This is a genomic window from Lacipirellulaceae bacterium (assembly GCA_040218535.1).
Taxonomy (GTDB): Bacteria; Planctomycetota; Planctomycetia; order Pirellulales; family Lacipirellulaceae; genus Adhaeretor.
Window position 1 is genome coordinate 922744 of the sequence record JAVJRG010000005.1, and the last position, 57671, is coordinate 980414.

Consider the following 57671-nt stretch of genomic DNA (forward strand, 5'->3'; position numbering starts at 1 on the left):
GCATGCCACGTTGGGCCCTCCGCACGACAAGAAATCGTATGCTCTCACCCAGAGCGATTGAATTGCACCCAATGCCACGTGGTATCAAAGGGAGCGAGTGATCTCGCCGTAGCTGCACTCGCTGAGGCGGAGTCCTCACCCACGTTAGAACAGGAGTGACTCGTTAGTATGGCATGTACCCACCTGCAGAAACTCTACGAGCTTTGCCAAGAGCACGAACTTCGCTTCAGCAGTTCCGACCTCGTACGGATCGTCTGCAAGGAGTGTGAGGCCGAAGAGACTTGCCCGTCAATGTACCTTGACGAAGAAAACTTTGATAAGCCAACCGAAGGTTCCGACGAGTAATTTAGTCAAGGGATGGCGACCAAGTGTCATTACAGCGTCCTACTCGATTGTCTAGATCTCAACAGGGCTTTCGGACGTCAGAAGCTCTTTCTCTGAAATCCGAGAACAGTACCTTGACGTACCCTTCAAGTTGCCTAGACTAACCGACTGATGCGGATGACTAGTAGTCTCTGGGTTACCGCACTTGTTAGTCCCAGCAAACATCCCTAGCTGTTTGCTGCAGAAGGAGTTGGCTCTTGCGTTGGTTCTCTTTACTAGGCTTGCTGGTAACAACGAGTCTCTTGTTCAGCTCTGGTTGTCGTCGAGTTGAGCCTCCCCGCTTCTCTCCCGGCCCTGAAGTCGTCGAGCTAACCGAAGAGATTGACGACGAAGAAGAGCTGGCTGAGTACAAGAAACTGCAAGACGATATCGCGGTCATCCTAGCTCAGCGAACAGGAACTCCCGACAAGCCAATCATGTTGGGAAGTGACCAGACAACAGACGAATTGCAGCATGGCTACGCACTCTATGCCCGTTACTGCACGCAATGTCATGGCGTGAATGGTGATGGGAACGGCCCGGTGGCTGTCTCACTGAACCCAAAGCCGCGGAATTATCGCCAAGGCATCTTCAAATTCACCTCGACTCCGTACGGAAGTAAGCCTCGTTTTTCTGACTTGGCTTATACGATCAAGCGGGGGGTGATAGGGACGTCCATGCCCTCGTTTGATCGTTTTTCCGAAGAACAAGTCAATGCCGTCGTTTCTTATGTCGTGGCTTTGACCCATCGTGGCGAATTAGAGCGAGAACTCGCAATGATCGCCTACGACGATGGAGAGTTACCTGATGAGGAAGGCGTTGATGATGTCGTGGCCGAAATCTTAGACCCTTGGCAAGAAGCTTCAACGCAGCTGGTCATGCCCGTCACTCCCATGCCACCCATGACCGAAGAATCAATCAAAGCCGGACACGAGATCTTCTTGGGGAAAGCGTGCAACAAGTGCCATGGCAAATACGGACGTGGCGGTTCGATGGGCAACGTCGAGGTTGGGACCGATGCGTGGGGATTCAAGGCCGCCGCGGCTGATCTCTCTTCGGGCATGTTCCACGGCGGGGGACGGCCGATCGATCTCTATCGCCGCATCTATTCAGGCATCAACGGTTCGCCCATGCCTGCTTTTGCAAACACTTTTGAAGAAGATCCTGACCAAATCTGGCAGTTGGTGCATTTCATTAAAGCAACCGGTAACCGTCGTCGTGAGGGGCTTCCACCTCTAGGAGAGGCAGACATTCCGGACACTGTTTCAGCGGAACAAAGCAGCGCGGAAGAACAGCCGGAAGAATTGTCCGATGAAGCCGAGGAAGCGGATGGCGAGGACGAAGAGAGTGAAGATGATGGCGACGATACTCAGACCGAAGCAGCGGAGCCTTCAGAGGAACCAGAAGACGAGGCAGAACCGTCCACTAAGGAGGCCGCTTAGCGAGTTCTGTCATGGATACCAAATCAAAAGAGATTGAGCTTGCCGAACTGAAGCAGCGAGTCGCGGAGCTTGAGTCACAGATTGTGTCCGAAACCTCCCACCCGCCGTTTCGTCCGACAGAATACTACACAGCCTACTACGTGGTGACCGGTTTCATGCTGGGTGGCCTCGCCGCGATGGCAAGCTTGGTATTCAACATCATCGGTTCGTCACTTGCCGGAAAGCATCCCCTGGAACTGATCCGTTCGTACCTCACGTTTCCTCTGGGAGATCAGGTCTTCGACCTTCCGCCCGAGCAGAACGGGCTGATGTTGGCCATCGGCTGCTGTCTTTACATCGGTACGGGCATGGTCATGGGAATTCCTGTCTACCTCGCGTTGACACGTTGGGGGGCGGAGAAGTCACTGCCCGTGAAATTAGTCATCGCTTCGGTCGTTGCGTTGATGATTTGGGCAATCAACTATTACGGTCTGCTCTCCTGGATGCAGCCGGCAATCGTTGACATGAGCGAAGAGAATCTGATCGTCAATAAAGTTCCTGCCTGGGTGGCCGCTGCAACCCACTTAGTTTTTGGCTGGGCGATGGCTTTGGTCTACCCCTTGGGCGACTTCCAACCTTACACACGACTCACTAAAAAAGCATGAGTACGGACTCAACATCTTCGGGCCTGCCGACTGAAGCGGATGTCGCTGCTCAGCATGGCGATCTGGTCATCGAGCGCTTAGTCTACTGGTACTTCATCGCTGCGATTGGCTATCTCTTCGTTTCGATGAGTGGCGGTCTGATGATGGCATTGCAGTTGGTGCAATGGAACCCGCTTCACGATAGTGAGTACCTATCCCCGGGACGATGGCGAATGGTGCATACCAACGCCATAGCTTACGGGTTTATCGCCAATAGCTTTCTCGGTGCCCTGCATTGGGCGATCCCTAGGCTCACGCTGAAGCCGGTCCTCGATAAGCGGCTCTCCTATTTTATTTTCTTTGCGTGGCAAGTCGTCGTGCTTGCAACGGCGGTCGGTATCGTCATGGGACAGGCCCAGGGGGTCGAGTGGGGCGAGACACCCGTTTGGATTGACCCGCTGGCCCTGGCAGGCTTGGCTCTAGTGGCCGTGAACTTCATGGCACCGATCATTCAAATGAAGGGGCCACTCTACGTCACTTTGTGGTACTTCATGGCAGCCTTCGTCTGGACCTTCTTGACCTATGCGATGGGTAACTTTGTTCCTCAGTATTTCGTCTCGGGTACAAGTGCGGGTGTGATCGCAGGACTTTTCATTCACGATCTTGTCGGGCTGTTTGTGACTCCTCTGGCATGGGGGCTCATGTATTACTTTGTCCCCATCCTCTTGAAGAAACCAATCTGGAGCCACGGCCTTTCAATCGTCGGCTTCTGGGGCTTGGCCTTCTTCTATCCACTGCAAGGAATCCATCACTTCCTTTACACGGCCACGCCCGATTTCCTTGAATACGGGGCCGTGATTTCAACCATTGCTGTTGAGTTCGTGGTCACCACAGTCGTGATCAACTTCTTCGGTACGATTTGGGGCTCAGGGCGAGCGGTGGTCACGAACCTGCCCATCCGCTGGTTTTATACGGGAATGGTTCTCTACTTCGTCACCTGTGCTCAGTGCGCACTGCAAGTGACGCATACCTTCCAGAAGTTGATCCACTACACCGACTGGGTCGTCGGACACGCTCACCTTGTCATGTTTGGTGTGTTCTCGATGTGGTTCTTTGGGATGATGACCTATCTTTTCCCTCGCCTTTTGAAGACCTCTTGGTATAGCCGTTCGCTCTGTGAATGGCACTTTTGGTTGTCGGCTGGCGGAATTGTCGTGATGTTTCTCGACTTGAGTTTGGGGGGAATGTTCCAAGGCTACTTCTGGGCATCTCTGCAACCGTGGGATGTTTCCATCGAAGGAAGCCAACCCTTCTGGGTGACACGACTTTTTGCCGGGCTCGCGATCATCTCCGGGCAACTTGCGTTCGTCTACAACCTTTGGAAAACCTGGCGACTTTCGAAGAAAAACGCGAAGACCAGCAACGGCGTAGCTTAGGCCGTACAGGGATAAACAATGTTTGAAAGTAAATCAGGAGTTTTGCTCTTAGCCGGATTGGGTTTTTTCCTGTTCGCATTCCTCTCGAATGCGTTGGTGCCTATTTTGCTCTATCGCAATCTCCCCGAAAAAACCGTTGAGGAATTGGCGGACAACCAAAACCTCATCTATCAATTCGAGGACTTGAGCGTCCGCTATCCAGAGCAATTCGATAAGTATTACGGTGAGCCCAGCAAGGAGAAACTTGCCGAGGCCCTTGAGCTGGGGCGTGACATTTACGTTGGCGAAGGATGCTGGCACTGCCATAGCCAGAACATTCGTCCCGTTTCCAACGAAAGTACTCGCTGGGGGAAAGTTTCTTACTCGGAGGAAGTCCAAAACGAACTGAACCGTCCTGTGATGTGGGGGACGCGGCGTGTCGGACCAGACCTCGCCCGTGAAGGGGGCCGACGCGGCAACGACTGGCATGCGGCCCACTTTTTTGATCCAGCAGCCCTTTCACCAAGTTCACCAATGCCCCGCTATCCCTGGTTCTACGACGACAAAGATCCCAACAAACCGAACAAACGCGGTATCGCCATCATCACTTATATCCAGTGGCTCGGCTCGTGGTTAGAAGAGTATCCGCATTACGAAGATTACGTGCCGTTGGAAGAACAGATGGTTAATCCCCTAGAGTAGTCGCCCTTCAGAGTAGTTGCCCAACGGTTATCACATGAAGAATCGTGTTATCCAAGTCATGGCTGTCGTGATTCTCGGCTTCTGCGCCTGGGGATTCGGCAGCAAGTTTATTGAGCTCATCCGCCTCGTGAGTTCCGAGGGGCAAGACACAACCGAAGGAATCTATGCCGTTGCGCCGATGGCGAATTACTTGTTGGCCAGTGTGGGCTTTTTGTGCATGTTGGGCTGGGCCGCCACCCAAGGAATGTTTACTGATATTGAGAAACCGAAGCAGGTCATGCTCAACACCGAAGAGCAATTGGATGCCGGCACGACGGATGAAGAGTATGCAAACTCGGTGATGAAATAAGGACAAGCCCCAGATGAGCGACTATCTCGAAACCGCTGCTGAAGACGTACCCGTTGAGCACTCCGCCCCGCAGACGGAGAATCGCTGGCATACTTACGTAGGCAATCGTATTCCTTGGTACGTTCGCCTGATATGGCTCTTTTTCTGGTCGTTTGCGATCTACTATGCGATCGCCTATTTGTTCCCTGCGCTGCAAGTTGAAATCCAATCGCCCCCGTGAACGCTGCCACTCGTCAGTCGTACTGTGCTTTCTGCGGTTTGCCTGTTCCCAAGAGTTTTTCTTTCGGCAAGCAGGCAGGCCAAGACTCAATTGGTTATTGCTGCTCAGGCTGTCGCACGGTCGCTACGGTTCAAGAGGCCGAACAAGAAGAGGGTGCCGCTGCTCGCCATCTTATGAAGTTGGGTCTTGCCATCTTCTTCACGATGAACGTGATGGTGTTCACGATGGCTCTCTGGAGTCGGGATGTCTATCCCGAAGAAGCTTTCTCGGATCGGTTCGCAGAAACGCTACACGATCTGTTTCGCTGGGGCAGCATGGTATTCTCGCTTCCCGTGCTGTGGTTGCTTGGCGGGCCAATCGTTTCCGGGGTTTGGGATTCCTTGCGAAGAAGAGTGATCACCTCTGATTTGTTGATCGTTCTCGGGGTGTTGGCAGCCTACCTCTACTCAGCAATTTCCGTGTTGCGAGGAGGCGGGCATATCTACTTTGAGGTGGGCACGATGGTTCTCGTGTTCGTGTCGCTCGGACGTTGGCTGGAAGCGAAGGGCAAACGGCGCACGGGGGAATCGCTCGACGCTCTTGCAAGCCTGCTCCCTGACAACGTCCGAGTTCAGCAACCGGACGGACAGTTTCGCGAGGCGAGGCGGGTGCAGGCCGCAACAGGCGATATTATTCGTGTTTTAGCGGGAGAACGCTTTCCCGTCGATGGTCAAATCGTCGCCGGATGTGCAAGTGTCGACGAGCAGATCGTCACCGGCGAGAGTCGGCATGTGACCAAGAGTCTCGGCGATACGGTTGCCAGTGGAACACTCAATATTGATGGCGATCTGCGAATCGAAGTGACGGCAGCCGACGGGCAAGAGACGATCTCACGCTTGATTCAGTTGGTGCGAGAAGCACGCAGCCAGAAGGGACGTTACGAGAAACAGGCAGACCGCATCGCTGCGTGGTTCGTCCCCCTCGTCCTGTTGATCGCGGTCATCGCTGGTTGGCTGCAAGGAGTTTCCGGCGGCGTTGACCAAGGCATCCTCACGAGCCTTGCCGTGGTCCTTATCGCATGCCCGTGTGCCCTCGGGCTGGCGACCCCGATGGCGGTTTGGACCGCATTGGGCCGTGCGGCGGAGTGTGGGGTGCTCTTTCGTAGCGGGATGATGCTCGAAAAACTCGCCAACGTGCAGCACGCTCGCTTCGACAAAACCGGCACGCTCACCAGTGGCGATTCGGTTGCGCGCTCGGTGATCATGGATGAAGGTCAGAACCGCGAGCAGTTGCTGACAACTGCTGCGGCGTTGGCCGAAGGTTCTTCCCATCCCGTTTCCCGTGGTGTTTTGGAGTTCATCCAGTCTGAACCGCTTGAGCGTCATGGGAGCCCGGAAGTGAGCGTCACCACCCTGCCAGGCAAAGGATTGAAGGCGGAAACTTCGCTAGGCACGGTCTTTCTTGGGAGTGCATTGCTCATGGAAGAGCGAGACTTGAAGATACCACCTCGTCTTCAGGAGAAGTTAGCTAATCAACCTAAGGCGAAGAAAGTCTACCTGGGGTGGGAAGGACACATTCGAGGCGCCTTTTGTTTCCAAGAAGAACTTCGCCCAGAAGCGCCGACAGCAATTGCGATGTGTCGCAACTTGGAGTTGGATTTGGCAATCTTGACGGGAGATACTCTCAATCATGCCGAGTCGGTGGCCTATGAGTTAGACATCCCCGTCCAAGGCAAGCAACTTCCAGAAGACAAAGCGGATGCTCTGAGGTCATTGGCGACTGGAGAGGGCGTCGCCATGGTTGGTGACGGGATGAACGATGCTCCCGCGCTCGCGACCGCTGATGTCGGCGTCGCTCTGGGTTGCGGCGCGGATGTCGCGCGCGATGCCGCGGGAGTTTGTTTGCTGGCGGACGACTTGCGACGGTTTCCTTGGGCGGTCAGTTTGGCCCGCGCTACGGTCAGCGTGGTGAGGCAAAACCTATTCTGGGCCTTCTTCTACAATAGCATAGGCATCGCTTTCGCCGCGACGGGGCATCTGAATCCCATTTTCGCCGCCCTTGCCATGGCGGTTAGCAGCTTGTTGGTTGTGGTGAACTCTTTGAGACTTAGTCGCTTCCCCGATTTATCAGAGAACAGGATTGTGTCGCAACAAGAAGATCTTCCCGTTCGAAAATCCTTGCCGATTGCAGATGCCGTTTCACCGGCGGTTCTTTCGCACAAGACGCTAGCTGCGAGGGCACGATGATTGAACTTCCACTTATCTTCGTCGGCGGCTTGCTGGGTTCGGCCCACTGTCTGGGAATGTGTGGACCGTTGGCGATTTCGCTCAGCGCAGGGACGCCAGAGGGTGAGTCGTTATTGCGACGACAGCTTGTGTTTAGCTTGGGCCGAATATTCACCTATAGCTTTATCGGTGCTGCAGCCGGATTTGGGGGACTTTGGATCTCAACGAGTTCACCAGGATTTCTCTTATCCCAAGCTTGGCTTGGTGTCGTTGCTGGAGTCGTTTTGATCCTGATGGGGTTGGTGACGGTCGGAATACTGCCTCGCCCGGCAGCAAAGTTACTCTCCGGGTTACCCTGCGGCGCATCGACTTGGCTGAAGACGTTCCTTACGTCAACCAATTGGAGCGGCCCCTTGTTGGCAGGCCTCTTCACTGGCTTTATCCCCTGCGGGCTGGTCTATGCATTTCTTTTTAAGGCGGCCAGCTCGAGTAGCGTCTGGCTCGGCTTGGCAACGATGGCGGCATTCGGATTGGGCACCGTCCCCTTGATGGTGGCAGTCGGGTACAGTGGTAAAGTCTTGAACTTGGCCAACCGGACAAGGCTCTTCCAAGTCGCCGCGTGGTGCATTGTCTTAACCGGAGCGATCTCCGTCGTTCGTGGCGCCAATCAAATCAGCCAAGCCACCGAAGGGCCCGCCCCTTGCCCACTCTGCGAACAGACCGATGCCCCTCAGGGTGTTGGCCCTCAGGGTGTCGGTCCCTGAATCGACAAGGCCGCGGCAGCAATTCCAATGCCCAGCACGTTGAGGATGACGATCAGCATCCCGACTCCCCAAATGGTACGGATGCCAGTGTCTTCTTTCGAGGTCGGCGTCGCGCCGGTTCGCTTGCGATACCAGTTCGTCACGACACCGCAAATCCACGACCAGTGCAGCATCAGGTGCAAGAGAATTGCACCAAAGAGAACGCACAGCGTGACAAACTGGATGTCAGTCCAAGCCAAGTAGTCTAATCCCCAAAGCGTCCAACCTTCAGTAGTCGATGGCGAGGGGAACACGTAGCGAACGACGACAGAGACGACACACAACGCCAAAAAGTTAACTAGCATAAACGCATCAAGCCAGAAATTGATATGCGTCTTATTGATTCGTTTCGCCATGCTGCTCTATCCCCAAACGATTGAAATCACTAGCAAATCTATATTAAGTATTCTTGAAGGCTCAAGAAACGGGCGTGGTCATTCTTGCTATTGAGATGAGAGACACGGTTGGAAATCACCCTGGGGGACCTGCCACTCCGATCAGTTATTCTGTCGCCTGTAAATGACATGATCGATCTTATGGGCGGGCATCGTCCAGCTTTACTTTGAGCTCCGAAACTGATCGTATTCAGGATTCGTATCCGCCGCTTTGAAAATTGTTCGGTCCTTCCATAGATCGTAGGTCGCCCTAAGCTGTTCTGCGGACTCAGGGTACTGCCCTTGATCATCGGTTTCGGAGATCCACGACTCGAGAATCTCGCGGTGTCGCTGTAGCTCTCCGGCGTACTCTGGATTCTCAGCGAGGTTGTGCACTTGATGGGGGTCTGCGGCCAAGTCGTAGAGTTCTTCCTTCGGCCGGGTACCGAACCAATGTTGCTGTTGATACTCGTTTAGCTTCCCTGCTTTGTGTAGCCGCTTCAATTCAGTGACTTCTGGGCGGTTGTCGCGATACTGTGCTTGGAGCATTGGACGATCAAGAAAGTAGTTGCGAATGTAGCGCAGCTTCTCGGTACGCACGGTGCGGATTCGATCGATTGTGTAATCGCACCGATCACGTGCCGAAATGATGTGATCGTGTGAACGGAACTTCTCACCGAAGAGATCCTGACCATCGAAGTAGTCGGGTAGAGTCAAGCCCGCAAGAGCAAGCGTTGTTGCTGAGATATCAAGTGCTGAGACTAAATCAGAACGGACTTTTCCTGGCTTAATCGCGGACTGCTTGCCCGCAATCACCAGCGGAATGTGCACGCCCCCCTCGTAGCAGAATTGCTTATGGCGCAGCGAATGGTTGCTGCCGTGATCGGAAAAGAAGAAAATAATCGTCCCTTCATATTGCCTGTCTGCTTTGAGTTGAGCGAGTATCTCCTCGACCTGAGCGTCAGTGCCGCGAACGGAGTTGTAGTGCATCGCCCATGATTCTCGATGCGCTGGCGAGTCAGGGAAATAGGGCGGCAGAGGGACTTCGTCGTCGGCTAGTTTCTCCCCTCGACGGACATGCTTTGCGTTTGCTTTACCTCCCCACAGCATAATCTGGCCGAACCAAGGCTTCGTCTTATCTTCACGGCTATTCCAGGTGTGCTTCGTGAACGAAGTCGAAAACTGAGCTTTGTTGCCCTGCCAGCCATTCATACCTGCGAGGTAATTTGGCTCGGTTCCGACGGAGTAAAGCTGTCTACGGTCGTAATCAAAATTGTAGTCGTCTTTGCCGCTGTTGAAGGTGAAGTATCCTGCTTCGCGTAGGAGTTCGGGGATCGTTTTGATCTCTTTGGGAAGGTGGATCCGCAGACGCTCTGGGACGACTTCACCGTCGGTAGTTCGCGAAGAACGATGCTGATGAGTGCCCGTCGTCGTCTGCATGACACCAGTAATAATCGCGGAACGACTGGCCGAACAGACCGGCGCAGTTGAGTACGCACGGCGAAACAGAACTCCTTCGCTAGCGAGCGCATCAATGGTTGGCGTGTGTTCCTTGTTGACGGGATCGTCGTAGCAACCGAAGAAAGGGGAGAGGTCTTCGCAAAAAATCCAAAGGATGTTTGGTGGTCGCTGATCGTTCGCGGCAAAGCTGACCCTGCACAGGGGCAGGGGCAATATAAGAATGAGCCAGAAGACTTTCGGATAGGTTCTTCGCTTAAATGTCGACACGTGTAGCCCGCCTGCTTGATGGTTCGCGGCGATTGCTTTCGCCAGCTCATGATCATTTGCTACTATAGTACCACTTCGCCATCGGCTTGTAGTCGGCATATCTATTACTCGGGGCCGTGATAATCTGTGGCTGCTTTCCTCAATCTCCTTGCGAATCTCTTCCCACTTTGGGTTCTTGGCTTCTGCCTGGCAGCGTTGGTACATCCTCCGCTGTTCGAGTGGTTCGGGCCGTACCTTGTGCCGGGGTTAGGGGTGATCATGCTAGGGATGGGGCTCACGCTTTCTGCTGGCGACTTCGCCCGTGTGCTCCGCATGCCTCGGCCAATTCTACTGGGATGCATCGCCCAGTTTTCGATCATGCCGCTGCTGGGTTGGTCCATCGCTACGGCACTGGAGCTGCCGAACGAGATCGCCGTCGGCTTGATCCTCGTCTCTTGCTGCCCTGGAGGGACGGCTTCCAACGTCGTGACTTACATCGCCCGTGCGAACCTTGCGCTTTCTCTATTGATGACCATGTGTTCGACATTCGGGGCAATCTTGCTTACACCCTTACTGACGAAGTGGCTGGTGGGGGAGCGATTACCCGTGGATGCGTGGGGGCTGTTTACTTCTACCGTGCAAGTCGTTCTGCTGCCCGTCATCGCGGGTATTGCGTTGCATCATACGGTGCCGAAGATGGTTGAGAAGGTGACAACGATTGCACCACTGGTCAGTGTGATCGTCATCGCTCTCATCTGCGCCAACATCATGGGAAAGAACGCTGAGCTTGTGAAAACTCACGGAACGCAACTGTTAATGGCAGTTGCGGCGTTGCACGCTGGTGGATTCGCGTTAGGCTACTGCGTCTCTTGGGCGTTTGGCTTCGGGGAAATCGTACGACGTACTGTTTCGATCGAAGTCGGAATGCAGAATTCAGGGCTGGGAACGGTGCTAGCGACTAAGCACTTCACGAATCCAACAACCAATGTCTGCTTGGCTGCTGTCCCCTGTGTGATCTCTGCTGTGACGCATTCAGTGATTGGCAGCGTTCTTGCCGTCTGGTGGCGGATGACGGCTAGCGAAGCTGCCGAGCAGGACGACCCTGAGTTAGCAGAGTAAGTGTGCCGATCACTAATACAAGCGATAGCACCGATGGCTCGGGGATGGAGGCTGAGGCGGCAAGCAACGAACTACTTCGGTTCTGTTGCCAGATGAGAAAATCAGCGGCGTCGGAGGAGCCATCTTTGTCCGCGTCGGCCCCTGCATCGGTGCCGTAGGACGATTCCCATTCCGTCAGGTCGAGTTGGTCGATGGAGCCGTCAGCGTTGAAGTCGCCGATAGTCGAAAGGTCACTGACAATAATGAGAGCAGTTGTCACCAATTGCCCGCCACTAGTCGTGAAGTCAACGTACACTTCGTTGTTGCCATCGTTGAGAAACTCGAGAGGGACATCTACCTCGCTGCTGAAGAGCCATGTGTCTAAGTCGTTAAACCCATCCGAACTCGTGGGGGAGACGGTTACCGGGTTGCCGTTGATGTAGATCTGGTAAGTCTGGTTCCAAATGTTGCTCCGCTCCGCAATGCCGACTCGCACACTGGCGGAGACGGCAGCCGTCGTGTCGGCATCGACTTTGATCACCTTCGAGGTTGCGTTTGCCAAGGTAATCGGAGCCTGAACATCGTCGCCGTAGAAGGTGCTCTCAACGACGGAAGTTGTAAAGTCGACTGACTCGTTCAGCGTAAGCGTTAGCTTGGCACCTTCTTCCCCAGTCAGGCTTAGGTTTTGCCAGGATCCTAGAACATTCACGTTGTTCTGATAGATGCCCTCGGTTCCATTCCAAAATACTCGATCAAGCGTTGCGTTGGTTACCGAGGCGTCCCCGACAAGTGCCTGAAGATTGATTAACTCTGTGCTGTTCGTGAGATTGTTGAGAATTACATGCAGTTGGTTGCCATTGCGGAAGGCGACCGATTGCACGTTTTGATTATCAGAATCGATTCCCACGTACTCGCCTTCCACATCATTGAGCATCCGATAGAGGCCAGCGGTGATGGTTTCCTTCCACGTACCGTTGGACTGACGATCCCAAAACGCGTAGTGGGCGCCGTTCTCTTCGGTGGGAGTATTGCCAGTGAACCATTGCGGAGCGACAAATGGAGTTGCGTTAATGATCCGATCAGGACGATCCATGAAGGAGAGCATTTTCTTTTTGGTGTCGCGCATGAAGTCCCACTGGCGACGGGTACGCGTATAGCCTGCGAAATTCTGGCTGCCGTCCTCGGTGTAAATCGTTGCTCCATACTCAGTGACCGCAAACTGTTTGGGATCGCCGAACTTGATGTCGCTATAGTTCTCGAAGAGATCCATGATTCCTTCCAAATGCCCGACCGACTCGCGCACTTGGGTTTCGATATTGCCATTAGTGCGAACACGGTGAACGTCGTAGGGATGGAACGTCCAGAAGTCGAACTCGACGGGGTTGCCGGACGAGTCTTGCCAGGTGGTCATGTCGTCCATCATTTGCTTCGCCAGGTCCCAGCGGTGAGGATTCCAGCTTGGAAACGGTGCTTCGCCGACCGAAGCTCCTCCGATGTTCGCCTGTGGGTGTTCCTCTTTCACGGCGATGGTGACGTTCTTATGGAACTCGATGACCTCGTTCCAAGTCGGGCCGCTGTAAAGCTCCAATTGCGGCTCGTTCATGATCTCCAGATAGTGACGGCTTCCGTCGAAAGGCAAATACCCTTGTCCCGGCCCTGTGCCGTAGACAACTTCTTCCAGGTAGACGTTAAGTAGCTGAGCATAAGCTGCCCCATCGCCTTTGATGGGCAGGGTGGTGCCGTCCTTGATCCAAGCGGGCCATGCGCCATTCGCACGGCCTGACTGAACGAAGATCGGATTGGGGTGGTTACGGAGCGAAGCCCAACGAGGATCGTTTAGCACGTAGTTTTTGTAGCTGCCTTGTAAGTTTGCGACGAGATCGCTCTCGCGGAAAAAGCCTGGGTTCGTCGGATCCTCGCCGTCATTTCCAGCGACGAAAAAATCGAGTTCGAATGTTTCGCGACCGGTAAATGTGTTCAATCCACTGGTGCTAATCAGTTGATCGGCCAAGCTTCCCAGACCGTTGGTGAAGGTTCCCCAATGGTTGAAATACTTGGCACGGTCGAGCGTGCTCACGCCCCCAATGGATCGCTGCGTCGTCGCGTCGATGACTAGGTTGGTCTGTGCGAACGTGCTGCGATGCTGCGATATCAGGATGGCGGTGAACAGGGCAGCCAAGCACTTGATGGAGGGATTGCGCATCGAAAACACGTGCAATAGAGGTTGATTGCCTGAGGTTGGCCGGGGAGTTGTTCCAGAGAGTTTGGGGCGACTGTCCGACAAGGCCGCATTGCGGATTGTCGACAATAAGTGCCTGCTCTTATCTTATCAGCTGTACTAGTCGCGGCAAGAGATTGTCAAAGGATGTGTGAATCGGCCAATCTAGGGCTTATTCCTGATCATTCTTCGCCTCAAGTAACGCCTGCCACTTAGCTGCTTCTCTCGGCTTTCCCCAGGCTTCGTAGAGTTTCACAAGCCGATTGATGGCCCTTGGGATTACGTCTGCCTCGCTGTCAGGAATCCCTTCTTTACTGGCAACAAGTCCTTCGTAGCTTCCGAGAAGCTGTGTTTCAGCAGAGTCATACTCTTCCTGCCCAAGCAACGTTTCACCCAGAAGGCTTTTCGCTTGATGAGTTCTCCAGTCCTTTGGACTATTCTTTCCGAGCAGTTCTAGGCAGCGACGCAAAGACTGTTCGGCCTCCTTGAACTTTCCGTGCTGCAAGCGGCAGAAGCCAAGTAACCGATGGACATCGCTTGACTGCCAAGCAAGCTCGGGGAGCAGTTGTGCGTCCTCGTGGTCGGGAAGTTGCTTAATCCTAATGTCGTGCAGGACTTTCTCGAGTTGTCTCTCTGCCGAGTCGTACTTTCCTAGTTCTAAATAAGCGAAAGCTAACTGCCGTTGAAAGCTATTTCGCCCTTTGTCAAATATGACTCCCCGATTCATACCAAGTTTCAACAAAGGCGTCTCAGCGGCTCGGACGGCGAGCGCGTATTCTTCGCGTTCGCGGCGGAGGGTGAAGTAGCGGTACATTGATTGAGCCAACGCAAGCGTGACGATATCTTGCATTTCGTTGGGGGCCACTCCCTTTTCGAGATCCACTTCGGGGACGAGAGTCGATGGGTAGGGGCTACGGAAAAGAGTGAACGTTAGCAACGAACGCTCAAAGGAAACGTCCCACTTTTGAATCGCCTCCCAGGAATTGAAGAGCAGCTTTTCCGCGGAGCCTGGCTTGCCGAGATCGAGATACACATTCGCCAGATAAATCTGCGAAGAGAGTGTCTGATAGTGCGTCGGACCATGCACTTCGTTTTGTCCTGCAGCGGCTTCTTGAAGTAGTTTTTCCGCCTTAGCAGTTTCGCCAACCATCCTTTGCAAGATCCCCAACTTGGCTGCCGTCGCTAACGTGTCTGGGTGGCGATCTCCCAGATGCTCGCGATGCGAGGCCAAGGCTTTTTCCAACTCAGGAATCGCCTTGGGGAGATTATTCAGTGAGGCATAAGCGCTTCCAATGATCTTGTGCGCCTGCGATTCCACTTCCGGGTCATTGCCGAAACGGATCTCGATTCTCTTTGCCGCGTGGTCGAGCGCTTCGACCAGCGTCATGTTGGAGAGTCGCTTGACCGTTGGGTCTTCGTGAAACGCCTGACTGACAATCGCCGGGGAGAGCAGAAATAGATCGTCCGCGTATTCATAGGCAAAGTCTTTCCTTTCCGCTTCGAGTGCATCCTCAGGTAAGTCCAGTTCAAACTCTCCGGCAAAAATGTCGTCTTCGGGATCATCCGGCTGAGGATTCCTCTTCCACTCTTGGAGTGCCTCGTGCGCGCTCAGTTGTAGAAAAAGGTCTTTGCTGAGAAAGTCTAAAGTTGAATTGGCGATGCGTGTCTTTCTCTCGGCCTCGCGCTCCGCCTCGATTGCGCGGTCCCGCTCCTGCACGGCTTGTTCACGCGACTCTTCGAGTTCGATATTCTTTTTCCCAAGTGTACGATTGCTGCTCGCAACAACGCTGGCGATTAGAGCGGCGCTCACAATGCCGGCGACCAACGTCGCCGCTAGCGAGCCGACGATTCGTGGATGTTTTCGAATCCAGCGTTGAGTGCGGCGGACAAGCGGCTCAGGGTAAGCCTCGACCGGCTCGTCGGCGAGAAAGCGTTCGACATCATTTGCTAAACGACGGACCGATCCATATCGGTCTGCTGCTTCGATCGCCATCGCGCGTTCGCAGATGGCGCTGAGAGCCGGGTCGACCCAAGGATTCCACTCGCGGACCGTTTGGCGTTTGCCAAACTGTAGCTTTTCAAAGATCTCCTCAAGCGTTTCGCCCTCGACCGGCTTGCGATTGGTCAGCAACGTATAGAGAGTGGCACCCAAACTATAAACATCAGCCGCTGGGCCCAGCTTGTCGTGTTCCCCGCGTGCTTGCTCGGGGCTCATGTAGTGAGGCGTGCCAATGGCAAAGCTTTGCTGAGTTTCTTCAATGACACTACCAGAGCGCGGAGTGAGTGGTGATTCCTGAGGTGGCAAGCTTTCAGTCGTTTTATTCGAAGACTTTGCTTGTGATATGGGCTTGGCGAGACCCCAATCGACCACGAGTGTTTCTCCGTACTCGCCAAGCATCACGTTGCCCGGCTTCAGGTCGCGATGCAACACGCCGCGTTGGTGGGCGTAATAGACCGCGTTGCACACGTCGAGGAACCGCCCCAGCAAACGCCGCAGTCCAACGGTATCTTGCGAGCGGTCTTCGTTCTCGTGAAACTCGCGGATCGCAGTGGCTAGGTTATCTCCCTTGATGAACCGCATCGCATAATACGGTCGACCATCCGCAGCAGAACCGAGGCCGTAGATTGGGACAATCCCCGGATGCTCTAGTCCGCCAGTGATCTCCGCTTCCAGCACAAACCGTGCACGGCTGGCCTGATCGTCGGCGTACCGCGGTTTGATCTCCTTGAGCGCGACCTCGCGATCAAGTTCCGTATCCAGTGCCACCGAGACCTTCCCAAGCCCACCCTCGTCATGAGGACGAAGAACCCGAAATCGAGCCGTACCTTCGTGCGTCCTCCTGGGTTGTTCAAGCGTCGTGTCAGCCGGCGCATATCCGATTGTGCTGTAAATGTCTGCATCGTTGCGTTCGCGCAATTCGTCAAGCAACGAGTTGGTGTCCGGCCCCACGGTGCAGTACAACGACTCCGCCCCGCCCTGCTTGGCGAGCAACTGCTCCATCAACTCGCGCAGGAGTTGTGCTTCCCCTTCGGCCAGCACATTTTCACGCAACAGAAGCTGATCTAGGCTTTGCTGTTTATCCTGCAGCCACTGATCAACCGCTGACAACAATTGCTGACGCGAGACGAAGCCATTCTGATAAGCGAGGATGCCGAAGAGGAGATGGTTGTCGGGTTGCATGTTCCTACTCGTTAGGTAGGGAGAATCCGAAAAGAATTTGATTGGCCGTATGGTAGGAGGGCAGCAGAAAAGTATGAACTGCCACAGGACCCCTGCCAAGCAATGAGGTTTGAAAGTGACTGCCAGCCTGGTTTAGCTGCCGATGCAGATGGCGATGCGAGATCCTGCAAACCTTGTCACGAAGGGAATCATCGCCTGAATTGAAGCTTGCTCAGTCTTTATAAGTAGAATCTATAGGCCAAGAAACAGATTTGTACGACTGAAATGTGCACCGAGAGCACTTCTTGCGAGTCGGGCAAAGAGTGCTCCCTCTAGGACTCGAACCTAGAACCTACTGATTAAGAGTCAGTTGCTCTGCCAATTGAGCTAAGGGAGCGGAAGCCTTCGCAAGAGCAACCATTGTAGCGGCTCAGTAGGCACTTGTTCTAGCCCCTGGCCACTTGGCTATTTGATGCGCGACATTTGGCGGAAGAAGTCGGCCTTGAGGGTCTCGAAGTCGTTGCCGAAGGCGGCTTGGAAGTCCGTAAGTCGCCCCTCGGGCTCGTCCCAGATGAGTTGCGGTTTGGCGGCGAGCGTCTCCAGGTAAGCGACATACTCTTTGGGGCGGTTACGGATGAGGTAGTAGTTCCAAGCCCAAGCGGCGGCGTAGGCCGACTGTGCCGTTTGGGGATCGGCTAAGAGCTTGTCCTCGGTCAGCAGCTTTTCCAGCGTGATAGTTTTTCCTTGGCGGTAATCCATGCGGAATTGATTCCAGCGTGGACGATTTACTTTCCCCAGTCCACCCCAGCCGCGGGAGTTGCTGAGGTCAGGTGTTTCAAAGTACAGCGCGAGGCCCTCGCTGAGCCAACGGGGGTTGTCGGCTAGACGAGTTTGCAAGCCGCAGTTGTAGGCGATTTGGTGAGTAGCTTCGTGAATGATTGTCGCTACCAAAGGAGCTGCCGCCGGCGTGGAAAGCGTGGCGGTGATATCGTGAATCGAGCCGCGATTACTCTGACGACGAGAGTTAGCTTGCTCGCCGGTCAGATCGTACATGATGACCCGGTTGCTGGTGATGCTGTAGTAGCCGATCACTGAATTCACCGCTGCTCCGAGTTCCTTGCGTGCATAGCGGGCGTAGGAGGATCGATCGCTAAATACAAGGACGACCATCGGTTGCTTCGGTTGCTTGACCTCGGCGTCGTGTCTCCGCCAGTATCCGAGGAATCCTTTGTTGAGCCGTTCCAGTAGCGAGCTGCACCATTTGGCGTAGGTGCGCGTCGTGTTGTACGCGATGACGTAGTTCTTGGACTTATGAATCTGGAAGTCGTCGGGAAGTTCGTCTAGCAGTGACGCAGCCAGTTGATCGCCCTCGAGACGCGCGTACTTGGTGTCGTCGCTCGAGCGGTTGGCAATCTGATCGGGTTCGAGGAGATGAAGCTCTTGATTAGGAGTTTCGAAAAGCAGGCCACCATCGGCCGCTTCGACGAGAACTTTCCCCGAGAGGGTAGAGCCTTTCTCCAATATGACGCGGTCGAGTCCCACCGCCGTCGCAGGCCAGGCTAAGAATAGCACCACCGTCCAAGCAGCGAGCTTGGGGCGTTGTGCGACGAACGTGGTTAGATCGGTAGTGGGCACTCGTGAAGGTCTTCCTGTGGATACTTCATTATAGCTGACTCGCGGAGCAGGCCCGGTTGCCATAAACTGATAGGCATGCCTGAAACGATCTTAGACCGAATTGTCGCGGAAAAACGCCGGGAAATCGACCGGCAGTTTGCTGACACCACGTTATCGGAACTGGAAAAGCAAGCTGCCAATGGACCGCCCATACGCGATTTTTTTGCGGCCTTGGCGGAGCCCGAGGGGGTCTCGCTGATTGCTGAGGTGAAGAAGGCGAGCCCTTCAGCGGGGATTATCCGAGAGGATTTCGACCCCGTGACGATCGCCACCGCCTATGCCGAGAGTGGAGCGGCTTGTATTAGCGTGCTAACCGACGAGCCCTTCTTCAGGGGCAAACTGGATTACCTCTCCGCGGTTCGCGATGCCGTGGACATTCCCGTCTTGCGGAAAGATTTTCTCATCGACACTCGTCAGCTTTTGCAGGCGAGAATTGCGGGTGCCGACGCGGTGCTATTGATTGCGGAGTGTCTCGACGACTGCAACCTGCGCAAGCTGCACAATGAGGCGATCGATTTGGGGATGACACCGTTGGTTGAGTACTACGAGCCAGAGAACCGGCAACGGGTTCTCGACGCCGGGGCGACATTGATCGGAGTGAACAATAGAAACCTTCATACCTTTGAAGTGGATATCGATCACACGCTTCGTCAAAAAGAGTTGCTGCCCGAAGAGTGTGTTCTAGTTGCGGAGAGTGGAATTCACACGCATCAGCAAGTGCAGCAACTTCATGCAGCTGGGGTGGACGCGATGCTGGTAGGAGAGTCGCTGATGCGACAGCCGGACATCTCTGCCGCTGTGGTCAAGCTACTAAGGAGGTGAAAAGAGGGTAAACAGGCTCTCGTTTGTCCGTGCTCAAAAAGAAAAAACGCGGGCTAGCGAAAGTCGCCAACCCGCGTTTTGCGTGCCTCTTATCTGACTCTTGATTAGCCTTCTTTGCGACGACGAGCGACCGCAATGCCAATCATTCCCAAGCCTGCAAGCGCGAGGCTTGTTGGCTCTGGAATTACAGATTCGCCAGAGATTGTCAGAACGCCTGTTTCTCCAAAGGCTGCCATCGTTCCAAACATGGCATCCGTAGAGGTGTAAGCGATACTTACTGGTCCACCGTACTGCTCTCCGTTTGGCAATGTTTGGTCAATCACATTCCCTGTTCCAGTGAGAACCAGAATCCCCGGAACTCCCTGTGGGGTCGGTGATCGAAACGCGGAGAGTTCGGTAATTTGCACTCTCAAATTCGCTCCGCCAACGAAGAAATGGATTTCGTTGGTCCCGGTAATCGGAGGTAGGACCGTTGTCACCACACCCGCAGCGGGCACGGAAACGCCGTCTTCAACCAGCCAATCAACTTCGGCATTGTCTGAAGTCATCCACTCCATGATCTGCGTGTCGTCCTTAGAAAACGTTGCCGTTGAAACATCATCTGCAATGGCTGGATTACCTGGCCCCGCAGCAGTGAACATCGGTTGAGCCGTGTCAAAAATTCGCATGCCAGTGCCATCGATCTGAACATCCACACCTGTGGCGTTCAGGGTCAGCACGGCTGCCTGTGAGTAGGAAGGCAAGGCGAAGACCATCGCAGCGGCTGCACAGACGGCGATGCCGCGAAGAGATCGAATGCTGCCTTTCGCTCTCACAAGATTTTTTTCATTCATTGTACTTGTCCTTATAAATGCATAACTAAAGAAGTCAGGGAAAAATCCGTTGGGTCGTGCTCAGGTAGCGATCTGATCAGACTCGAATCGCTTCCGTTACACGTTTATGATCTCGGAGTAAGTGGAGGAGGCAGTAGTTGCCATCCGACCGGTTCCGGTTAAGTCGCGAATTGTGTGCTCTAGGTGCGACGTAATGAGTTGAAGTGTTGGGGCGAGATCGAATCTCCTTTCTAGCGAGCCACGTCTGGCCCAGGTGGTCGCTACCGACTGTGTTTCTTATTGCAACGCTGATGCAGGCCGGCCGAGGCTGCGTTTTTGCGACGACTTGACCGTGTCAACTTTGCGTGAGTGCGTTTTTGAGCGGAACGTCGTAGCTGCCTCGACTTTTGGCGACCGAAATCAACCTCGACGTCTTCATCAAATTTTTTATTCATTGGGTTATCTCCACAGGGCTAGGCCTTGGGAGTTTGCTATTAAATTTCAACTACTTGTTTGGGCGTGCTCTTCTGATACATGCAGAGAACGTGAATAGTCTGCACATGCCTCTTTTCTGCAGAGTGCTTCTCTCGCTTGTTGGAGAACGAACTCCATTCCCTCTTGCGAAGTCGCTTCCGGTAAGAACGACCAAGCTCCCAAAGAACGAGCCCAGAGCTCGTCTTCAGAGGTTGAGGCCTTACCACAAATAACCAATAAACTGTCCTGTGATCGGACAGCGGACTGTGCTGCTCGACGCAGTTCCTGTGACACCTTGTCCTCTTCAGGGACGTCGATGATGATCAGCGGAACCCGACGGCGAAAAACGCAACGTAGAAACTCACCGGTGTCACAGCAGATAATTGCGTCCCAGGCTTGAGCTTCAGCAGAAGCTCTCAGGAACCGTTGCCGCTCGCCCGAACTGGCAAAAATCAGACATTGGTGGGTCTTCTGTAGCTGCAGCCGACCTTGCCTAGGCGGGCAAAGTTCAGCCGTGCGCGGTGCAGATAGCTCTGGACTGTCAACAATGTTCATCGAGTAGGTGTAGCTCCGAGCAATCTGCTCAGTTCGACAAGAGCATTGAGGGCGCTTGTCGTTAGGGTTAACGGTGCACTTGTAATCTGCCCTCTAACCGTGTCCTCGTGAGGTGGATCGCCCGATACGTATACGAGCCTCCCACTTCGGTCATTCCATGCAAAAACTGACAAACACTGGTCAAAAAGTTGAGCAGCGTTATCAGTTGGCAGGGAAAAACTACCAGGACAATTTCTTTTTGCGACGGCGGTGTATCCCATTGACCGAAGTCGGAGACTTACCACGACGACGACCATGAGTAGGTCGTTTCGATTTCGATCCCTGTGCTGACTTGCGTCGTTCGAAGCGATCGCCGCTGTAGTCGATGTTGTCCATGTCGTATTGGTGCATGTGGCTCATTCTTCTCTCCTTGCATTAGCTGAAGGTTGCAACGTTAAAGTCGCTCTCACGACTGAACGGTGCGAACTGTGTTTAGCGATTCGTTCCGATGCAGAACTGCACCACTGGATAGTGAGACCGAATCACACACACTGCAGTTGCGTGCAGAGTGCGTGTATTTACAAAGCGATTCCCATGCCAATCGTTGCGAAAAGCAACAATCTTTGTTTCTTGCACGTATAGAAGCACCAATACGAAGTCGGGATGCTGTTAAGCGAGAGAGGTCTTGTCACCAGAATGGTGAAACGATTTGGCGCACATCTTATTGAACCCTACTGAGGAAGCAGCATTAGGTTCATTCACAACAATAGTGAAGACTCACAACTATTGTGAAAGCCGAAGTCGTTCGTGATAGCATGTAGTGAGCAAGACAAGCCGTGAGATGCGCTTCCAAAGAGAAGGAAGATAAAGGCGTATAGAATTGTTGCGCATACAGAGCCGAGACGTTCCAGAAAGACACTGGAACTTGACTCGTAGAGTGTCCCGGTAGCACTTCTCGTGCAAACCGGAAAGCACAGTGAATACTACGTGCGACTCGCAGTCAGTTTTCTTCGTGCATCTGGCTCAGAAGACGAGTCATTGTATTGGGGTGAACCCCCAGCAACTTTGCTGCTCTCCCTTTGTGACCCTGGGTCGTACGGAGAGCCTGCTCAACGGCTGCCTCACGCAATTTTGCCAGGTCAATGAACGGGAGATCGACTTGACTATCACCCTGTGGCTTGCGACCAGGCAACACGGGCTCGCATTCGAGGACGTAGCTCTGTTCGATCACAAAGCCAAGCTGCCGCACGTTTCCGGGCCATTGGTACTCGCAGAAGTCACGCAGCTTGTCGGCTGAAGGCTTCCACAGCGGACGTTCATACTGGGCGGCGAACTTCTCGGAGAAATACTCGACAAAGCGTGGGATATCGGCTTGCCGCTCTCGCAGTGGCGGCATCTTTAGTTCGACAAGATTCAAGCGATAGTAGAGGTCTTCGCGAAAATTGCCGGCCGCTACTTCTTCTTCGAGGTTGCGATTCGTCGCGGCAACTACCTGCACATCGATGCTCACGGGCGTGGCTGAGCCGACAGGTGTGACTTCGCCCTCTTGCAAGACACGAAGCAGTTTCGCCTGCAATTCCAAGGGCATATCACCGACTTCATCGAGGAAGACGATTCCCTGCTGAGCGGTGCGGAAGACACCCAGGCTGGCACCGGTAGCGCCAGTAAACGCACCACGTTCGTGGCCGAATAGTTGGCTTTCAGCCAACGAAGGGGTCAATGCGGCGCAATTGACTGGTACGAAAGGCTTTGACCGTCGGGGGCCAAGGCGGTGGAGCATTCTCGCCCATACTTCTTTGCCGGTGCCCGTTTCGCCGGTAATTAGAACCGTGCATTCGACCTGGGCGGCACGCTGTGCGTGTGTGGCGATGCGTCCTACGTTCGCATCATCGCCGATTAATAGGCTTTCAGAGTCTGTCGGCGGGAGTTCCGCGAAAGATTGAAGACTCGGAGGTGCAAAAGTTGTCATTTCTCAGTTCCCACACAGGCTGAAGTCAGCCTGCTCCCTCTTGTTTGCCTGCGGCAATCGCGATGCTAATGCTCCAAATGGAGCAAACCTTTCGAGAAAGCTGCAGAGAAGTTCAAATCACTAGCGTTCCAGCCTGTTTTTACTTGAAATGAAACGGTTAATTGATGTGTGCTGCGAGCGATTCTTGCTAGCAGCGGGCCAAACCTGTTCCGGCTTTAATCATAATCGCTCTGCGTAAAATGCTCAAACCTTTGCCAACAAAACGATTAGGAATTTAGAGAGTCGGTAGGGGTTAGCGCAATTGCACTGACTCCCAGAGGATCTGAAAACGACATAAGTCACTGAAATGGATAGGCTTACGTTGATTTCAGTCACAAGAGGCTCCAACGCCCATACAGGCTGAGTAGCATGCCCAGAGAGGCTACTTTGGGGCGTTCTGTTCTGTTTCTGGCGGGGCCCACGGTTCGAGTTCAACTTTCGGAAGCCCACCCTCGCCTGAGGCATAGACCATGACATGTTGCCATGGCAACTTGTCGTACTGAGAGACAAGCAAAAATCCTTGAGCGGTCAGTTCACGATGGACTTGCCGCTTGCTCATCTTGTGAAGCGGGCGAATGGGAACGCCTGGGTCCTCTTCGCGAAATTCAACCAGCACGAGCCTGCCATCAGGTTTCAGCGATTTCTTGACCTCTTTCATAACTGGTGGCGGATCAGACAACTCGTGATAGACGTCCACCATCAGGACGAGGTCGACTTTTCCTTCTGGCAGTCCCGACTCCTCGTCCGTTGCTAGAATCGGCTCGACGTTGTTGAACCCGCGCGTTTCGACCCTTCGATTTAGCTTCTCAAGCATCTCCGGCTGAATATCGACCGCGAGCACTTTTCCTCGTGGTCCCACACGTTTGGCCATCTGAATTGCGTGGTATCCGTTCCCGCAACCAAAGTCGCAAACAGTTTGACCGCGCTGAATGTCTAGAAACTTGTAGAGCTCTCCCGGGCGCTCTTCCTCTTCACGGCTTTTACGGAATAGCCAGCCAGCGTGGAGATGACTCATTGTTGGGGCGATAGTGCGCCCCAAGTAGGTTTTAGGAGCTTCCGCAAAGCGATTCTGGGCGAGAGAATCGCTGATGAAAAAACTGCCGATTGCAATGAGCACTATCGGCAATACAGTTTGCTTCTGAGGAAACATCTCAAGCTCCATAGAAAGGCGGAACTTGATTGTAGCGAAAACTTGCACCTAAGCAGCCGCTTTGGCAGAGTTGTCACTGATTGCTACGACACTGATGTCGAGTCGTTTGGCGGTGCGATAAAACTCCTGAGCTTCGAGAAGTATCGTTTGCTCGCTTTCTACAACCAACAGGTTTCCGCCTGCCTTGGCGATCGACTCCAGTGTCTGAGTCCCCACGGTTGGGACGTCGAAACGCATGTCCTGCCCAGGCTTTGCGACTTTTACGACTGTAAACCCTGAGTGCCCACACAAATCCCCCGCACGTTGGATACAGAGATCTGTGCCCTCGATTGCTTCGACTGCCAGAACGGCCTGGTTTTTCACGCACACGGTTTGACCCACATCCAGGCCACCCATTGATTTGGCTAGGTTCCAACCGAAATCCAAGTCGCGACGTTGACGAACAGATGGTGCCTTGCCAGCGACGAGGCCGTTTTTCACCAACAGCTCAGGTGCAAAACGCGTTGGTGCTTCGAAGCGAATGCCAGCCCCCGCGAAAGCTTCGATCAGGGTCAGCATAACGGTGTCGTCCTTACGATCTTTCGTTCCTGAGAGAAGTTGGCCTGAGAAAGCGGTCAGGCACTTGAAGTCGGGACGGTGTCGCCACCACCAGCCGGGCCTGAAGAACTGAGCTTTGTGAATCTTGCCTGCCATCACGGCTTCCTTGACGCCATGCTTGCGCAAGAATCGAATCGACTTGCCGACACTGCCGATGCCAATCCAAAGGAACTCATCGCACAACGCCTCGAGCTTTGGGTCGGCATGATCGATGACACCCAGTCCAACGAGAGGGCGGCCTTCATCCTTGGCAGCTTCAGCGACTCGAAGCGGCAGCTTTCCCCATCCAGCAAGGACTCCCAGAGGAGCTAGATCACTCTCGATTGGGCTTTCGGCTGAGAGCTTCATGGCAAGGTACATTCCCGTGCGAAGGCTGTTTGGTTGACCGACTAAGCGGCTTTTTCGTTAGGTTCTGAGCTGGATTTGGACATTTGGCTTTCTACCAGAGCTTGGAGTTGCTTTTGAGCCGCACGGAATTGACGACGCATCTCAGGGAGCTTAGCAATGGCGGCCATCTGTACTTTTTGTTGACGAACAGGAGTTGCTGGAGCACCAAGCATGATTTCGCCTGCGGGAACGTCGTTGGGAATACCACTCTTGGAGCCAAGAATTGCTCGCTCTCCAATATGGACATGATCGCGAACGCCCACTTGTCCTGCCATGACGACGTAGTCGCCTGTGGTTGTACTACCGGCGATTCCGACTTGAGAGCAGATAAGATTGTGCCGTCCGATCTGGCAGTTGTGAGCAATCATCACTAGATTGTCGATCTTCGTTCCCTCGCCAATAATTGTTGGCCCGAAGGTCCCACGGTCGATCGTCGTGGCAGCGCCGACTTCCACGTCATCGTGGATTTCCACGTACCCCAACTGTTGCGACAATAGATGCTGTCCATCAGTTTCTTCGTAGCCGAATCCGTACGCGCCGATGACAGCCCCAGCGTGGATTAAGCAGCGTTCGCCAATCGAAGTCTCTTCGTAGAGTACAACATTTGGGAATAAAGTGCTGTCTTTCCCGATGCGACATCCGGCGAGAATTCGGACACCGGCATGAACGACAACGTTGTCACCGAGAACGACCTCGTCTCCGATAATGGCCCCTGCGTGGACCTCGACGTTCTCGCCAAGCCGAACGTTTTCGCCAATGATGGCCTGCGAGCTAATGCCGCTGTTCGATGTCTCACGACGAGGCCGAAACTGCAACACGGCCTTTGTCACGGCTTCATTGACATCGTCGACAACGATTGAAGATTTTCCTGAGCAGTCCAGCTCTGCGGTGACGATCGCTGCTGGAGCTTCTGAGGCAGCCAACGCTTTTTGGTGGCTTTCGTCTGTGGCAAACGTGACTTCCGTCGGGCCGGCCAGAGCGAGGCGTCGCACATTTGTAATCCGGAGAGAGCCCTCTCCGTTGAGCCTTCCACCGACGATTTCCGCCAACTCGGCTAGCGTCATCTCCATGCGTGTCTCCCCTTCATCCTCTGTTTTACTGAGCCGCAAACAGTGCAAGGCTGCTAGCAAGCAACTGGATTTGATCTGTACCGCGGATCAGCGATCTGATCTCGCGCGGCTGCGGATAGTACCGAAGAGGACGACTGGCGCTAAGGTCAGTCACTCGCTGGCATTGCCAGCGGCTGAGGTCTCTCGAACTGTGCGAATCGCTTCTTCGAAGGTTTCCTGTAAACGCAGGAAACTTTGAAGATCGCCACCACGGTCGGGGTGAAGCGTTTTCACCTTCTCACGGTAGGCCTCCATGACTTCTTCTTCGCTGCAGCCAGGGGAGAGTCCCAAAGTTGTTAGGCAGTTCGGGCGGTCGCGCAATGCCCAGTAGGGAACTCTGGGGACGTGACGTGTGACGACAACGAGTGCTCGGCGCAGGGACCGCAGATAGCGGCGGAAATCGAGAACCATAAACACATAGCCCAGGATGGGGGTCCCAAAGGCGATCCCAAAGAACAGGGCCATCACCGTGCTATCAAACGTGTTCGGCCAAGACTCCTGCGCTGTGGCTGCTAGCAAGTAAGTAGGCATGAATGAGCTTCGTTACGTAGCGGACCTCGAATGAGCTGAAGCAGAACTTGCTCTGCCAGTTGTTCTCTGCCCCTTGCCATAGCGTGCTGCGAGCCTGTCCGCCGATTCACCGCGACGATCTTTCCACGCGAGTGACCAATTTAACAAGGTCTGACGCACAATGCCTTGTTCCTGCCAGCGACGAGCCGAGACAACGATTGGGCCCGGAAGAATCGTTGGGGAATGACCACTCTTTCGCAATGCACGCATCAGGCGCAAGTCTTCCATGAGTGGGATGTTCGGAAATCCGCCAATGGACTCGAAGAATTCGCGACGGAAGAACAAACCTTGATCGCCGTAGGGTATGCGGAGTTGCCTAGCCCGAAAGGTATTTCCTGCTTCAAGAAGTCGATAGAGCCCGCCGCGTGCGTCGATGCTTTGCCGGAACGCCCCATAGCAAGCCTGTTTGTCGGCAAGGTCAGTCTCCAATTGCTTTCGAGCTTGGGGGGCAAGCCAGGTATCGGCGTGAAGAAACAACAGAACATCGCCAGCGGCGAGTGCGGCACCGGCGTTTTGCTGCGGGCCGCGGCCCCGAGGGGCTTGGAAAACCTTGCTTGCCTTCCGCTTCGCGAGACTCTCGGTCTCATCCTCACTTCCCCCGTCAACAACGATCACTTCTGCCGGGGAGAGATTCCACGCATGATCGATTGCGACTTCGATCGTCGCCGCCTCGTCGAGCGTTGGGATGATGATTGAGAGATTCAAGAGGCTTCACTGGCCGAGGATTGAAGGGCAACGTCTTCGAAAATAAAGCGGCTTTTTTTATCTAACAGTTGCTTTGTCAGCCGGCCCTCATGGAGCCAGACCTTGTAGCGAAGCTCAAGTGATTCACCACGCTTGATGGTATGGGGTCCCTGTTTATGTTCGCCACTTGGAAAGTCTTTCTTTCCGAAAGGATTCGCTGTGATGAGTCCGTAGTTGCGGGCATGCCAGCGGCAAGGATGCCGAAAGTTCTTCGGATGGCTGAAGATCGTGATGCCGACCGTCTCGTCGTCGACGGGGCCGGTCGCGTCGAGCCACTTCGCGGGCTGTCCCCATGCGGCAACATTCTTCTGGCCCTCACTGTTAAGTAGATGGCCGTCGAGTTTTGCATCGACTTTCATCGTGCCCGCTACCCGCATGGCAAAAGTTCCCTCCTTAGTGTCGCCGAAGGTGAGGTCACCTTCGGTCGCCATGATTTCGATTCTGAAATCAATCCAACGAGAGCCATCCCGATCGCCACCAAAGATAAGTGTTCGTTGGTCTTCGCATACTTTCTCGAGCCCGGCAGTCCAAATGTTTTGAGTCACAAGGCGAAGGTCGTTGCCAATTTCGGAGAGATCGACAAAGTGGTGATGAACAATTTCGGTGCGATTTTTTCCTGTCGGTTCTAACCAAAAGTCGTGCCCGTTGACGTTGCCATGAGCGAACCAGAGCGAACGATGATGGGGGTGGTCGTCAGTTTCGTTGTCCAAAAGTGGTCCGAGAGGAAAAGATCGCGTCACGGGTTCGCCCGTGGGGCCAATGATCGGCCATACAACGGGCTGATGGCCAGACTTCTTGAGATAGGCCGCAAAGGGTTCTCCATCGATTTGGATGTTCACTCCTTGGTCGTTTTTCTCGCCGGTGACTTTGGGCTTCTCCTTCGTTTTGCCACGTACCACGACATCATCGAAATTGCCGTGGTCGTCGAACGTGCCGAGTCCTACGCGTCCCCAGGTGAACGTCTTATCGACGGTCGTCATCCGAGGCTTTTTCATATCGTCGAAAAAAACTTCGATCAGGCCTGATTCGGTTTCGTGCCGGACCTTCACTTGATGCCAAGCATCGGTCCACGGAGTGCTATTCGCATTCTCCTGGGTGATCGCTTTGCGAGCACTTCCATTGACGATCATGATTTGACAGGAATGAGGGTCGGCTTTCGCACCTAGATGGACATAGTAAAAGTGGGCCGGGTCTTGGCCACCCCAGAAAAAACAGAGGTCGCGATGAGGGCCAGCGTTGCGATTCGTATTTTGCACTTTGGCTGTGAGTTCGAACGTACCGTCAACAACTTGCTTTGACCATGCAATGCTGTGTGGACTGCGGTACGGCGGCTGGTAGGAACAGGGACCCGTGACACGTAAGACGTGATTGGTAACTCCGTCTCGCATGACGCCCTTCTTGATGTGCCAGACGGGCTGCTTATTGGGCTGGTCAGTAGTCGTCCAGCGTTTCAGCCCCTCCTCAAAACCTTCTTTGAACAGAACGGGAAGTTCCTCTGCAGAAGATCTCGCCTGAGTGGCGACGAGCGAAACAAGCAGTGCAAATAGCCATCGAACGGTAATTGGCATGGGTTTCCTCAAGGCGTGAAAACGATATGCCAGTGTAGCGAAATCGGGTGTTGTCGGCATGCCCCAGAAAACGGTCGTCCTTTACGCGGAAGATCACTGCCCCCTCGACCAGACGCCACCCCGTGGTCTATTTTGTAGGTTTAGTCGGCTGTTTTCTAACACACACATTCATATGCCCCGCGATTTCCTCAAACATACCAAAGACCACTACGACGTTGTCGTCATCGGAAGCGGCCTCGCTGGTCTAACGTCAGCGAATATCTTAGCCCGTCAGGGGCGCTCGGTCCTGCTCCTAGAGCAGCATTACAAGCTGGGGGGGATGGCCACTTGGTTCAAACGCCCTGGGGGGCACATCTTTGATATTTCCCTCCACGGCTTCCCCTACGGAATGGTGAAGAGCTGCCGTCGCTATTGGACCAAGGAGATCGCGGAGTCAATCGTCCAACTCGACGGAGTGCGTTTTGACAATCCTATGTTCTCGCTCTGGACGAGTTTCACACGGGAAGACTTTACCAGACAGTTGATTGAAAAATTCCAGGTCGAGCCCCAAGCCGTGAACGATTTCTTTGATACGGCCCGTGGGATGAATTTTTACGACGATCAAGAAATGACCACCGGAGAACTCTTTGAGAAGTTCTTCCCAGGGCGTAAGGATGTCATTCGCCTGCTGATGGAGCCGATTACTTACGCCAACGGCAGCACGCTCGAAGATCCGGCAATCAGCTATGGCATCGTGTTCAGCAACTTCATGTCTAAGGGGGTCTTCACCTTTCAAGGGGGTACCGACAAGCTCATCCATCAGATGGAAGAGGAATTGGAGGCCAACGGAGTCGACATCGGCATTCGATCAAACGTTCAGAAGATCAACGTCGAAGCAGAAAAAGTGACCTCCGTTGAGGTGAACGGCAAGACCATCCGCTGCGACGCCGTGGTCAGCAATGCAAACGTTAGACAGACAATTTTCGATCTTGTGGGAGAAGAGAAGTTCGACCAGGGATTTATTGACGATGCCAAAGCCGTTCGTCTGAACAATAGTAGTACGCAGGTTTACATGGCGCTTGAAGAGGATGATCGCCTCGACGTCAACGAGCTTGGTGATTTGCTCTTCAGCAGCGAGGCCCCCTACTTTCGGACTGAGGCTTTGCTTTCCCGCGACATCACCAGTCGCACTTATTCGTTTTACTATCCAAAGACACGCCCGCAGGGTCGGCCGCGTTGCTTGATTGTCAGTAGTACGAACGCTCACTTCGACGATTGGGCCCATCTGCCAGAGAGTGAGTATGAGGCGAGCAAGAAAGACCTCTGCGAGACCACGCTCGAAGCACTCAATAAGTACGTTCCTAATATCCGTGATCGAGTGGTCCACGTCGAAGCCAGCACGCCTCGCAGCTTCAAGCATTACACCAACCACCCCGCAGGGGCGAGCTTTGGGACGAAGTTCGAGGGCCTTGCGGTGAGTCGGGCTCTGCCGCAACAGATCGCAGGGCTCTACCATGCGGGTAGCGTTGGCATCATCATGAGTGGCTGGCTGGGCGCAATGAACTACGGTGTGATCGTCGCCAACGAAGTCGATAGCCAGTTGATGAATAACAGTTCCGCCTCGACGGCCGGTTTTGAAAAGTCAGTCGTCGAGGACGTCGCCAGCTAAGTCCTGCCAAAGTCTGACCAAGTTACCCCAGCGATTCGCATGTCCCTCGAAGCCATCAAAGCCGCGATTCCGCATCGCGAACCCTTTCTACTTATCGACGAAATCGTTGAGCAGTCCGACGACCGGATTGTTTGTCGCAAGACCTTCTCAGGCGATGAGTTTTGGTATGCGGGGCACTTTCCCGATTTTCCAATTACCCCCGGCGTCATCATGTGCGAGGCGGCCATGCAAGCAGGGGCCGTGTTGCTAGCGAAACATGCGGAGCCTGGCGGTGATACCGTTCCTGTGGCAACTAGAGCGGATAACGTCAAGTTCAAGAAGATGGTCATGCCCGGTGACACGGTCGCGTTTGAAGTAACGCTCAACGAACAACTTTCAGGCGCGTTTTTCTTAAGTGCCAAAGCCATGGTCGATGGCAAGGTTTGCACACGTTTCGACTTCGCCTGCACCCTTGCTGAAAGAACTGGGCATTAGGCAATGGCTTTGTTTCAGAGCCATCAATCGTAAGCTGTCGGGTTTCGAGGGATTTGATGCCAGAAGACTTCTTGCAACTCGAAGGACGACGCATCGCCGTGTTCGGCGTGGCGAATCGCAAGAGCGTCGCTTTTCATATCGCCAAACTGCTCGAAGCAGCAGGGGCTGAGGTCGTCTACGTCGTGCGTTCCGAAGAGCGACAGACGTCCGTAGCCAAGTTGACCGGCAGCTCACGCGTTCATGTTTGTGACGTGGAGCACCAAGAGCAGATTGATACGCTAGCCGATCTGTTGAAGGAGAAGTACGGACAACTGCACGGCGTCGTCCACTCAATAGCCTTCGCTGACTACGATGAGCGGGGCATGATCCCGTTTCACGAAACAAGCCGTGAGCAATTACTTCGAACTTTCGACATTTCCTGCTACTCTCTGATTGCACTCTCCAAGGCTCTGCAGGACCTACTCGCCAAGGATGCCTCAGTCGTAACGATTTCGATTTCCACAACTCGCATGGCGAGCGAGAACTACGGGTTTATGGCTCCAGTCAAAGCGGCACTCGATTCGAGCCTGGCGTTCTTGGCAAAGTCTTTCAGCAAGTTCTCAGAAGTCCGCTTCAATGCGGTAGCACCTGGATTGCTGAAGACCTCGGCATCTGCGGGGATTCCGGGTTATGTCGATTCTTACCTCTACGCGGAGCGGGCGACTCTCCGTGGGCGTGCCGTGAAGACCGAAGAGGCTGCCTCAGCCGCCGCATTTCTCTTAAGTCCCCGTTCTAGCGGGATAAACGCTCAGCGAATCGTGGTAGACGCTGGGATGGAGGTCAACTATTTCGACGAACGTCTCATCCGGCCTGCCGTCGAATCTTTGGGCGAGTAGGGCGAATCGGGGACGGCTCTTCTCTAGTGTACGCTAGCTATAAGTTCAATCTGGGTTACACTTTACTGTGGGAGCCGGGTTCCGCTATCGAGCGGTCAGTCGGCCCCATTGTAATGACGTGAATAGAGAACCTTATCAGGCATTTGGCAGCCGAACGCAGTAACCGCGTCGTGGCCCTCGATATTTTTGCTGGGACGACTGCGTTGGCTGCTGCCGCAAAACCTACGGCAAACCTAACAGCACCGTGGCCAGCGAATTTCTAGACCTTGTCCGTCGCAGCAAGCTTGTCGAAGCGGAAGCGCTCGAACAGTTCCTTGAGGGACTTGCCGTGAAACATGGCGGTAAGATTCCGAGTACGAAAGAAGAGCAATCGGCTGCGCTGGTCGAAGCGGAACTGCTGACGCAGTGGCAGGCGGACAAGCTTCTGCTGGGTAAGCACAAAGGCTTCATGCTCGGCAAGTATAAGCTGCTAAACTTGCTAGGGCGTGGAGGCATGAGCCAGGTCTATTTGGCTGAGCACATGCTGATGAAGCGCAAGGTAGCCATTAAAGTGCTGCCTAAAAACCGCGTCGCGGATTCTTCGTACCTAGATCGGTTTCGCATCGAAGCCAGGGCGGCAGCCAAGCTCGACGACCCGAACATTGTGCGTGCTTACGACATCGATCAAGACGGCGACACCCATTACCTGGTAATGGAGTACGTCAAAGGGCGTGACTTACACATCGTTGTGAAAGAGGATGGCCCACTTAAGTATGAATTGGCTGCGGACTATATCGCTCAAGTCGCACGGGGGCTCGACCATGCTCATGAAATGGGGCTCGTGCATCGCGACATCAAGCCAGCGAATTGTCTTCTGGATGAAAAGGGCACTGTGAAGCTGCTCGATATGGGGCTTGCGCGGCTCGTTGGTGACGAGGCATCGCTCACGCTTGAGAACAATGAGAATGTCCTGGGTACGGCTGATTATCTCGCTCCAGAGCAAGCGCTCAACAGTCACAAGGCGGACCATCGGGCCGATATTTATAGTCTGGGCTGCACGCTCTACTACCTGCTAACTGGCCATCCGCCATTTCCTGAGGGAACGATTTCTGAGCGTTTGCTCAAGCATCAGGTCGAAGAGGCACCGAGCATCGCCAACGACCGACCCGATGTGCCGCCCTCTCTGGTCGTCATCTGCAACCGCATGATGGCGAAGAGCGCTGACGAGCGTTACCAGACTGCTGGTGAAGTGAACGAAGCCCTCTCCGATTGGCTCGCTGACCGTGGCTATGATGTCGGGGATAGCGGAAAACGCACGGGAAGCAGCGATTCGGGCGGCGTTGGCAGCGATGTGTTTCGACGCTTTGCCGCCTCGATGGGCAAGACGAGCGGCGATTCGGGTGCGAAGCAAAAGACGAGCGACTCTGGGAGACCATCGGCTCCTCCCGAGCCAGAAGAGGATATCGGCCTAGCACCAATCGAAGATGAAACAGCCGAAGAAGCCGAAGACTCGAGCGACGATCTTTCCGACTCTTCTACTGAGGCTGCACCAGAGCCCGAACCCGTCGGGCCGCAAGTTTCGCTTTTTGAAGAAGAGATGCTCGCCAAGGAGCAGGAGCAAAAGCGTCCACTTCGAAATCTTAGTGACACCTTTGATCCACTTAATCCGCCAGGCTTCTCTGGCCCCAGCTACGGGACTCCCGGATGGGTTTACGCGATGGTTGGCGTGGGAGTTTTCGCGGTTCTAGCAGTCATTGTTGGGTTTGTCGTCTTTGGCTAGGTTTGCACTTGGTAACCCACATCCGTGGCGTTGCCCACTACGCGGCTCTGTTGCCAGCGAACGCCCAGCATCTGGCAGTTGATTCCTGAGCCAATCCCCAGCATAGCAATCGAATCTCCCCGCTGAAACTTCCCCGCTTCAGCACCAAGGGCCATCGTTACTGGGAGAGCAGCGGCTCCCGTGTTGCCAAGTGTCTCAAGGGTCGGGACATCGAGCGATTCGTCAAGCTCAAGCTCTTCGAAGAGTAACTTGCGATGGGCCACGCCAACTTGATGGCAGACGGTACGTCGAATATCTTCGCGTGACCATTTCAGTTCGGATAGAAAATGTTCGAACGTCTGGGCACCTGCCGCAACGCCTCGTCGCATGAGTTGTTCGCTATCGGTTTGCATGAAGGTTTCCAACCCCTCGCTTTGACACAACTCATGGTGATCGGTCGAAGCGGTTACCGCTCCTCCCAGCAGTTGATTCCCGGTTTGACTCAGGTCTCTGTGACAGAGCAGGGCCGCCACACTAGCGGAACCAATCGTCAGCGAGGCGACCAGTAGTTTGATATTCTTGCGGGTGACGGCTTCATCCTCGTTGATTCTTTTGACCGTGTTTTCGACCAGATTACGTCCGCATTCCGTGCCGACGACGAGCCCCGCTTTGATTTGGCCCAGCTCGATCATGTTGGCAAGCTGCACCATCCCCGTCAGGATGCCGAGACAGGCGTTCGAAACATCGTAAATCATGCATTGCTGCGGGAGCCCAACGGCATGATGAACGCCACAAGCGGTGGCAGGCTCAAGAAAATCGCGGCAGACGGAGCCGTGAATAAGGGCCCCAATCTGGTGAGGATCAATGCCGCTGGCAGCTATTGCGTTCTTCGCACTTCTGGCACTCACGGAACCCGGTGTCGTTCCCGGCGTGTAGAATCTTCGTTCGCGGATGCCGGTCATCAGTTCGAGCCGGCCTTCGGGAAGCTTGAGACGCTTGTAGCCCGCTGCAAGACGCTGTTCCAACTGTTCAGTCGTCACCACCTCTTCAGGGAGATAGTACCCGAGGGACTCAAGGCAGACGTTTTCAAACTTCATCTGGTGGGGAACCGTTGGAGACAGCGAATCGTAGAAAACCAACGATAGCCGTCAAAGCCGCGTTGGTAAATGAGCGGCTTGAGGTTAGGTTGTTCAATCGCATCTGTAGGGAAGGCCCTCCAGGTTTCATCCCGTAAAAGTAACTAGCTAGTCCCGATGAGTTCGAATCCATCCGCCTCACATCGCCGTGCCGACTTGATCGCCCTTGCTGTGGCGATGGTGTTACCCACGGCGATTACTTGGGCGTATTTTTTTCAGGCGGAGACCTTCTCCGCGGGCGTGCAGCAAAGCGTCTTTTCGACCGTGAAGACCTTACAATTCGTGTTTCCCGTCGGCTGGGTCTACCTCGTTCAGAAAAGGCGTCGGCGAGCTGCTTTGGAATCCAACGAGCCTCAGCAGTCCTCAGGGCTGCTACAAGGAATGGCCTTCGGAGTGGCTGTCGCGGTGGCTGGCGGAGCCCTTTATTGGTTTGTCTTAAAAGATGCTGCCTTCTTCGCTTCCGCGGGGGATGAGATACGCGCCAAGGTCAAAGGGTACGGGATCGACGCACCTTGGAAGTACGCAATTCTGGGAGCGTTCTACACGATTTGCCATTCCTTCCTTGAGGAATACTACTGGCGTTGGTTTGTGTTTCGACAGTTGAAAGCCTTCGTTTCGACGAACGCGGCAATTCTTATCTCAGCCCTGGGTTTTATGGCCCACCACGTTCTTGTCTTAGGGAAGTTCTTTGGGTTCGGGCATTGGTCGACGTGGGTTTTTTCTCTGGCCGTGGCCGCCGGTGGCATTGCGTGGGCCTGGCTTTACGAGCAGAGCGGCTCTCTCAAAGGACCTTGGCTGAGCCACGCAGTTGTTGACGCGGGGATATTTGCGATTGGTTACCACTTAGTCGCCGATTTAATCCAATAGTGATGGAAATCGGGAGACGGCTCAGCAAACTGGAATACCGGTTTTGCGGCCATATAGTGCTAGCGTAGAGAATTCCTGCCCAACATAGTCTTTTCGCTTGTAATAAATTACGCAAAGCGTATTCTCTGTGTGACTTGCATTTCTGACCTAAAGACCGCGTGACAACGGTCGCCAGCCAAAGGAGTTTGGTGCCAAGAATAGATAGGGAAGTCGATCAAATGCAGCGTTCTCTGCACTGTCACTAGTTTGACGTGCGAGCCCCAGGGAAATTCTTAGCCTTCAGATTATTGAATGGCTGGGTGGGGCTGAATTTCGAGACGCATAGGTCGTCACACATCTTGTAGGGACGCCGGCAGCACCCACGGATTGGAACTCATCATAATGACCGCAAAGATTTGCGGATTGGTTATGTGAGAGGCTGCACATTCCGCCGTTCGAGTCTTTCGAGCCTGATGTGTCGAGACCACGCCGCTTTATCAGCGGTATCGTTCATTGATGTCATTTTGCGCAAGAAACATGCGTAGAAGGATTAGCTTCTCTACCGATCTTGGTTGTCATCCGCCTGTTGGGAACTATGGCAGAGCGCCAATGATGGCGCGGGAAAGGATCGCAAGACCATGTCGAAGCCTTTGATTGGATTGAACGCAGATTATCGCCGCACGGACAACAGTTCCTCGGCTTTTACCTACATCGCAGCGGGCTACTACGACGAGATTCTTCGCTCGGGCGGCCTTCCCGTGGTTATTCCGCCTTACGAGGACGAGCAAGACATCGCTGATGTCTTGGATCGCCTCGACGGAATTATGCTGGTTGGCGGGGCCGATCTCGATCCTCGCCGTGATGGTTGGATGCTTCACCCGACAGTCAAGCTGCAAGATCCCCGCCGCGAATCGTTTGATCGCAAGCTCATGCGGTTGGTCGGCGAACGACGGCTCCCGATCCTGGGCATTGGTTCCGGGATGCAGTTGCTCAATGTTTCGCAAGGTGGCAATCTCATGTTGCACATTCCTGAGGATGTGCCGCACGCTCTGCCTCACCGCGACCCGCTCGACCCTTCGCATCGTCACACGTTAGAGCTAGCCGCTGGTTCGATTATGGACCGTGTCTACGGCGACGGTGAACTTCGTGTGAACAGCATGCACCACATGGCTGTTGATGAAGTCGCACCCGGCTTCCAAGTCACAGCCCGTTGCCCAGACGGTATTGTCGAAGCGATCGAGAGCACCCAGCAAGATTGGTTCGCTTTCGGTACACAGTTTCACCCTGAAGCCGAAACGGCCTCAGCATTGGACCAAAGAATCTTCGAAGAGTTCTTGGCTGGCGTCCACGAGATGAGCTCGCAGGTACGCTTAGTCGCTTAGTATTTCGTGCTCAGGAGGAGACCCGCACGCGGCCATGGATTGGCTGTCGTTTCCGAGGGCATGGATGCCCTCCGTTATTATCTCACTGCCTTCCTGGTGAGGACCGAACCCGGCGTTGGCGACGGATGTCGACGCCGGGTTTTTTTGCGCTAGGTCCGTGCAAATTAGCCTAGAGCGATTCCAAGCAACTTGGCGAACTCGCGCATCCAGTTCGCATTAGCAGGCCACGCAGGGGCGGTCACGAGATGGCCATCAACACACGCACTATCGAGGCCCTCGCTCGGCTCGTCCCAAGTCGCCCCCGCGAGTTCCAATTCCGGACGAAGCGCCGGATACGCCTGGCAGCGTTTCCCCTCAACGACTTTTGCGGCAGCCAAAATATGAGCCGCATGACAAGTAGCCGCTAGCGGCTTAGCCGAGGAGTCAAAGTAGCGGACCATCTCCAGCACCCGCTCATTCAGCCGCAGATACTCAGGCGCACGGCCCCCGGGAAGCACTAAGCCGTCATAGGCGGACTCTTCAATGCCAGACCAATCGAGATTGATCGCGAAGTTATGCCCAGGCTTCTCACTGTACGTTTGGTGGCCTTCGAAGTCATGAATCGCTGTCGCGACGGTCTCTCCTGCCTTCTTGTCGGGACATACCGTATCGACTTGCACGCCCAGCGTTTCCAAAATCTGCTTCGGCACCATGGCTTCGTAATCTTCGACGAAGTCGCCAACAATCATGAGGACTTTAAGATTGCTCATTTTTTAATTTACCGTTTGTATTTTAGAAAAAGCCAGCCGCCAACCTTGGTCGACGCTCGGATTGTTTGCGAACCATGCGTCGACTAAGGTCGGCGGCTAACCTGATAGGAATGACTATTGAGCGCTCGAGGAATCCCCTTCGACATCAACGAAAAAGATCTCAGGCATTCGTCGCATGTTGCCGTTTCGGTCGATGCAAGCGAGCGTGCTTTGGCCTTCGGCGAGAAGTTCGTTGTCGCGGAACACTTTGTATTCGTGTTCGAGCCGTGCCATGGTGAGATTCGTCACGCGGGTGTGGATGCGAAGGCGGTCACCAAACATTGCCGGTCGGTGATAACGGCAAGAGATGCTGTGGACGACCAGCAGAATGCCGTCGCGTTCCAGGTCGGCGTAGGCATGCCCGTGAGCCTTGAGCATCTCGACGCGGGCGAGTTCGAAATACTGGAAGTAATTGGCGTGGTGGACCACTCCCTGGCCGTCGGTCTCGTAATAGCGGACTTCGATCTCGAATTCGTGCTCGGCCATAGTGGCAGCCTATTCTCTTAAATGCTGTGTGAGTGGTGCATCGTAGGTGATTCTCGGGCGGAGTCCTACCCTCGCGTTCGCGTTGCGACAGTGCTGGCACAAGCGTATATTGGTGCGATTGGCGAGAATGGATAGAATGTACGCTTCGCGTGTGCCAGGCTGGCAGAGCTTTTCTGGAGTAAAGCAGTATGATGGATTCTGACGAGGGCGAAGGTGGCCAAGGAGTCGATTTCCTGACGATGCGGGGACACGACTATCCCTCGATCCGTCAGTTTACGGTGTTCTTGGAAAATCGTGTTGGGCAGCTTCTGGAAGTGGTTCGTCGTTTTGAGGGCAGCAACGTCCGGATTGTTGCTTTAACGATCACGGACTCGACGGAATGTGCCGTCGCACGTTTTTTGTTGAGCGACCCGGAGCAAGGTCGTGAAGTCTTGGAGCGTGCTGGGCTTCCGATCGTAGAGTCTGATCTAATTGGTGTCGAACTTCCCGATAGTCATCAGCCGTTGCTCCAGGTTTGCACGGCACTGCTGCAAGCGGAAGTGAACATCACCCAGGTCTATCCGTTGCTCCCCGGGCCGAACGGTCGCCCGGCGGTTGCCCTGATGGTGGACAACATCGATATGGCCTCCGATACGCTTGCAAACAAGGGATTTACCTCGCTCAATGAGGACGACTTGAAAGAGTATGAGTAGCCCCGCTTGCCCACAGTAACACCACGCTCCGCGTGGTTAGCTCTCCATAAACCTCAACCATCCCATCCCCTGACCACACGGAGTGTGGTTTTACAGTGCCATGCCGATACGCGTCACCTGTCCCAAGTGCCACACCCGCTTCAAAGTGGGAGATCAACATGCCGGCAAGACGGGGGCCTGCCCGAAGTGCAAAGGGCCGATCGAAATCCCCAAAGCTGAGGATGAAGTCGTCATCCATGCTCCTGAGCTTGAAGCGGGAGCGAAAAACGCCAAGGGTGAGTCGGTTCTCAAGCCCATCAAGCGGAAGGAAACCAAGGTCGGCATGAACATGCTGGTAGTCATCATTGGGACTACCGTGCTGACCATTGCGATTGCCTTACTAGCGCGGTTTAGCGACTTGGGTGAAATGACCATCTGGGTGTTGACCGCGGGGGCAGTTCTCCTTGGTCCGCTGCTCGCCTACGCCGGGTACTCCTTCTTGAAGGACGACGAACTTGGCAGCTATGAAGGCACCGACCTCTACATCCGATCTTTGGCCTGCGGATTGGTTTTTGCGCTGCTCTGGGGCATGTATGTCTTTGTGGCAGGCCAAATCTTTGAGGAGGATTCCTATAAGGAAGGCCTCGAAATGGTTCAGCTGCTTATTCCGCTTGGCCTCATGCTCGGCATCGGCACCTTCGCCTCCTTTGTGAGCTTCGATCTGGAACCGATCACCGGGTTCTTCCATTTCGCACTCTTTCTGGTAGTTACCGTGCTCTTGCGACTGCTCATGGGGCTTTCGCTCCTGCCAGGCATGGATTGGCCAGCAGGTACCTGGGCGACCGGATAGGGATCGTGATGAAATCGATTCACCAGATCCCAGAAGTTGCCGCGTTGCGCTCAAGCAGCGGCGTTGTCAGGATTCCTCCCGAGACCGATGTCCCGGTGACACCACGTGTGCGTCGTTTGATGGATACCGCACCGTTTCGCCGTCTTGCTTCCATCAGCCAGCTTGGATTGGTGGGACACGTCTATCCCGGGACGACGCATACGCGGTTTGAACATTCGCTAGGTGTCTATCGCATCGCTTTGCTTTTCCTTGATCGTTTGGCTGAGGATTCTCGCTTTGCTGCAGTCGTCGATGCCGAGATGGCGGAGCGCTTCATCGTTGCCGCACTGCTGCATGATGTTGGTCACTGGCCGTTTTGCCATCCGATTGAGGATATTGGTCTTAAGTCGGTGCCGAGTCACGAGTCGGCCGCCGAATCGCAACTGAATGACACGGCACTAGAGAAAGCCTTGCGAGAGGATTGGGCAGTTACTCCCGAGGAAGTCGTGCACCTGCTCAGCGGCGAGCCGCGGGATGCGGCGGAGCGAACCGTGCAGAGTATGCTCTCTGGGCCCATCGACGTCGACAAGATTGATTATCTTCGTCGCGACAGCCTTCATGCGGGGGTGCCCTACGGACAGAATTTCGACGCCCCGCGACTCATCCAAAGCCTTTGCATGGATGAAGCGGGCAAGCGAATCGCGATCAGCACCAAAGGTAAAACCGCCGCGGAGATGATGGTATTCGCCCGGTATGTCATGTTCAGCGAAGTCTACTGGCACCACGCGGTCCGTTCCGCCACGGCAATGCTACAAAGGGCCTACTTCGAATTGCGCGACAAGCCAGAGCTGGCTGGGATGCTGACGATGACCGACGCGGAGATGATCGCCGCTCTCAGGAAAGCTTCGGCGGGAGAGCCTGTTGAAGATTTAGTGAGCGGGCTCTTTGGTCCGGAGCGGCGGCTTTATAAGCGAGTAGCGGAGTACACGTTTCACGAGTCGCCAGACGAGTACAACCAAATCGCTCACCAGCCTTTCGAGCAACTCATCACAAGTGCCAAAAAACTGGCGGACCGGCTAAGCAGCGAACTTGGCTCTTCGATCTCCACACATGAGTTACTGATCGATGCTCCCCCAGTAGCGCTAGAGGTGCAATTTCAAATCGACGTCTTTGATCGCAAGGCCGATCGCTATCGACGACTGGGGGAGATTTCTCCTGTGGTCCGCACGCTCGCGAAGCAGCAGTTTGACGACTTTGTGAAGAAGGTGCGCGTATTTGCGAACTCGCGAGTTTCCAGTGCTCTAAGAGACAGTTCCATCGGTCCTCAGCGTTTATCAGCGTTCATCTGCAGCCAATAATTACTCTGCGATCTCTTCGCCTCTGAGTGGGACTTTCTAAAAAACTTGCTAGCATTTCACGTGTTAATCTGGAGTGACTGCGCAAAGCATGCCGATGTCTTACATTGTCAAGGCGAGCGACCTTGACGGTTACGCGACGGATGTGCGTCTCCGAAAGTGACGATCCCCGCAGCGGCTCCCAGGGAATTGCGGAGCAGCGCGATCAGGATGCGAGTGCGGTGCTGTCCCCTCCCCAGCACTGCCTCGTTCAAACCGGCAATTTTCGATGAGACCTTCCCCGAAGCATTACCTGCTTTTCTCCGAAGCGAGTCGCGACGAGAACGATGTGGCCATCTGGCGGTTCGTCCTGCAAGAAGTGCTGACCAATCGCCAGTTTTCGGCCAGCGGTGCTGAGCCCACCGCTTGCTCGGAGCGACTCGAGTTGTTGGCCGTCGTGCGAGCGTTGGAATCGCTCGACGGCCCATCGCGGGTGACGCTTGTGACGAAAAGCCGCTACGTGAGCCGCGGACTGAAACGCGGGCTGCCCCAGTGGCGGGAACGGCAATGGAAGTGGGAACGCTTCGGCAAGCTACGTCCGGTGCGTGATGACGATCTTTGGCGGCGTGTGGACGGAGCACTCAAGTTCCACGAGATGGATTGCCGACTCTGGCAATTCGGCACTCCCTTTGAAACTGCGGACGAGAGCGTTTCAGCAACCGCAGGCGAGGAAGTCCCAGTCAATACAAAACGTCGGCGAAGGCGGATTCGGGTCGACGGTTCGGGTAGTCCAGGATTGGTTGTTGCCGCAAAGGAGCGCCTGCGGCGAGCCACTGAGACAATCGGGCAGATCACAAGTCCAGAAATGGCAACCAACTAGGGCATGAGATCGCCCCGAAACACCTTTTTTCCCTACTTTCCCGTCCCGTTTCTAGTACAACAGACACTACAAACTGCCATTCAGGAAGAATTGCCGTGCAAACTCAAATCGACGTTATGTCGCTCGCGCCCGTGATTCACGGGTACACCGAGAACCCCCACGCCGTTTTGGGACCGCACGAGGTCAGCGAAGAGGGGCGGAATGCGTTGGCAGTTCGAAGCTTCCAGCCGGACGCTCAGCAGATGTGGCTGATCGATCCTCAGCAGGGGTGCTCGCAGCCGATGCGACGGATCCACCCAGCGGGATTGTTTGAGGCGATTACCTCACGGGAGGTTCACGACCAAGAGCAGGGACGCAATTACCAATTCAAGAAACTCGAGTCTTCAGGCCAACAAGTGACGATGCACGACCCCTACGCATTTCCCCCTTTGCTCAGCGAATACGACCTCTACTTACTCGGCGAGGGCCGGCACTGGAATAGCTACGAAAAGCTGGGCGCCCATGTCCGCACGGTTAATGATGTGAAGGGCGTGAACTTCGCCGTCTGGGCACCCAACGCGGAGAGCGTCAGCATCATTGGCGAATTCAACGGTTGGGACCGCCGCAAGCACGCGATGCGGAAGCACATCCCCCAGGGCGTCTGGGAGCTGTTCATCCCCGGGATCGACGCCGGAACGCACTATAAGTACTCGCTGAAGAACCACGGCAACGTCCTTGAGAAGTGCGATCCTTACGGCTTCGCTGCCGAGATTCCGCCGCGAACCGCGAACGTTGTTGCGGATCTCGATACCTACACTTGGGGCGACGGAGAGTGGATCGAGAACCGTGCTGACGGGGCGAATGCGCTCTCTTCGCCGATGTCGGTCTACGAAGTGCATCTCGGGAGCTGGAAGAAAGATCACAAGAAAAATTCCGACGGGCAATGGTTCAACTACCGCGAACTGGCCCATCAACTCGTCGACTACTGCAAAGAGCTCGGCTACACCCACCTGGAACTGATGCCAGTCAGCGAGCATCCGTTCACCGGAAGCTGGGGCTATCAAACGGTCGGTTACTACGCTGCCACCAGCCGTTACGGCTCGCCTGAAGACTTTATGTACTTTGTTGATCATTGCCACCAGAATGGCATCGGCGTGATTATCGACTGGGTACCTGCACATTTCCCAAAAGACGGGCACGGGCTCGCGCACTTCGACGGGACGGCCCTTTACGAACACGCCGACCCGCGCCAGGGCGAGCACCCCGACTGGGGGACGAAGGTTTTCAATTATGGACGCAACGAAGTTCGTAACTTCCTGACCTCGAACGCCCTCTTCTGGCTCGATAAGTACCACATCGACGGCCTTCGCGTCGACGCCGTCGCCTCGATGCTTTATCTCGATTACAGTCGCGAGGAAGGCGATTGGGTACCGAATCAGTACGGCGGACGAGAGAATCTCGAAGCGATTTCGCTGCTCAAGGAATTTAACGAACAGGTCCACCTCCAGCATCCTGGCACGTTAACCATCGCTGAAGAATCGACCGCCTGGGGAGGCGTTTCTCGCCCGACTTACGTGGGCGGCTTGGGGTTCAGCCTCAAATGGAATATGGGTTGGATGAACGATACCCTGCAATACATGCGGCACGAACCGATCCATCGTCAGTACCACCATGACGAACTGACGTTCTCGTTGATCTACGCCTTCACTGAGAACTTCATGCTGCCGTTCTCGCACGACGAGGTGGTCCACGGCAAAGGATCGATGCTCGACCAGATGCCGGGGGACCTGTGGCAGCGGTTTGCGAACCTTCGACTACTGTACGGCTATCAATGGACCCATCCTGGCAAAAAACTGATGTTCATGGGCAGCGAAATAGGCCAGTGGAACGAATGGGACTGCGACCATGAGCTTCAGTGGGATCTCCTGCAGTGGGAAACGCACCAGGGCGTCCAGAAACTGGTAGGCGACCTAAACCGCGTTTATCGCAACGAACCGGCCCTGCACGAAGTTGATTTCGAGCACACGGGCTTCGAGTGGCTCGACAGTCACAACCACGCCGACAGCATTCTCGCTTACGTCCGTCGAGCGAAAAAGCCAGAGGACTTCGTCGTGGTGATCTGCAACTTTACGCCGGTCGTTCGAGAACACTACCGGATCGGCGTCCCCACGGGAGGCTGGTATCGGGAGATTCTAAACACGGATTCCAGCTTCTATGGCGGCAGCAACGTAGGGAATTATCCTGGCGTGCAAGCCGACGACATGGAGAGTCACAGCCGACCGTTCTCGCTGGAGTTGACGTTACCGCCATTGTCGACCATCGTGCTAAAGCCAGACCAACCATAGCACTCTCGCTCCGCGAGAGAATAGCAGCGAACAGATAGGTTTGCGAGGTGCTCGCTTAGGTTTCGTCAGTGAGAGTGTCGCATTTCCTCTCGCGGAGCGAGAGGGCCACTGTGCGTTACTCGCGCCCCTCACTTCGCATCCGTTCGAGCCACTCCTCGTCGAATTCGAAGCCAGAGCGTTCTCGGATTTGCTCTTGGACTTTATTGACGAACTCGCGCTGATCGACCTGGAACATTTGTCGCCAGCCTAGCCAACTGTCAGCTTCGTTGAGGAACGTCGTGCGGAGCTGTTCTTTCGTGCTTTCACGTCGATGAATCTTCACGACGTAGGCGATCGACTTGTCGTGATTCAGAGCGGCTTCTGCTTGCTCATCATCGAGCGAGAAGATGGTTTCCATCAGTTCCACCCCGGCGTTTTCAAGCCCCGGTGCCTCAGTCAGGCGGGGGGCAGCTCTCCCTGCCGCATTGGGTGGGAACGATAGCCAGGCGAACGGGTCCGTGGTTTCGACCTTGATTTCTTTGTCGTTGAAGAACTCGAAGAAGGTCGGCTGCGACTTGTTCCACTCAGCAGCCAACTCTTCAGCCCGAGCCTGAGCGAGTTTCGCTGCTTCGCTTCTTTTCCAAGCCTCGGTGACTTCGTCCTTGATGTCCTCGAGCTCTGGGACAGTTCGAGGCGTTTCGGCAACCTTAACGATCAGGTACCAGTCACCATTGCCGTAGAGATTTGGGTTGTTGTCTGTGGGGTCTTCGCTCGTCAGATAAGGCTCGAACAATTCGCTTCCACGGAAAGCAAAGTTGGCCACGCTCCGCATGTCCCCTTGCACTTCGTACGTTTTGCCAATGAGCGTCTCCTCGATCATCGCACGCTGGGTCATCGAAGGAATCTTCTCGTAGGAGAGGCCTAGTTCCTCCGCGAGTGGCTCCGGATTTCTCAGCAACGCCGGTACCTCGGGTGTGTCTTCCTTATTTTGTTCAGCCGTAACCTTGGCTGTGCCGTACTTTGTGTAGAGCTTGGAGAGCTTCTGTTCGGCCTTCTCCATTTGAGTTTGGAGTTTCTCGGAAGCGATTTCCATGGCTAACTGCTTGCGGATCGATTCTCGTAGCTTGTCGTCCAGTGGTTGATACTCAACTTTGTAGCGGTCGTCTTCATCTTCGGAAGACTCTTTCGCTGCCGATTCGTCGTTAGAAGCGTCCTCAGCAGTGTCCTTTTCGTTGGCGGCTTCCTCTGCGTCTGCGTCGCTAGAGCTTTCAGATTCATCCTCGGTTTCAGAGGTGTCCGTTTCTGATTCGCCTGCATCGGACTGCTCGGCGTCTGCTGTGTCATCGGTTGTCTCTTCACTCTCTTCCTCTTCCTCCTCTTCTTCGGACGAGGCGGACTCTTCCGAAGTGTTGCCTTCGGTAGCTGATTCCGTTTCGTTCGCTTCTTCGGTTGCCTCTGAGGTGGCTTCGGTAGTGTCGGAATCAGACTCTGCGGTTTCTTCGGCTACGGAGTCTTCCTCTTCGTCGTCAGTGGCGGTTTCTTCCTCTTCTGGCGACTTAGCTTCCTCGTCCGTTGCGTCTTGCTCTTCGTCTGCCTCCTCTTCACTTTCGGCTTCCGAGGTTTCCTCCTCGGATTCGTCCTGTTTCTTAACGAATAAACGATCTTTGTTCTCTTCGTAGAACTTCTCAATCGCTTCGTCCGTCACGTCATCAAGCGACTTGTCACGCCACTGAATCAGGCTGCCCTTGAGGGCTCGCAGGGTGACGGTCGCCGGTTGGGCAAAGCCGGGGCTGCTTGCCGGGAGTTGCCGACCGTTGACGCGATCGACCAGATTCGAGTCACGGTCTTTGTACTCTTCATAGAAACTGTTAAGCTGCGAGTTACTCGGATCAGGCACCTCATCGATGAAGTCTTCGATCGGCAAGACGGCTGCCTGGACCGAGACCAACTCGTTGACCTTCCGCCAATCGTTCCACCGCTCGACAGGAAGCATCACACGTGCAGGGTCTTCAAAACTACGCTCGAAGTGGTACTTGAGAAGCAACTTTTGCAGTGTGGCATACACGGCACGTTCGGTATTGAGTGCGTCCCCGCGACCGACGGCAGCGAAAACGTTCTTAACTTCGGTGCCGCTGGCACGGCCTTGCGTCCAGTGCTTGAGATACTCGGTAATCATGGCCGGATTGACGGAAATACCGGCCTCTTCCGCTTTCGCAGCGGTAAACTCCAAGTCAATCGCTAGGCTTTGGAGCTGCCTGAAAGTTGTATTTTGAGAGTCGTAGATGAAGCTAGGCCGAGGGATTTGCTGATACTGCAGCTCTTCCATAGTAGCGGTGCCGAAGAGAAGTTGTCGGAGCACGTTGTTCGCACTGCTGCGCTGCCGGACCAGTTGGTCGAGCTTTGCTTCGGTGATCGAACCGCCATCCCACGAGGCGACGGTGGCATTCGCGTTGCGAGGTCCGCCCTGTCCGCTGGAGCCGTCAAAAGCTGTCGCAAAGACAAAAATGAAAATGGCTAGCACTGTTGCGGCAGCCATAAATAGCTTTTGATTCTTGCGAAAATAGGAAAACGAGCCGGCCATGATGCACCCTAAATCTGAAAATCTTGTCGGGCGGAGGCTTGACAATTCGGCCCGAGCAGAAGTAATCATTGGATCAGTCCGACGACGCTGACGGTCCCCTGCCTGGGGTGTCGCAAACGCGTCGCGGGTAATCGGCTGATTCTAGGTGAGATTGACGTAAATGCAATCCCAATCAGTAGTGTGGTCGATTCGCCGGTCGGACCAGAGAGCCAATTTCGCTATTTCCGATGCAGGATTTGGGCAGTCTGCGAAGTCGGCTCATGCGGCTTACTCGGATGAGGCACGCCGGGGCTGACTTTGCTCATGAACGTGTCGGTACAAGTCAGATAAGGTCTCATAGCTGGGCATCAAGTGGATCAACGTCAATAGAATTCAAGCAATTCCCATTTCATGGCAAAGAAAAAGACAAACTCAGGCGGTAACGGCAACGGCCAATCTCTGGTGATTGTGGAGTCACCGGCCAAGGCACGAACGATCGGGAAGTACCTCGGTAGCGGGTTCCGTGTCGAGGCGAGCATCGGTCACGTGAGGGACCTTCCCCAGGGAGCCGCCCAGATTCCCGCCAAGTACAAAGGCGAGAAGTGGGCCAGCTTGGGCGTGAACGTCGAGGACGACTTCAAGCCGATCTACGTTGTGCCGCCGGGAAAGTCGAAACACATTAAGATGCTCAAGGACGAGCTGAAGAAGTCCAGCGCTCTCTACCTCGCGACCGATGAAGACCGCGAAGGGGAAGCGATCAGTTGGCATCTGCTCGAGTTACTCAAGCCGAAAGTGCCCGTCCACCGCTTGGTGTTCCACGAAATTACCAAGAGTGCCATCGAAGAAGCGCTCGAAGGACCGCGTGAGGTCGACGAGGGTTTGGTGAAGGCGCAAGAAACCCGCCGCATTCTCGACCGCCTGTTCGGCTACGAGGTTTCGCCGCTGCTTTGGAGAAAAGTAAAACCGAAGCTTTCCGCAGGACGCGTGCAGAGCGTTGCCGTTCGCTTAATCGTCGAGCGGGAACGCGAACGCATGGCGTTTGTCTCTGGGAGTTGGTGGGACTTGCTCGGCACTTTTGCGAAAAGCAACAAACAGGAGCTCGAGACAACGCTTGTCTCGGTCGATGGCAAAAAGATCCCCGCCGGTAAGGACTTCGATTCTTCGACCGGCAAACTCAAGAGCCAGGATTTCTGCCACCTCGATGAACAAGCCGCTCGCGACTTAGCCGAGAAAATCCGCAGTGGCGAGTTCCGCGTCACCAAAGTTGAAGAGAAGCCCTACACCACCAAACCGTATGCGCCCTTTACGACAAGCACGCTCCAGCAAGAGTGTAATCGCAAGCTCAATTTCACGGCACGCCGGACGATGCAGGTCGCACAAAGCCTGTATGAAAACGGCCACATCACTTACATGCGTACGGATTCGACCAACCTGGCGTCCGTGGCGATTGAAGATGCCCGCAAGTTGGTGGATGAGAACTACGGCAAAGATTACCTGCCCGACCAGCCGCGGATCTACAAAGGCAAGGTGAAAAACGCTCAGGAAGCTCACGAAGCGATCCGCCCTGCCGGACATCCCTTCGGACTACCCGAAGAAATGAAATCGAAGCTGAATAACGACGAGTTTCGCCTATTCGATCTCATCTGGAAGCGGACCATCGCCAGCCAAATGTCGGATGCCCGCGGACGGCGGATTGCGATCACCATCGAAGGTGAAGGGTGCGTCTTCACGGTTAGCGGGAAAACCATCGACTTCCCTGGTTACCTGCGTGCTTATGTGGAAGGCTCCGACGACCCGAACGCGGTACTGGCTGACCAAGAGAAGCTACTGCCGAGCGTCGAAGAGGGTGAAGTCCTTTCTTGCGTGAAGCTTGAAGCCAAAGAGCATGTCACGCAGCCACCCGGGCGTTACAGCGAAGCTTCGCTGACAAAAGCCTTGGAAGAGCGGGGCATTGGCCGCCCGAGTACCTATGCTTCGATTATCGATACGATTCAGGCACGTAACTACGTTTTCAAGAAGGCGAGTGCCCTCGTGCCGACTTGGGTGGCGTTCTCGGTGGTTCGGTTGCTTGAGGATCACCTCGCTGGGCTGGTCGATTACCAGTTCACCGCACAGATGGAAGACGACCTCGACTCGATTAGCCGTGGTGAAGAGCAGCAGACGCAGTACCTGGAGAAGTTCTACTTTGGCAACGGCAAACCGGGGCTGAAAAAGCAGCTCGAGAACAAGATCGATGAGATCGACCCGGCTGCCATTAGTCGGATCTACATTGGGAAGCCGGACGACGGCGAAGAGATTTTCGTCCGCGTCGGTCGTTATTCGCCTTACATCGAACAGGGCGACCGCACAGCCTCGCTTGTTGAGGACACCTGCCCCGATGAAGTCACCGTTGAGATGGCTCTGCAACTCTTGGAGCAAGCCCAGCTAGCTGACGAGCCTTTGGGAGTCTGTCCTGAGACGAAGAAGCCGGTTTACCTAAAGACGGGGCGATTCGGTCCCTACATTCAGCGGGGCCACCCCGACGATGAGGAAAAGCCTCAGAATGCTTCGCTGCTAAAGGGGATGGAGCCGGCGAACATCGACTTTGAGACGGCCCTCAAACTGCTAACCTTACCGCGCGAGTTGGGCGTTCACAAAGAGATGCCCCCGGTCAAAGACAAAGAAGGCGAAGAGAAACCCGACCCACGCACGGGTGAGATGATTGTCGCCCACAACGGACGCTACGGCCCCTACATCAAGTGCGGCACGGAAACGCGATCGTTACCAGAGGATATCTCGCCGCTGGATGTGACCTTTGAGAAAGCCGTCGAGTTACTAGCTCAGCCAAAAACCCGTGGTCGAGGAGCCGCCAAGAAGCCTCCCTTGCGAGTGTACGAAAAGCCTTCCCCGGTTACTGAGAAGCCAGTCCAGATTCTCGACGGACGCTTTGGCCCGTACATCACTGACGGGACTACAAACATCTCGCTCCGCAAAGGCATGACCCCCGAGGAAATCACCTTCGACGCGGCACTGGATATGTTGGCCGAAAAAGCAGCCAAAGGTCCCGTGAAGAAAAAGAAAGCGAAGAAGAAAGCTGCCAAGAAGAAGTCGACCACGAAGAAAAAGACTACCGCGAAGAAGAAGTCGACGACCAAGAAGAAGGCTCCTGCGAAAAAGAAATCGGCGACGAAGAAGAAGTCATAACGACGCTCATCGGCGACTCGTAGAGCCCCTGCTATTGTTTTCGCCTCATGCGTCTTCACCCTCAGCAACCGCCTGTGCCGTTGCGTAGTGGCGGCTGTGTGAGATGCTGATGTGCATGGTTTCGATGCCGAGTTTCTCAGCGACTTCTTGAGCGCCGCCGTAGAGTTTGATCGTCGGGCCGCCGCTGCTCTTGTTACGAACCTCGACGTCGCGCCAGCGAATTCCCTGACGCCAGCCTGTTCCCAAGGCCTTCAGAACGGCTTCCTTCGCTGCCCAGCGGCCCGAGTAATGCTGCAACGCTGCTTTCTTGGTGACGCAGTAGTTGATCTCATGTTCGGTATAGACACGCGCTATGAAGAGCTCGCCGTGCCGCTCGATCATTTGGCCGATGCGGCCACATTCGGTGATGTCGGTGCCAATGCCGAGGATTGCCATTTGGGGTCTTTTTTCAATTGGCGGCTAAGCCGCATGCGGATTGGGCTCGGTGGAGGACTTCGCCGGCTTTCGCTCTCGCTTTTTTCGCTCCTTCGGCGAGAACGTCGCGGACGTCGTCGGGCCGGGCTTCCCAGTCGGCTCGTCGCTCACGTGCTTCGCCGAAGTAGTCGCCTGCAGCCGAGACAATCGCTTTCTTGATGTCGCCGTAGCCGAAACCGCCTTTGCGATATAGGGTGGCCATTTCTTCGCGATCTGACTCGGAAGCAACGAGCGAATAAAGTTGGTAGAGGATATCGCCCTCTGGTTCTTTCGGATCTTCCATCGGACGCGAATCCGTCGCGATTCGCATGATCTTTTTCTTCTGAGGTCCAGGTTCTTCAAACAGTTCGAGCGTGTTGTCGTAGCTCTTGCTCATCTTCTCGCCATCAAGTCCAGGGACTTTGGCCGAACCATCTAGCAGTTGCGGTTTCGGCATCGTGAAGACCTCGCCGAACTGATGATTGAAGCTTCCCGCGAGATCGCGTGTGACTTCGATGTGCTGGACTTGGTCCTCGCCCACTGGGACAACGTCTGCGTCGTAAGCAAGAATGTCTGCAGCCATCAATACAGGATACGTGAACAGCCCCGCGTCAGCCGCCATGCCTTTGGCTTTCTTGTCTTTATACGCATGGCACCGTTCTAGCAGCCCCATCGGCGTGCCCGTCATCAAGAGCCAGCAAAGTTCGCTCACTTCCGGCACGTCCGACTGGACGAACAGAATAGCTCGTTCAGGATCGAGACCAAGCGCCAACAGGTCGACAGCCGCATCATAGGTCAACTGTGAAAGCTGCTGCTTGTCGCGAATCGTCGTCAATGCATGTAGGTTGGCGATGAAGTAGTACGCCTCATCTTCATCCTGGAGGCTGATGTATTGTCGGATCGCACCAAAGTAGTTGCCCCAGTGGAAGCGGCCGGTGGGTTGGATGCCGGAAAGGACTCGCATGAAAGTAGTTTTCAGTTGTCAGTGTTCAGTTTTCAGTGAGCCGTGGTCATCCTCGACCGCGGAATCTAACGATTCAAGCTTCCGACGGCTTCGGAAACACTCTTGGCACCAATCTCAGCGAGTGCTTTCGGCAGCGCATCGAGGATCGTCATCGAAACGGTTGGATTGTAGAAGTTGACGGTTCCCAGTTGAACCGCTGAGGCACCGGCGACGAGGAACTCCATCACATCGTCGAGCGTGGCGATGCCGCCGATGCCGATGATGGGGGTTTCGACTGCTTGGGCGGCTTGGTAAACGCAGCGGAGGGCGATTGGCTTGATCGCGGGGCCACTCAGTCCGCCGATCACGTTGCCGAGCATTGGTTTGCGGCCTCGCCAATCGACCGCCATGCCTTGGCAGGTGTTGATTAGCGAGAGGGCGTCGGCCCCGGCTGCTGAAGCAGCATGGGCCATGTCGGTGATGCTAGTGACGTTGGGGGTGAGTTTGGCAAGGATTGGGAGTTCACACGCCTCTCGGCACTTGGCAACGAGGCTCTCGCACATCTGGGGATCCGTGCCGAAATCGACGCCACCGGAAACATTCGGGCAGGAAATATTCAGCTCGATCGCGGCCACGCCTTCACATGCTCCGAGTTGGGCACACATCTCGACGAACTCAGCCTCGGTCCGGCCTGCGATACTGACGACAATCGAGGTGCCGAGACTCGCGAGGTAGGGCAAATGATGCGCAATGAACGCATCAATCCCATCATTGTCGAGGCCAATCGAATTGAGCATCCCCGAGGGCGTTTCGATCGTACGCCAAGGGGCATTGCCTTGACGGGGTTGCTTGGTGACGGTCTTGGGTAGGATTCCTCCAAGGCGGGAGAGATCGACCAGACGTTCCATTTCCCGCGCGTAGCCAAACGTGCCCGAAGCGACAAGCACTGGGTTAGCGAGATGCAGGCGGCCGAGTTCGACCGCGAGGTCGACTTCGGTTTGCGAGGGTGGCTTGTCCGTGGAAGGAAATGCGTTCAAAAGGGAATCCAGTTATGAAGATTTTAGCTTTCTACTTCTGCACTTTTGCACGCCGACTTGATTTCGCCGTGCAAAAGTCAAACCAAGCATCTTGGCCGCACGGCTGTTACCTGTTGCCAGGTAACGGTTTATGTTGAACCTGCCGCTGGTGGTCAAGGGACTTTTGCTTTCTGGGCGGGTGAGAACCGGGCCCAGTCGAGCAAAAGTCGGTTCGCCCCGGCCTGAAAAGCCCACTCGTACGATGCAGCGAGAACCTATTCTAGCGGAAATACTGGCTGATTTCGCGTGCGAAAGTAGAAGGCTAGGCTGGGATACTGAGCTTAATGCTTAGCAACTCGCAGTAGCAAACCACGTAGATCGTCTGGTCAATTCCATGGGAACAAATAGAAGGCGAGCCAAACGCCAGATGCCCAGAGAGCCCAGACGAGACAGAATGCTAGGGCGATCTTCGCAAGCAGGGATAGGAGTTTAAGCAACAGCCTCGTGATCCTTGCTTATGCTGAGGAAAGTTGCTCAATCCCGGACATTGAAACCAAAGGTAGGATCATCACTCGCACTTGACCCTTCGTATCGCGGTAGAGGACATGAGCCGCATCGTCGGAAACGATCGCTTCACTCGGTTGTTCGACGGAGTACGAGTTCCCGTCATTCATAAGAATGCGGATCGGTCCGGTTTGCAGCAGTTTTAAGAGCTCTTCGCGATCCATGGACTCTGCCTCGTGTTTTGTGTGCTGTCGTGACCTTTGGTGTCTTACAGTCAATTATACCCACTTCCCCGAGAGCTTTCCTGCCTGAAACCGACCAGCGCACACAAGCAGCCAGCGGGCTTTGTGGCCGCTGGCTGCCATGCTGCTTGAGAAAGTGGGCTACCCTTACACGGCCCAGCCACTTAGCTCTAGATAATGCCGCCGTGGGTGCTATGCGGCACCAAGTGTGTTGGCTGGTCGAGGAACCAGATGCGTTCCCACTCGTCGAGGAAGGCACGTAGGTTTTCCGAGGTGTAGAAGAGCTGCTTACCGCGGCGGACCGGGTCGCCGCTGTACATGGGGATCAGGCAGCCAACATTGCTGGCGAGCGAGCAGGCAACGATTAGGGAAAGGATCCATTTACGCATCGTGGTAGCTCCTCCTTGAGCTGCGTCTGGGGCACCAGGAGATCATCTCTCCTCATGCGTCGTAAGTCTCTGCTAGATATCTTGTTATGTGCCTTGCAGTCGTCTTCTTGTCGTGTGTGTCAGATTGAAGCTGATCGACGGGTTGCTATCAGGGCACAGCAAGTAGTTATTTCGTTAGGGCTGGTTTGAGCCCAGTTGCGTTGGGCTTACTTGTGTCGGGCTAACTTGAGCATCGTAACTGCTTCCGCTGCCATAAGTTCCGTTCGCTGATGGTTGTGCGGCAGCAGCGGCATTCTCGCTAGCAGCGGCTGCTGCAGCGGCCTCATTCGCCTTGCGCTCGAGTTCACGAACGCGTTCTTCCATCTCTTTGCCTGGCTTGAACGTGACGACGAACTTCTCAGGCACAAACACCTTTTCGCCGGTCCGTGGGTTGCGGGCTTTGCGAGCGGCCCGTTTCTTGACTTCAAACACGCCGAAGTTGCGAAGCTCGATTCGCTCGTCTTGAACGAGTGTGTCGACAATGGCGTCGAACGTTTTCTGAACGATCTCCTTCGTCTTCAGTTGGGTCAGCCCGATCTCTTCTGAGATGGTCTTAACGATCTCTTTCTTGGTCACGACGAAGGTCCCCCTTAGAGAAGTTTCAGCGTGGTCGAAGCTCAGGATTTCGCCTCGATCCGAATTCGCTTCATTTGCTCCAAGTGTAGTTGGGGTAAGCATTAGTGTCAAGAAAACGCACTTGCCAAGGGCTGGTCTCGAAGGCTTCAATAGCCCCTAGGACAGCTCTTTTGCTTACTCTGATAGCAGGTTTTCAAAGATCAACTTAGGGCAAATCTGGCTGCCGCTTGAGGCCGATTTCGACCCTCAGCGGTGCTCAGAACAAGCCCTAGGGAAGAGGATCGGTCAGCAGGATCGGCAAACTCCAGCTAATCCGTAAAAACTGCCAAATCGGAGGATTTGGGTGCTAGCAACCCAGTAGCCCTACCGCTCCGCGGTAGGACAGCAACAGACTTGAGAGGCTACTCGGCATGGCTTGTCGGCTGACGATTTTCACCAACATCTGCGTTCCTGTCGCGGAGCGACAGGGCTACTGTAGTGACAGAGCTGCTAGACCTTCACAACGGCTGCCTCACGCTCGATATGCTGGATGTTGTACAGCTTTCCCTTGCCGGCACCAGGGCACGAGTCGCAGGTCTCCTGCCAAGTCTCAGGGGATTTGAGGTTTGAGTCCCAGAAGGGCCATGTGCGGCACTGGCGTGGGCGACTGGCGTAGACCTTACACTTACGAGTCTCAGGGTCGAGCAGCACGCAATCGTAGCTTTTGGGGAACTCCTTCAGACTCCGCCGTACGCCAACATTGCGGACGTAACGACGCTCGAACTCTTTGGGAGTGAGGTCCAACTCGTCGGCCATCTCGTTGATCTCGGCCTGGATGAGCCACACGTAGCCCGGTGAACCCGTGCAGCAGTCACCGCAGGCGGTGCACTTGAAGCGAAGACCGTCAGCGTACCAGGGCTGGTCTTCAGAGTTCTTGTTTGTGGCTTTGTTGCCCATTTTCAGCTCTCAAGTACAGCGGCGAGGACGGCGAGCGCGGTGTCGACCTGATCCGCGGTGGTAGACCAACCTAGGCTTAATCTCACGAGCCCACCGGAGTCTGCCGTGCCGAGACATTGGTGGATGCGTGGGGCGCAGTGCAGCCCGGCCCGGCATTGTAGCTCCGCGGCCGCGTCGAGGGTGGCTGCCAGTTCTTGAGGATCATAGCCGTTGACTCGGAAGCTCACAACGCTCACGCGGGGCGACTCCGCGGGGGGGCCCACGACTTCGACGCCGGGTATCGACTGCAAGCCGGTGAGGAGTTGTTCAGTAAGAGCCTGTTCATGAGCAGCTATCTTTTCCACGCCTTCGTTAAGCAAGAACTCGGTCGAGGCGGCTAAGCCGGCAAGCGCGGGGACGTTGAGGTTGCCGGCTTCATAACGCTCGGGCATCTGTCGGGGTTGCTCATTCGCCAGACTCTCCACACCCGTTCCTCCTTGGCGCGAGGGGACAAGCAGTTCTTCGAGGCCCTCGCGGATGTAGAGAATTCCTGTACCTAACGGACCAAGTAGCCCTTTGTGACCGCTGGTGGCAAGGAGGTCGATGCCGAGCTTCTCGACATCGATGGGAACGTGCCCAGCGGTCTGAGCTGCATCGACTAAAAAAACAGCATTCGAAGCGCGTACGATTTCGGCGATTCGCTCTAACGGTTGGACAGCGCCGGTGACATTTGAGGCGTGGTTGATCGCCAGCAGGTTTGTGCCGCTGTCGATTAACTCTTGAAGATGTTCTAAGTCAACAAGACCGTTTTCGTCGCAGCGAGCATATTCAATCGCAACGCCGAGGTTTTCTTGTGCTGCGAACAGCGGGCGAAGTACTGAGTTATGCTCTGCCTCGCTGGTGACTGCGTGATCTCGCTTTCGCAGTGTGCCGTGGATTGCCAAGTTCAGCGCATCGGTGCCGTTGGATGTAAAGACGATTCGCTTGGGATCGCTCGCGCCGATGAGCTTAGCGCAGTTTCTGCGGGCTGCGTCAACAAGTCGCTGAGCCTTGATCGCCGCCGTGTAGCCTCCTCGACCGGCAGCGGCTCCGACTTCGCGTTGGTAGCGATCCATTGCCTCGTAGACGCACTCCGGCTTCGGCCAACTGGTCGCGGCGTTATCGAAGTAGAGGCGATTGGACATATTGGCTGGAAGTGAATTCTCCGCGCGAGGCGTAGCTCGCGGGCTAGTTGGGAAATCAGCGTTGCGAGTCGGGTCGTCCTCGACCCTGAACTTATCCGCCTATTTGGTACATCGCGCGTACGGGTTGCTGAAAGTCTGCGTCGTTGATGCCGTGGGCTCTAGCTTTCGCATCAACGGCAGATCGCACGACGTGCTGTAACTCTTGATCGGTTGCTTTGCCACGAAGTAGTTCTCTGGCATCCCACTCTTCGTGTGAGAACAAGCAGTTGCGCACCTTGCCTTCCGCGGTGAGACGGAGGCGATTGCACGAACCGCAGAACGGCTGGCTAACCGGATTGATGAATCCGACTCGGCCAGTTCCACTAGTAAGCTGGTAGTCGATTGCCGGCTGGCTCGGGTCGAGGCGAGAGGTTGGTTCAAGCTGGCCGAACTCAGCTTCCAGCGTGTTGCGGATTTCTTCTCCGGTCAGGACATCGGCTTGCTCCCAGGCACCGTCCGCGTCCAAAGGCATGAATTCGATAAAGCGGAGTTCTAGGCCGCGCTCGAACGCAAATCGTCCAAGCGGGACTATTTCCTGCTCGGTGAGGCCGCGAATCGCAATCGCGTTAAGACGGATTTTCTCGAAGCCAACTTTCTGTGCTGCGGCGATGCCTTCGAGGACGGCATCTGATCCCGTGCGACGAGTGATCTGTTGGAAAACCTCCTCGTCGAGCGAGTCGAGACTAATGTTCAGCCGATCCAGTCCGGAGTCCTTTAGGCTTTGGGCTTGCTCGGCAAGCAGGATGCCGTTGGTTGTTAGGGCAATATCCTGAAGCCCGTCGAGCCGTTTCAGCTGGCCAATCAGTTGATCGAGGTCGCGGCGGACCAACGGCTCGCCACCGGTGATTCGGAGCTTGTTGATGCCAAGTGGAACGACGGCTTGAACGAAACGGACGATCTCTTCGAACGTGAGCAACTCTTCGCGAGGTTTAAACTGCACGTTTTCAGCCGGCATGCAATAGAAGCAGCGGATGTTGCAGCGGTCTGTGACGCTGAGCCGCAAGTTCGTGTGAATTCGTCCAAAGTTATCCACCAGCGGGGCGAGCTGTGTTCGCTTGTCTTTTTGGGTCATGCTTCGCCTTCGGCATTAGGTGACGAAGCTTGAGTTTGT

At 54.9% G+C, this 57671-nt stretch carries 52 protein-coding genes and 1 tRNA gene (1 of these 53 running past the window's edge); 23 read left to right on the forward strand and 30 right to left on the reverse strand.

Translation table 11 applies throughout. The features are described from left to right. Nucleotides 1-168 precede the first annotated feature (168 nt). The 9 genes from RIB44_03920 to RIB44_03960 all read left to right on the forward strand — a co-directional run bounded on the left by RIB44_03920 (nucleotide 169) and on the right by RIB44_03960 (nucleotide 8082). Nucleotides 169-345, forward strand: a complete 177-nt coding sequence (locus RIB44_03920) for a hypothetical protein (protein MEQ8615720.1) — start codon at nucleotides 169-171, stop codon at nucleotides 343-345. Nucleotides 346-581: 236 nt separating this feature from the next. Continuing rightward, nucleotides 582-1805: a c-type cytochrome gene (locus RIB44_03925; protein MEQ8615721.1), complete on the forward strand. Its 1224-nt coding sequence runs from the start codon at nucleotides 582-584 to the stop codon at nucleotides 1803-1805. A gap of 11 nt (nucleotides 1806-1816) precedes the next feature. Further along, nucleotides 1817-2449: a hypothetical protein gene (locus RIB44_03930; protein MEQ8615722.1), complete on the forward strand. Its 633-nt coding sequence runs from the start codon at nucleotides 1817-1819 to the stop codon at nucleotides 2447-2449. Next, nucleotides 2446-3864, forward strand: a complete 1419-nt coding sequence (locus tag RIB44_03935) for a cbb3-type cytochrome c oxidase subunit I (GenBank protein MEQ8615723.1) — start codon at nucleotides 2446-2448, stop codon at nucleotides 3862-3864. The genes RIB44_03930 and RIB44_03935 overlap by 4 nt, the downstream gene beginning before the upstream one ends. Before the next feature lie 18 nt (nucleotides 3865-3882). Continuing rightward, nucleotides 3883-4545, forward strand: a complete 663-nt coding sequence (locus tag RIB44_03940) for a cbb3-type cytochrome c oxidase subunit II (GenBank protein ID MEQ8615724.1) — start codon at nucleotides 3883-3885, stop codon at nucleotides 4543-4545. Nucleotides 4546-4579: 34 nt separating this feature from the next. After that, nucleotides 4580-4894: a hypothetical protein gene (locus RIB44_03945; protein MEQ8615725.1), complete on the forward strand. Its 315-nt coding sequence runs from the start codon at nucleotides 4580-4582 to the stop codon at nucleotides 4892-4894. A 13-nt stretch (nucleotides 4895-4907) separates the two neighbouring features. Then, nucleotides 4908-5114: a hypothetical protein gene (locus RIB44_03950; GenBank protein MEQ8615726.1), complete on the forward strand. Its 207-nt coding sequence runs from the start codon at nucleotides 4908-4910 to the stop codon at nucleotides 5112-5114. Then, nucleotides 5111-7339 carry a cation-translocating P-type ATPase gene (locus RIB44_03955; GenBank protein ID MEQ8615727.1) on the forward strand — a complete coding sequence of 743 codons (2229 nt, stop codon included), beginning with the start codon at nucleotides 5111-5113 and terminating at the stop codon, nucleotides 7337-7339. Before RIB44_03950 ends, RIB44_03955 begins: the two co-directional genes overlap by 4 nt. Beyond that, complete coding sequence (locus RIB44_03960; protein MEQ8615728.1) at nucleotides 7336-8082, forward strand: sulfite exporter TauE/SafE family protein; 747 nt, start codon at nucleotides 7336-7338, stop codon at nucleotides 8080-8082. The genes RIB44_03955 and RIB44_03960 overlap by 4 nt, the downstream gene beginning before the upstream one ends. On the opposite strand, the gene RIB44_03965 is transcribed toward RIB44_03960, so the two are convergent. Both RIB44_03965 and RIB44_03970 read right to left on the reverse strand, forming a co-directional pair. Then, entirely contained in the window at nucleotides 8064-8477 is a 414-nt protein-coding gene (locus RIB44_03965) for a DUF4405 domain-containing protein (GenBank protein MEQ8615729.1), read from the reverse strand. The genes RIB44_03960 and RIB44_03965 overlap by 19 nt on opposite strands. A gap of 201 nt (nucleotides 8478-8678) precedes the next feature. Further along, nucleotides 8679-10169: a sulfatase gene (locus RIB44_03970; protein ID MEQ8615730.1), complete on the reverse strand. Its 1491-nt coding sequence runs from the start codon at nucleotides 10167-10169 to the stop codon at nucleotides 8679-8681. 180 nt (nucleotides 10170-10349) lie between these two features. Here RIB44_03970 and RIB44_03975 point away from each other — a divergent pair, with 180 nt between their 5' ends. Continuing rightward, nucleotides 10350-11321 carry a bile acid:sodium symporter family protein gene (locus tag RIB44_03975; protein MEQ8615731.1) on the forward strand — a complete coding sequence of 324 codons (972 nt, stop codon included), beginning with the start codon at nucleotides 10350-10352 and terminating at the stop codon, nucleotides 11319-11321. Here the strand turns inward: RIB44_03975 and RIB44_03980 are convergent. The 4 genes from RIB44_03980 to RIB44_03995 form a co-directional block, all read right to left on the reverse strand. Continuing rightward, nucleotides 11278-13503, reverse strand: a complete 2226-nt coding sequence (locus RIB44_03980) for a hypothetical protein (protein ID MEQ8615732.1) — start codon at nucleotides 13501-13503, stop codon at nucleotides 11278-11280. The genes RIB44_03975 and RIB44_03980 overlap by 44 nt on opposite strands. A gap of 187 nt (nucleotides 13504-13690) precedes the next feature. Then, nucleotides 13691-16699, reverse strand: coding sequence for a serine/threonine-protein kinase (locus RIB44_03985; protein MEQ8615733.1), 3009 nt, complete (start codon nucleotides 16697-16699; stop codon nucleotides 13691-13693). A gap of 303 nt (nucleotides 16700-17002) precedes the next feature. Then, a tRNA-Lys gene (locus RIB44_03990) sits at nucleotides 17003-17075 on the reverse strand. A gap of 68 nt (nucleotides 17076-17143) precedes the next feature. After that, nucleotides 17144-18313, reverse strand: a complete 1170-nt coding sequence (locus RIB44_03995) for a DUF1570 domain-containing protein (protein MEQ8615734.1) — start codon at nucleotides 18311-18313, stop codon at nucleotides 17144-17146. 75 nt (nucleotides 18314-18388) lie between these two features. Here RIB44_03995 and trpC point away from each other — a divergent pair, with 75 nt between their 5' ends. Further along, entirely contained in the window at nucleotides 18389-19174 is a 786-nt protein-coding gene (gene trpC, locus RIB44_04000) for an indole-3-glycerol phosphate synthase TrpC (protein MEQ8615735.1), read from the forward strand. A gap of 104 nt (nucleotides 19175-19278) precedes the next feature. Here the strand turns inward: trpC and RIB44_04005 are convergent, their stop codons facing one another. From RIB44_04005 to RIB44_04050, 10 genes are all read right to left on the reverse strand, one after another. Next, entirely contained in the window at nucleotides 19279-20007 is a 729-nt protein-coding gene (locus tag RIB44_04005; GenBank protein MEQ8615736.1) for a PEP-CTERM sorting domain-containing protein, read from the reverse strand. Nucleotides 20008-20487: 480 nt separating this feature from the next. Next, a complete protein-coding gene (locus RIB44_04010) occupies nucleotides 20488-21015 on the reverse strand; it encodes a hypothetical protein (protein MEQ8615737.1) in 528 nt (175 codons plus the stop codon). Nucleotides 21016-21234: 219 nt separating this feature from the next. Next, nucleotides 21235-21414, reverse strand: a complete 180-nt coding sequence (locus tag RIB44_04015; protein ID MEQ8615738.1) for a hypothetical protein — start codon at nucleotides 21412-21414, stop codon at nucleotides 21235-21237. 580 nt (nucleotides 21415-21994) lie between these two features. After that, nucleotides 21995-22963: a sigma-54 dependent transcriptional regulator gene (locus RIB44_04020; GenBank protein ID MEQ8615739.1), complete on the reverse strand. Its 969-nt coding sequence runs from the start codon at nucleotides 22961-22963 to the stop codon at nucleotides 21995-21997. A 421-nt stretch (nucleotides 22964-23384) separates the two neighbouring features. Further along, on the reverse strand, nucleotides 23385-24017 hold the full coding sequence (locus tag RIB44_04025; GenBank protein MEQ8615740.1) for a class I SAM-dependent methyltransferase: 633 nt from the start codon (nucleotides 24015-24017) through the stop codon (nucleotides 23385-23387). 183 nt (nucleotides 24018-24200) lie between these two features. Continuing rightward, complete coding sequence (lpxI, locus tag RIB44_04030) at nucleotides 24201-25097, reverse strand: UDP-2,3-diacylglucosamine diphosphatase LpxI (GenBank protein ID MEQ8615741.1); 897 nt, start codon at nucleotides 25095-25097, stop codon at nucleotides 24201-24203. A 41-nt stretch (nucleotides 25098-25138) separates the two neighbouring features. Further along, on the reverse strand, nucleotides 25139-26206 hold the full coding sequence (gene lpxD / locus RIB44_04035; GenBank protein MEQ8615742.1) for a UDP-3-O-(3-hydroxymyristoyl)glucosamine N-acyltransferase: 1068 nt from the start codon (nucleotides 26204-26206) through the stop codon (nucleotides 25139-25141). Nucleotides 26207-26356: 150 nt separating this feature from the next. Beyond that, nucleotides 26357-26776, reverse strand: coding sequence for a J domain-containing protein (locus RIB44_04040; GenBank protein ID MEQ8615743.1), 420 nt, complete (start codon nucleotides 26774-26776; stop codon nucleotides 26357-26359). A 12-nt stretch (nucleotides 26777-26788) separates the two neighbouring features. After that, a complete protein-coding gene (locus RIB44_04045; GenBank protein ID MEQ8615744.1) occupies nucleotides 26789-27520 on the reverse strand; it encodes a TIGR04283 family arsenosugar biosynthesis glycosyltransferase in 732 nt (243 codons plus the stop codon). Beyond that, nucleotides 27517-29127 carry a PmoA family protein gene (locus tag RIB44_04050; protein ID MEQ8615745.1) on the reverse strand — a complete coding sequence of 537 codons (1611 nt, stop codon included), beginning with the start codon at nucleotides 29125-29127 and terminating at the stop codon, nucleotides 27517-27519. Before RIB44_04050 ends, RIB44_04045 begins: the two co-directional genes overlap by 4 nt. 172 nt (nucleotides 29128-29299) lie before the next feature. Between RIB44_04050 and RIB44_04055 the strand changes: the two genes are divergently transcribed. From RIB44_04055 to RIB44_04070, 4 genes are all read left to right on the forward strand, one after another. After that, entirely contained in the window at nucleotides 29300-30775 is a 1476-nt protein-coding gene (locus RIB44_04055) for an NAD(P)/FAD-dependent oxidoreductase (protein ID MEQ8615746.1), read from the forward strand. A gap of 39 nt (nucleotides 30776-30814) precedes the next feature. Further along, complete coding sequence (fabZ, locus tag RIB44_04060) at nucleotides 30815-31249, forward strand: 3-hydroxyacyl-ACP dehydratase FabZ (GenBank protein ID MEQ8615747.1); 435 nt, start codon at nucleotides 30815-30817, stop codon at nucleotides 31247-31249. 56 nt (nucleotides 31250-31305) lie between these two features. Then, nucleotides 31306-32124: an SDR family oxidoreductase gene (locus RIB44_04065; GenBank protein MEQ8615748.1), complete on the forward strand. Its 819-nt coding sequence runs from the start codon at nucleotides 31306-31308 to the stop codon at nucleotides 32122-32124. Between the two features lie 244 nt (nucleotides 32125-32368). Next, entirely contained in the window at nucleotides 32369-33883 is a 1515-nt protein-coding gene (locus tag RIB44_04070) for a serine/threonine-protein kinase (protein ID MEQ8615749.1), read from the forward strand. Here the strand turns inward: RIB44_04070 and RIB44_04075 are convergent. Continuing rightward, nucleotides 33880-34959 (reverse strand): 3-oxoacyl-ACP synthase III, encoded by a 1080-nt coding sequence (locus RIB44_04075; GenBank protein ID MEQ8615750.1) that lies wholly within the window; start codon nucleotides 34957-34959, stop codon nucleotides 33880-33882. The genes RIB44_04070 and RIB44_04075 overlap by 4 nt on opposite strands. Nucleotides 34960-35115: 156 nt before the next feature. Here RIB44_04075 and RIB44_04080 point away from each other — a divergent pair, with 156 nt between their 5' ends. Together RIB44_04080 and RIB44_04085 are read left to right on the forward strand one after the other, a co-directional pair. After that, nucleotides 35116-35865: a CPBP family intramembrane glutamic endopeptidase gene (locus tag RIB44_04080; GenBank protein MEQ8615751.1), complete on the forward strand. Its 750-nt coding sequence runs from the start codon at nucleotides 35116-35118 to the stop codon at nucleotides 35863-35865. Nucleotides 35866-36482: 617 nt separating this feature from the next. Then, the gene (locus tag RIB44_04085) at nucleotides 36483-37226 is read left to right on the forward strand and encodes a gamma-glutamyl-gamma-aminobutyrate hydrolase family protein (GenBank protein ID MEQ8615752.1); all 744 of its coding nucleotides are present in this window, start codon (nucleotides 36483-36485) and stop codon (nucleotides 37224-37226) included. A gap of 164 nt (nucleotides 37227-37390) precedes the next feature. Here RIB44_04085 and RIB44_04090 read toward each other — a convergent pair whose 3' ends face one another. Together RIB44_04090 and RIB44_04095 are read right to left on the reverse strand one after the other, a co-directional pair. After that, on the reverse strand, nucleotides 37391-37975 hold the full coding sequence (locus RIB44_04090) for a DJ-1/PfpI family protein (GenBank protein MEQ8615753.1): 585 nt from the start codon (nucleotides 37973-37975) through the stop codon (nucleotides 37391-37393). 114 nt (nucleotides 37976-38089) lie between these two features. Next, nucleotides 38090-38500, reverse strand: a complete 411-nt coding sequence (locus RIB44_04095; protein MEQ8615754.1) for a thioesterase family protein — start codon at nucleotides 38498-38500, stop codon at nucleotides 38090-38092. Nucleotides 38501-38691: 191 nt separating this feature from the next. On the opposite strand from RIB44_04095, the gene RIB44_04100 reads away from it, so the two are divergent. The 5 genes from RIB44_04100 (at nucleotide 38692) to glgB (ending at nucleotide 44538) form a co-directional block, all read left to right on the forward strand. Continuing rightward, on the forward strand, nucleotides 38692-39192 hold the full coding sequence (locus tag RIB44_04100; GenBank protein MEQ8615755.1) for an acetolactate synthase: 501 nt from the start codon (nucleotides 38692-38694) through the stop codon (nucleotides 39190-39192). A gap of 100 nt (nucleotides 39193-39292) precedes the next feature. Beyond that, complete coding sequence (locus RIB44_04105; protein MEQ8615756.1) at nucleotides 39293-40021, forward strand: hypothetical protein; 729 nt, start codon at nucleotides 39293-39295, stop codon at nucleotides 40019-40021. Nucleotides 40022-40029: 8 nt separating this feature from the next. After that, nucleotides 40030-41358 carry an HD domain-containing protein gene (locus RIB44_04110; protein MEQ8615757.1) on the forward strand — a complete coding sequence of 443 codons (1329 nt, stop codon included), beginning with the start codon at nucleotides 40030-40032 and terminating at the stop codon, nucleotides 41356-41358. Nucleotides 41359-41623: 265 nt separating this feature from the next. Then, entirely contained in the window at nucleotides 41624-42214 is a 591-nt protein-coding gene (locus RIB44_04115) for an RNase H family protein (protein ID MEQ8615758.1), read from the forward strand. A 95-nt stretch (nucleotides 42215-42309) separates the two neighbouring features. Beyond that, on the forward strand, nucleotides 42310-44538 hold the full coding sequence (gene glgB, locus RIB44_04120; protein ID MEQ8615759.1) for a 1,4-alpha-glucan branching protein GlgB: 2229 nt from the start codon (nucleotides 42310-42312) through the stop codon (nucleotides 44536-44538). A 115-nt stretch (nucleotides 44539-44653) separates the two neighbouring features. Here glgB and RIB44_04125 read toward each other — a convergent pair whose 3' ends face one another. Beyond that, nucleotides 44654-47053, reverse strand: coding sequence for a hypothetical protein (locus RIB44_04125; protein MEQ8615760.1), 2400 nt, complete (start codon nucleotides 47051-47053; stop codon nucleotides 44654-44656). A 435-nt stretch (nucleotides 47054-47488) separates the two neighbouring features. On the opposite strand from RIB44_04125, the gene topA reads away from it, so the two are divergent. Continuing rightward, nucleotides 47489-50260, forward strand: coding sequence for a type I DNA topoisomerase (topA, locus tag RIB44_04130; protein MEQ8615761.1), 2772 nt, complete (start codon nucleotides 47489-47491; stop codon nucleotides 50258-50260). Nucleotides 50261-50305: 45 nt separating this feature from the next. On the opposite strand, the gene acpS is transcribed toward topA, so the two are convergent. The 10 genes from acpS to RIB44_04180 form a co-directional block, all read right to left on the reverse strand. Beyond that, nucleotides 50306-50695 (reverse strand): holo-ACP synthase, encoded by a 390-nt coding sequence (acpS, locus tag RIB44_04135; protein ID MEQ8615762.1) that lies wholly within the window; start codon nucleotides 50693-50695, stop codon nucleotides 50306-50308. Nucleotides 50696-50708: 13 nt separating this feature from the next. Next, the gene (gene trpS / locus RIB44_04140) at nucleotides 50709-51677 is read right to left on the reverse strand and encodes a tryptophan--tRNA ligase (protein ID MEQ8615763.1); all 969 of its coding nucleotides are present in this window, start codon (nucleotides 51675-51677) and stop codon (nucleotides 50709-50711) included. A gap of 65 nt (nucleotides 51678-51742) precedes the next feature. Beyond that, a complete protein-coding gene (locus RIB44_04145; protein MEQ8615764.1) occupies nucleotides 51743-52693 on the reverse strand; it encodes a dihydroorotate dehydrogenase in 951 nt (316 codons plus the stop codon). Between the two features lie 494 nt (nucleotides 52694-53187). Further along, a complete protein-coding gene (locus RIB44_04150) occupies nucleotides 53188-53400 on the reverse strand; it encodes a hypothetical protein (protein ID MEQ8615765.1) in 213 nt (70 codons plus the stop codon). A 188-nt stretch (nucleotides 53401-53588) separates the two neighbouring features. Beyond that, entirely contained in the window at nucleotides 53589-53807 is a 219-nt protein-coding gene (locus tag RIB44_04155) for a hypothetical protein (GenBank protein MEQ8615766.1), read from the reverse strand. A 174-nt stretch (nucleotides 53808-53981) separates the two neighbouring features. Beyond that, nucleotides 53982-54524, reverse strand: a complete 543-nt coding sequence (locus RIB44_04160) for an HU family DNA-binding protein (GenBank protein ID MEQ8615767.1) — start codon at nucleotides 54522-54524, stop codon at nucleotides 53982-53984. 387 nt (nucleotides 54525-54911) lie between these two features. Continuing rightward, nucleotides 54912-55358, reverse strand: a complete 447-nt coding sequence (locus RIB44_04165) for a YkgJ family cysteine cluster protein (GenBank protein ID MEQ8615768.1) — start codon at nucleotides 55356-55358, stop codon at nucleotides 54912-54914. Nucleotides 55359-55360: 2 nt separating this feature from the next. Then, complete coding sequence (locus tag RIB44_04170; protein ID MEQ8615769.1) at nucleotides 55361-56521, reverse strand: aminotransferase class V-fold PLP-dependent enzyme; 1161 nt, start codon at nucleotides 56519-56521, stop codon at nucleotides 55361-55363. A 91-nt stretch (nucleotides 56522-56612) separates the two neighbouring features. Then, a complete protein-coding gene (moaA, locus tag RIB44_04175; GenBank protein ID MEQ8615770.1) occupies nucleotides 56613-57632 on the reverse strand; it encodes a GTP 3',8-cyclase MoaA in 1020 nt (339 codons plus the stop codon). After that, nucleotides 57629-57671, reverse strand: the 3' portion of a protein-coding gene (locus RIB44_04180) for a molybdenum cofactor biosynthesis protein MoaE (GenBank protein ID MEQ8615771.1). Its footprint extends 431 nt past the window's final position; 43 of the gene's 474 nt are visible here — the last part of the coding sequence; its start codon lies beyond the right edge, outside the window; it ends in the stop codon at nucleotides 57629-57631. Before RIB44_04180 ends, moaA begins: the two co-directional genes overlap by 4 nt.

Coding starts and splice junctions, on each gene's coding strand:
- RIB44_03930 (MEQ8615722.1), top strand. CDS start 1,817: ATGGATACCAAATCAAAAGAGATTGAGCTTGCCGAACTGAAGCAGCGA.
- lpxD (MEQ8615742.1), bottom strand. CDS start 26,206: ATGGAGATGACGCTAGCCGAGTTGGCGGAAATCGTCGGTGGAAGGCTC.
- RIB44_04115 (MEQ8615758.1), top strand. CDS start 41,624: ATGAGACCTTCCCCGAAGCATTACCTGCTTTTCTCCGAAGCGAGTCGC.
- RIB44_03960 (MEQ8615728.1), top strand. CDS start 7,336: ATGATTGAACTTCCACTTATCTTCGTCGGCGGCTTGCTGGGTTCGGCC.
- RIB44_04065 (MEQ8615748.1), top strand. CDS start 31,306: ATGCCAGAAGACTTCTTGCAACTCGAAGGACGACGCATCGCCGTGTTC.
- topA (MEQ8615761.1), top strand. CDS start 47,489: ATGGCAAAGAAAAAGACAAACTCAGGCGGTAACGGCAACGGCCAATCT.
- RIB44_04125 (MEQ8615760.1), bottom strand. CDS start 47,053: ATGGCTGCCGCAACAGTGCTAGCCATTTTCATTTTTGTCTTTGCGACA.
- RIB44_03940 (MEQ8615724.1), top strand. CDS start 3,883: ATGTTTGAAAGTAAATCAGGAGTTTTGCTCTTAGCCGGATTGGGTTTT.
- RIB44_04050 (MEQ8615745.1), bottom strand. CDS start 29,127: ATGCCAATTACCGTTCGATGGCTATTTGCACTGCTTGTTTCGCTCGTC.
- RIB44_04160 (MEQ8615767.1), bottom strand. CDS start 54,524: ATGCTTACCCCAACTACACTTGGAGCAAATGAAGCGAATTCGGATCGA.
- RIB44_04055 (MEQ8615746.1), top strand. CDS start 29,300: ATGCCCCGCGATTTCCTCAAACATACCAAAGACCACTACGACGTTGTC.
- RIB44_04040 (MEQ8615743.1), bottom strand. CDS start 26,776: ATGCCTACTTACTTGCTAGCAGCCACAGCGCAGGAGTCTTGGCCGAAC.
- acpS (MEQ8615762.1), bottom strand. CDS start 50,695: ATGGCAATCCTCGGCATTGGCACCGACATCACCGAATGTGGCCGCATC.
- RIB44_04015 (MEQ8615738.1), bottom strand. CDS start 21,414: ATGAGCCACATGCACCAATACGACATGGACAACATCGACTACAGCGGC.
- RIB44_04095 (MEQ8615754.1), bottom strand. CDS start 38,500: ATGGCCGAGCACGAATTCGAGATCGAAGTCCGCTATTACGAGACCGAC.
- RIB44_03985 (MEQ8615733.1), bottom strand. CDS start 16,699: ATGCAACCCGACAACCATCTCCTCTTCGGCATCCTCGCTTATCAGAAT.
- RIB44_04020 (MEQ8615739.1), bottom strand. CDS start 22,963: ATGACAACTTTTGCACCTCCGAGTCTTCAATCTTTCGCGGAACTCCCG.
- RIB44_04105 (MEQ8615756.1), top strand. CDS start 39,293: ATGCCGATACGCGTCACCTGTCCCAAGTGCCACACCCGCTTCAAAGTG.
- RIB44_04155 (MEQ8615766.1), bottom strand. CDS start 53,807: ATGCGTAAATGGATCCTTTCCCTAATCGTTGCCTGCTCGCTCGCCAGC.
- trpS (MEQ8615763.1), bottom strand. CDS start 51,677: ATGCGAGTCCTTTCCGGCATCCAACCCACCGGCCGCTTCCACTGGGGC.
- RIB44_04090 (MEQ8615753.1), bottom strand. CDS start 37,975: ATGAGCAATCTTAAAGTCCTCATGATTGTTGGCGACTTCGTCGAAGAT.
- RIB44_04075 (MEQ8615750.1), bottom strand. CDS start 34,959: ATGAAGTTTGAAAACGTCTGCCTTGAGTCCCTCGGGTACTATCTCCCT.
- RIB44_04170 (MEQ8615769.1), bottom strand. CDS start 56,521: ATGTCCAATCGCCTCTACTTCGATAACGCCGCGACCAGTTGGCCGAAG.
- RIB44_04100 (MEQ8615755.1), top strand. CDS start 38,692: ATGGATTCTGACGAGGGCGAAGGTGGCCAAGGAGTCGATTTCCTGACG.
- RIB44_03965 (MEQ8615729.1), bottom strand. CDS start 8,477: ATGGCGAAACGAATCAATAAGACGCATATCAATTTCTGGCTTGATGCG.
- lpxI (MEQ8615741.1), bottom strand. CDS start 25,097: ATGAAGCTCTCAGCCGAAAGCCCAATCGAGAGTGATCTAGCTCCTCTG.
- RIB44_03935 (MEQ8615723.1), top strand. CDS start 2,446: ATGAGTACGGACTCAACATCTTCGGGCCTGCCGACTGAAGCGGATGTC.
- moaA (MEQ8615770.1), bottom strand. CDS start 57,632: ATGACCCAAAAAGACAAGCGAACACAGCTCGCCCCGCTGGTGGATAAC.
- RIB44_03945 (MEQ8615725.1), top strand. CDS start 4,580: ATGAAGAATCGTGTTATCCAAGTCATGGCTGTCGTGATTCTCGGCTTC.
- trpC (MEQ8615735.1), top strand. CDS start 18,389: ATGCCTGAAACGATCTTAGACCGAATTGTCGCGGAAAAACGCCGGGAA.
- fabZ (MEQ8615747.1), top strand. CDS start 30,815: ATGTCCCTCGAAGCCATCAAAGCCGCGATTCCGCATCGCGAACCCTTT.
- RIB44_04080 (MEQ8615751.1), top strand. CDS start 35,116: ATGAGTTCGAATCCATCCGCCTCACATCGCCGTGCCGACTTGATCGCC.
- RIB44_04005 (MEQ8615736.1), bottom strand. CDS start 20,007: ATGAATGAAAAAAATCTTGTGAGAGCGAAAGGCAGCATTCGATCTCTT.
- RIB44_04010 (MEQ8615737.1), bottom strand. CDS start 21,015: ATGAACATTGTTGACAGTCCAGAGCTATCTGCACCGCGCACGGCTGAA.
- RIB44_03920 (MEQ8615720.1), top strand. CDS start 169: ATGGCATGTACCCACCTGCAGAAACTCTACGAGCTTTGCCAAGAGCAC.
- RIB44_04165 (MEQ8615768.1), bottom strand. CDS start 55,358: ATGGGCAACAAAGCCACAAACAAGAACTCTGAAGACCAGCCCTGGTAC.
- RIB44_03950 (MEQ8615726.1), top strand. CDS start 4,908: ATGAGCGACTATCTCGAAACCGCTGCTGAAGACGTACCCGTTGAGCAC.
- RIB44_04150 (MEQ8615765.1), bottom strand. CDS start 53,400: ATGGATCGCGAAGAGCTCTTAAAACTGCTGCAAACCGGACCGATCCGC.
- RIB44_04025 (MEQ8615740.1), bottom strand. CDS start 24,017: ATGAGTCATCTCCACGCTGGCTGGCTATTCCGTAAAAGCCGTGAAGAG.
- RIB44_04085 (MEQ8615752.1), top strand. CDS start 36,483: ATGTCGAAGCCTTTGATTGGATTGAACGCAGATTATCGCCGCACGGAC.
- RIB44_03980 (MEQ8615732.1), bottom strand. CDS start 13,503: ATGCGCAATCCCTCCATCAAGTGCTTGGCTGCCCTGTTCACCGCCATC.
- RIB44_04110 (MEQ8615757.1), top strand. CDS start 40,030: ATGAAATCGATTCACCAGATCCCAGAAGTTGCCGCGTTGCGCTCAAGC.